Below are 57,003 nucleotides of genomic sequence, written 5' to 3' on the forward strand. Positions count from 1 at the left end.
CGCCGGGCGCGGTCGATCCGTGTGCGCGGGGATGACGGCGACCGGGCGGGAACGCGAGAGAGTGACGATGCTGACTGCGATCCTTGGTGTAGTCCTCCTGCTGTTCGCCCTCGACATGTCAGGTGTGGCCTTCGGCTGGATCACCCGGAAGATCTCCCGATAGGACAGCCTCGGGCGCCGGGCCGCCCCGGCCGGGGCCCCGATCCGGCCGGGTCTCCTGGCGGCGTCGGCCGCCCTGCTCCCCGCTCGCCGCGTCGCTCACGGCCCGCTCCCGGCCTCCTTGCGAGCGTGACATGCGCCCCGACGATCCCCATGTGAGACCCACGGGTCGCGGCGACCCCTCTTGCGCGAACATCTTGGGCCCGCAGCCTCCGGGCGACAACGCTGCCGGGCCGAGCCGGTGAAGGATCTACCGTGCCGACGCAGACCATCCCGGCCGAGCTCACGCAGTACTTCGAGGGCTCGCACATCGCCCTTGCCCTGGCGGAAGCCGGGGAGGACAACCCCCTGCTCCTCGTCAACGAGCCCTTCCGCCAGCTGACGGGCTACCGCGACGAGGAGGTCATCGGGCGCAACTGCCGCCTGCTCCAGCAGGACGCCCCGAACGTCGAGGCGCGGGAGAAGATCCGCGCCTTCCTGGAGAGCGGGCGGCACGCGTCGGTGCGCACCCCGATCGTGAATTTCCGCAAGGACGGGCGGCCCTTCGTCAATCTCCTCTACATGTCGAAGCTGAAGGCGCTGTCGGGCGAGGTGCGCTTTCTTTTCGCATCCCAATTCGACATCAGCCGCTCGCAACCTGAGCTGCTTTCCGCATACGATGCCGAACTCAGCCGGACCTTGGCCCGGATGAACCCGACGCTCGCCGAGAGCGGCCTCGTGATCGAGGGCTCTCTCATGACGATTGCCAACTCCGTCGCCACCGTCGCGCAGGCGAAGCTCACCCTCGCGGATCTCGATGGACCAGGATTTCCTTGACGATGCGGGCGCCGGCTCCTCGGCGCCCCTCGATAGGGCCGGGGCGGAGGCCGCCCGTCCCTTCACCGGCCCCGTGGTGGGCATCGGCGCGTCGGCGGGAGGTCTGGAGGCGCTGCGGGAGATGCTCGCCCGGGCCCGGACGCCCACGGGGATGGCCTTCGTCATCGTCCAGCATCTCGATCCCAACCACGAGAGCATGCTAGCCCAGCTCCTCGACCGGCATACCGGCCTGCGGGTCCAGCAATGCGAGGGCGGGGAGCGGATCGAGGGCGACACGGTCTACATCATCCCCCCCGGGCGGGGCCTCGCCATCCAGAACGGCGTCCTCGAACTGACGCAGTTCGTGCAGCCGCGCGGGCTGCGGCGCCCGATCGACGACTTCTTCCTGTCGCTCGCCGTCGATCAGCAGGCGAACGCCGCCTGCGTGATTCTCTCCGGCACCGGCGCGGACGGCACCACGGGCCTGCGGGCGGTGAAGGAGCATGGTGGCGTCTGCGTCGTGCAGCAGCCGGAGACGGCGCGCTACGACGGGATGCCCCTCTCGGCGGTGGGCACCGGCCTCGTGGATTTCGTCCAGGCGCCGGGCGACATCGTGGACTGCCTCACGGCCTTCTACCGCCGCCGGGGGACCGACGGGGAGGAGGCCGAACTCGTCGCCGACCACATCGACGACCTCTGCCGGGTGCTCCGCACGGCGGTGGGCCACGACTTCGCGGGCTACAAGCGCACCACCCTGGTCCGCCGGGTCGAGCGGCGGATGCACGTGCTCGGCCTGGAGACCGGCCGGGCCTACCTCGCCCGCGTCCGGGCCGACAAGGTCGAGTGCGAGGCGCTGTTCCGCGACCTCCTCATCAACGTCACGCGGTTCTTCCGGGACGCCGAGCTGTTCGAGGTGCTGCGCGAGCGGGCGATCGAGCCCCTGCTGCGGACCCGCAACCCCGACGAGGACCTCCGGGTCTGGATTCCCGGCTGCTCGAGCGGCGAGGAGGCCTACAGCATCGCCATGCTGTTCGCCGACGCGGCCCGGCGCCTCGACGTGCCGCTCGCCGTCCAGATCTTCGCCACCGACATCGACGAGCGGATGCTCCAGATCGGCCGGGAGGCGACCTATCCGGCCGCCGCGCTGGCCGACATCCCGGCCCACCTGCGCGACCGCTACGTGATCCTCCACGCCGAGCGCTTCACCATGGCGCCGGAGATCCGGGACCTGATCCGCTTCTCCAGCCACAGCCTCGTCAAGGATCCGCCCTTCTCGCGGGTCGATCTCCTCTCCTGCCGCAACCTGCTGATCTATTTCGATGAGCGGTTGCAGCAATCGGTCGTGCCCCTGTTCCACTACGCGGTGCGGCCGGGGGGCTACCTGTTCCTCGGCCCCTCCGAGAGCGTCAGCCGGTTCGAGCAGCTCTTCCCGGCCATCGACCAGCACGCACGCCTGTTCGAGCGCCCCCCGGGCTCGCCGAAGTATCCGATCGACCTGCCCGGCGGCGGCCGGCGCGGCGAGGTCCAGCGCGGTGGGCGCGACGAGCGGCGGGGCGATCCCTCCATCGCCGACGAGACCGTGGCGGTGCGCCGGGTGGTGGAGCGCTACGCCCCGCCGAGCATGGTGCTGAACGAGGATGGCGGCATCATCAGCGCCTATGGGCGCCTGAGCCGCTACTTCGACTTCCCGGTGACCCGGGCGGGGGGCACGAGCGCCATCACCCTGGCCCGGCCGGGCCTGCGGGACGTGCTCGGCCCGCTGCTCCGGCAGACCCGCGACGCCCGCAAGCGCGTGGCCGTGCGCGACGTGGAGGTCCGCTCGGATTACGGCGTCCAGAAGGTCGAGGTGGTCTGCGATCCCCTGCCCGACGGGGCGATGCTCCTCGTCCTGCGGGACGTCGGCGCCTTCGAGCCGACGAGCGATGCCGACCTGATCGAGATGGACACGGGCGGCGACCACGTCGAGGCCCTGGAAGAGGAGCTGCTGCGCACCCGGTACAAGCTGCGCTCCACCGTCGAGGAACTGGAGACGACGAACGAGGAGCTGAAGAGCTCCAACGAAGAAATGATGTCGATGAACGAGGAGCTTCAATCGACGAACGAGGAGCTCTCCACCGTCAACGACGAGTTGAAGACCAAGGTCGAGCAGCTCACCATCGCCAACGCCGACCTGCGCAACTTCTTCGAATCGACCGACCTCGCCGTGGTCGTGCTGGACCGGGAGCTGCGCGTGCGCAGCTTCACCGCCGCCGCAACCTCGATCTTCCCCCTCCAGGCGGCGGACCGGGGGCGGCCGCTGGCCGACGTGTCGAGCCGCCTCGCCGGGCAGGATTACCTGCACGACGCCCGGGAGGTCTGCACGGGCAACTCGCCGATCCAGCGGCGGATCACCACCCAGGACGGCAAGCGGACCCTGTCGCTGCGGGTGCTGCCCTACCGGCTCCAGAACGGCAGCGTCGACGGCGCCACCCTCGTCCTCACCGACATCACCGAGGCGCTCGCCCTGGAGCGCCAGCTCGCGGCGGAGCGGGAGAGGCTCGAGCTCGCGGTCAAGGCGGGGGGGATCGGCGTCTGGGAATACAGCCCCGATGCCGGCACCATCGTCGTCGATTCGACCGCCGGGGCGATGTTCGGCCTCGCGCCCGACACCCCGCACCCCACGGCGGCCCTCACGGCGAGCGTCGTCTACGAGGACCGCCTCGGCCTCGAGACCGCCCTCAGCGAGGCGGCCCACGGCCTCGACGAGTTCGAGGCCCGGATCCGGGTCCGCGCCTCCGAGCACACGCCCCGCTACATCCGCAGCTACGGGCGCCTGACCCGCAGCGGCGACCGCAAGCGGATCGTGGGCGTCTGCATCGACGTCTCGCCCGAATACGCCCTGGCCGAGACCCGCGACCTGATGTTGCGGGAGATGAACCACCGGGTGAAGAACCTCTTCGCGATCATCGGCGGGATGATCTCGGCGGGCGCCCGCACGCACCGGGACATCGGCCTCTTCGCCACCGACATGCGCGACAGGATCTCCGCCCTCGGCCGCGCCCACTCCCTCGCCGACCCGGCGAACGGGCAGGGGATGAGCGACCTCGCGGACCTCACCGCCGCGACGCTGCGGCCCTACCGCGACCACGTGCCCACGGTGATCGAGGGCCCCCTCGTGGCGATCAACTGGCGGCACGTCTCGTCGCTGGCGATGATCCTGCACGAATGGGCGACGAATTCCGTGAAGTACGGCGCGCTGGGCGCCGACCACGGCTCGCTCTCGGTGACCTGGGACCGCGGGGCGGACGGCCTCACCCTGACGTGGCAGGAGCGCGTGAGCCACACGCCCGAGGTGCGCCCCGGGCGCGGCTTCGGCACCATGCTCGTGGAGATGTCCCTGCGGCAGCTGGAGGCCACCGTCGAGCGGCATCACGATGCCACCGGCCTGACCCTGGTCCTGCGGGTTCCGAGTGCGGTCTTCACCAAGGGCTGAGCGTCGCCCGGGCGGCGCACGAGCTCGGGCGAAATCAGCACTTCTCCACCCGGCGCTGCCGGATAATCTGACGGAAACTGCGATTTCGCCAGCGATCCGGGAGGATCGACTGCTAATGACTGCTTAGATCGCATTTCGGATCTTGACCGAAAAGATATCAAATATTCTAGCTCCGCTTTTCGAATCACGTGCGGGTTCAGGGCGATGGAGCCGGTCGGGATCGGAGGGGCGTTCGGCTGGTTCGCGGCGGGATCGACCCGGCGCGCAGTCCTTCTCTGCGGCACCTTCGGGTTCGAGCAGCATTCGGCGCGCCGGGGGTGGCGCGACCTCGCGGAGGCCATCGCCGCCGGGGGCGCCTCGGTGCTGCGCTTCGACTATCCGGGGGAGGGCGACTCGGAGGGTGACGTCGTCGCGCTCGGCACAGCCCTCGGGACGATCCGCCGGAGCGTGCGCTTCCTGCGCGAGGTGGCGGGGGCCGAGGAGGTCGTCCTCGTCGGCCTGCGGCTCGGCGGCACGCTCGCGGCCCTGGTCGCGGCGGAGGAGGGGGTCGAGCGCCTCGTCCTCCTCGCGCCCTTCGCCCGGGGACGGGCCTACCTGCGCGAGATGGAGATCCAGAGCCGCCTGATCGATATCGGGCCGGACGGCGCCCCCCTGCCGAAGGATCCCGGGCACCTGTCGGTCGGCGGCTTCTCCCTGGAGCCGGACTTCCGCCGCGACGTCGCCACCCTCGACCTGCGCCTTTGCGAGCAAGCCCCGGCGCCGCGGATCCTGCTCCTCGGACCCGATCCCGGCGGCCTCGCCGCCCGGTATGCGGCGCAGGGGAGCCGGGTCGAGACCGGGGACCTGCCAGGGCTTTCCGCCCTCCTCGGGGGAACGCTCACCACCCGGATGCCGGAGCCGTCCCGGTCCCGCATCCTCGACTTCGTGGGCGGTGGGCCGCGCCCGCTGCCCGCGCCGCGGATGCGTCCGGCGCCTCCGGGCGCGGCGATCTCCGGGGAGGGGTGGAGGGAGGAGCCGGCCCTGTTCGGCGGCGGCCTCTTCGGCATCGGCTGCCGGCCGGACGGCGATGCCCGGAGGCCCGCCGTCCTGTTCGTCAACATGGGCGCCAACGACCACACCGGCTACGGACGGCAGGCGACCACCCTCGCCCGCGCCCTCGCCCGGGAGGGCGTGCCCTCCCTGCGCATGGACCTGCGCGGGATCGGCGAGAGCGCCGACCGGCCGGACGGGGAGTCTCCCTTCTACCGGCTCGACGCGGTGGAGGACGTGCGGGCGGCGGTCGATTGGCTGGCGAGGCCCCGAGGATGGGGAGAAGGCAAGGGGGAAAGCAAGGGCGCAGGCCAGGGGGCCAGCCACGGGGCCGGCCACGGGGCCGGCAAGGGGTCAGACGGGCCGGAGGCGCGGCCGGTGATCGTCTTCGGCACCTGCAACGGGGCCTATCTCGCCTTCCATGCCCTCTGCCGGGACGACCGGATCGCGGCGGGGATCCTCGTGAACCTCTATTGCTTCGATTGGGAGCTGACCCACGGCGGCGTGGCCTATGGCGAGGACACCCTGCCGGTGCGCCATGCCTCGGCCTACGCGGCGATGGTGCTGTGGGGCTCGACGTGGCGGCGGATCCTCACCGGGGTCACCCCCGTGCGCGCCATCGCAGCCAGGCTCCTGCACCGGGGCATCAGGAAGCTCGCGGCGTTGCCGGGCCGCTGGCGGCGGGGGACGCGATCCCTCTCCATCGCGGCGCGCGTCGCGCAGCTGCGCGCCCGCGGGGCGCGGGTCGTGCTGGCCTACAGCGCGGGCGATCTCGGCCTCATCGACCTGAAGACGCAACTCGGCTCCCGCGAACGGGCCGCGGAGCTGCTGGGCGAACCCGTGCATGTGGTGCCGGAGTCCGACCACACCTTCACCGTGCGTCCCGCGCAGGAGCTGATCCTGGGCGAGTTGCTGCGCCTCGCGCAGGCGTGCGACGTCCCGTCGCCCGCCGCGGCGGAGACGACGCGACCGGCCCCCCCTCCGGCCCCATCGCCCGTACCCTCCCTCGCTGCCTGAACGCCCGGGCGGGAGCGCGTGGCCCCGGCCTCGGTGCCGCGTGCAGGGCAGCATCATTGTGCAGACGCGAGATGACAGAGTCCGGTCGCGCCCGATCCTTTCGCCAACGCCGCAGTTGACATTGCACGATAATGCACAAACATTCGGCTCAAGATCCAATGTGTTTCCTCAAGGAGCCGAAATGACCAAGTTCACCCTCGGGATCATGGCTGCGGGCGACGACGAGCCGGTGCGCCGCTTCGCCTTCACCGCCGGCGACACGGCGGCCGCCCAGGTCCAGGCGAACCAGGCCTACGAGAAGTGCCGCCGCGACTACCCGGACGCCACGGAGCTGCACCTCGCGGACACGCGCGGCCAGAGTTGGAACCGCACCATCACGGGCGAGTGGACGAGCGCCCAGTAGGCCCGTCCGGACCCGTGGCGGGCCCCGGACGGGCCGCCACGGGTCATGATCGCAATTCAGTTGTGCACATAGACCGTTTGCAACCTTGAACCGCGGCGCCAGCGCCCGAGATGCCCCCTGGCACAAGCGTGGCCATGGTGGCGAACGAGGTGGCAGGGATGGCGCAGTTGAAGGGGCCTCGGCCGAAGACCGATCTGAAGGCCGTCAGCGCGAGGGTCGGCAGCGAGTTGATCGACCGGATGGGGATCCGCACCGAGGCGGAGCGGGCCGAGATTCAGATCAGGCAGGCCCGCAAGGCGCGCCTCATGGCGCAGGCGAAGGCCCTGGCCAAGACGGAGTAGCGCCGGGGCGCGCCGCGTAAGGCCGAGGACCGGGCTGCATGAACCCCAGCATCACCACGATCGAGGATCTCCGCCGGATCGCCCGGCGGCGGGTTCCGCGCATGTTCTACGATTACTGCGATTCCGGCTCTTGGACCGAATCGACCTACCGGGCGAACGAGTCCGACTTCGGCCGGATCCAGTTCCGGCAGCGGGTGGCCGTCGACATGACGGACCGGTCCCTGGCGACGACGATGGTCGGCCAGCCCGTGGCCATGCCCCTGGCCCTGGCGCCCACGGGCATGACCGGGATGCAGCACGCGGACGGGGAGATCCTGGCGGCCAGGGCGGCGGAGGCGGCCGGGGTGCCCTTCACCCTGTCCACCATGAGCATCTGCAGCATCGAGGACGTGGCCGGGGCGGTGTCCAAGCCGTTCTGGTTCCAGCTGTATTTCATGCGCGACCGGTCGTTCAACGACAAGCTGATCGACCGGGCGGCGGCGGCCGGCTGCTCGGCCCTGGTGCTGACCCTGGACCTCCAGATCCTCGGCCAGCGCCACAAGGACATCCGCAACGGCCTCTCGGCGCCGCCCCGCCTGACGCCGTCCACCACCATCGATCTGCTGACGAAGCCGCGCTGGTGCTGGGGCATGATGCGGACGAAGCGGCGGACCTTCCGCAACATCGTCGGCCATGTGGAGGGCGTTCAGGACACCCGGTCCATCACCGCCTGGACCTCGCAGCAGTTCGACCCCCGACTCGACTGGGACGACGTGGCCCGCATCCGCGACCGCTGGAAGGGTCCGCTGATCCTGAAGGGCATCCTCGACGTCGAGGACGCGGTCAGGGCCGTCGGCACCGGCGCCGAGGCGCTCATCGTCTCGAACCACGGCGGGCGTCAGCTCGACGGCGCCCCGTCCTCCATCGCGGTGCTGCCCGAGATCGCCGACGCGGTCGGCAGCCGGATCGAGGTGCTGATGGACGGAGGTGTCCGCTCGGGCCAGGACGTGCTCAAGGCCGTGGCGCTCGGCGCCAAGGGTGTCTTCATCGGCCGCCCGTTCCTCTACGGGCTCGGGGCCGGGGGCGAGGCCGGCGTCACCCGCTGCCTCGACATCATCCGCAAGGAACTCGACATGACGATGGCCCTGTGCGGCCACCGCAACATCCTCGACATCGACCGCACGATCCTGCGCCGGAGCGACAACGCCGCAACCGCGCTCTGACGGCCGTCGCGCCTCAGGCGAGGTGGCGCCCCTCGTGGACGCCCCATTGCAGGTAGTGGGTGAGCGGATCGATATGCGCCGCCGCCACGTCCGGGTTGGCCGCGAGGTAGGCGGCGGTGTTGAAGTCGGCCGAGGCGTTCCGCCCCTCCTTCCAGCCGAAGGTGTCGTAGTGCGCCAGCGGGTCGACATGCGCGGCGGCGACGTCGGGGTTGTGGGAGAGGTAGTAGGCGGGGTCGAAGTAGGCGCCGGCCTTGCGGTTCTCGTGCCAGCCGTAGTTCGCGTAGTGCTGGTAGGCGAAGGCCAACGTGTCCCCGCCGGAGGCGAGGGCGGCCGTGGCCACGTCCGGGTTGGCGAGGAGGTAGTACTCGGCGTCGAAGGAGCCGTGGTTGAACGAGGCGGAATTGCCGACCGCCGCGTAGGCTTGGCGCCCCTCGAACTGGCCGTAGGACAGATAGTGCAGGAACGGGTCGATCCCGGCGGCCTTCACGTCCGGATTGTGCTGGAGATACTGCTGGACGTCGAAGGTGGCGGTCGGGTCCCGGCCCTCCTTCCACCCGAAGGTGTCGAAGTGCGTCAGGGCGTTCATCCCCGACGCGGCCACGTCGCGGTTGGCCGCGAGGTAACCCGCGCTCGAGAAGGACAGGCTCGGATCCGAGGGCATCATCGTCGGCGCCGAGGGCATGTTCACCCCATAGGCCAGGGCGGTGGCGCCGTGCAGCCCGGGATCGTGGCCGTCCGGCGCGGAGATCGCCTGCTGGGCGACGGCGACGGCGTTCGGGGCGTTGGAATAGACGCGGATGTAGTCGATCGAGGAGGAGATCGGCACGCCGGCGAGGTTGGCGTTGTTGGCCTCGCCCGCCACGGCCTGGGTCGCGAGGTTCGCGATCAGGTACATCGGGCCGTGCATGTCGGAGGGCGTCGCCTGCCGCCCCACATATTGGCCGTCGACGTAGAAGCTGATGTAGTCCGGCTGCCAGTTCATCCCGTAGGTGTGATAGCCCGACGAGGTCGACATCTCGCTGTAGACCTGCCGGTTGACCTGCCACGGCACGCCGTTCTGCGGATCGGTGGTGTGGATCGTGCTGTAGACGCCGCGCGGGTTCGATCCGTAATGCTCCACGACGTCCAGCTCCTGCCAGCCGCCGGCATTGTTGGGGTCGGGGATCTTGTGGTCGGGCATGAGCCAGAACGCGTCCCAGGCCCCCGGCGCGGCGGAGTAGTTCGCGCGGATCTCGAAGTAGCCGTAGGTCTGCGAGAAGCCGCCCTGGGTGGTGATCAGTCCCGATTGCCAGCTCCCATCGACGCCCGCGTTGACCGTACGCGGGGGCATGGCCGTGATGGTGAGGGCGCCGCCGCTGACGCGGAACGGGTCGTAGCCCGAGCTCGGATCGAGGAAGGAGGATTGGCCGAAGCCCACATCGGCATTGGTGCCGTAGTGCCACTCCGCCCGCCGGTCGGCCCAGGTGGTGCCCGCGCCGGTCAGCGAGATGCTGCGGGTGTTGAACTCGTCGTCGAACGTCAGGCGGTAGCCGGTGAGGTCGATCGTGGACATGTCACGGATCCAGCGACAGGAACGTGCATCCACTTCGACAGTAATAAATTTAATGTCGCATGAATCTTCTACTTCCAGATCGAGTACATAACGGATTTCGCAGAAGAAATTCGTTAAGTAAAAGAACGGTTATCGCCGGCCAGCCAAGTCGTCGGCGGCGCCGGGGCGCCGCCGGATCGCTTCGCTGCCCCCGCGACGGCGGCGAGGGCGGCCCGCTCGTGCAGTGACGCTCTCACTTCGTTCATGCGTGTCTGCGCTCGCTCATTGTTCTTGCATCAATGTTTCCAGTCTCGGCTGACGCCTCCGACTGGATCGATGCACGAGGTCCGCGGGGCCCCCTACCGGTCGAGGTGACGGTCGAAGAAGGCGGCGATCTCGCCGAAGGCTTCCTGTGTCTCGGGCACCCGATCGTCCCGGTAGAACTGCGCGTGCGACTGGCCCTCGTAGACTTGCAGGACCGCCTCGACCCCGGCCCTGCGCAGGGCGCGGTGCATGCGCACGGTGTTGGACAGGAGGAGGTCCCGCGTCCCCGTGGTGAGGATGGTGGGCGGGAAGCCGCCGACGTCGCCGTAGACCGGCGACAGGATCGGGTCCTTCAGGTCGTGTCCGGCGGCGTAGAACCGGGTCGCCGCGTCGCAGAAGCCGTCCGGCGACACGAGCACGTTGTCGAGCCGCGCGTTGGTCTCGAAGGTGTCGCCGCGCTTCGTCGTGTCCGCCATCGGCGTGCCGGGCGCGATGGCCCCCGGCATCGGCAGGTTCTCCGCCTTGGACCGCAGCATCATCGCAAGCGTCAGGGCGCCGCCGGCCGAGCTGCCGAACACCGCGACCTTCTTCGGCGCGTGGTCCCTCATCACGGCCTTCAGCACCGTCATCGCGTCGTCGAGGGCCGCCGGGTAGTAGGCCTCGGGCGGCATCCGGTAATCGACGGCGACGACGGTGATGCGCCCGAAACCCGCGAGCATCATCGCCTCGGGCAGGGCCGCCTCCCGGGGATTGAGGACGTAGCAGCCCCCGTGCACGTGCACCGCGATCCTGTCCCGGTTCGCGGCGGGGATGTCGGAGGGCGTGATCGTGTAGGCGCGCACGCCGTCGATCACCGTGGGCGCGACGCTCACCCGCAGCCGCTCGGCCATCGGGCCGATCTGCGGCGCCGCCAGCGTGGCGAAGCTGTCCGACAGGGCCTTCCAGCCCTCGGGGGTGGTCGGCGGCGCGTCCCAGTTCTTCCGCAGGGGCTGGGCGATCAGGGCCTGCATCGCCGGGCTCACGGTGTCCGGCACGGGCACGGTCTTGGCGGGGACCTCGCGGGGGCCCGACGCGGCGGGGGCCTGGGCGGCGGGGGTCTGCGAGGCGGGGGTCTGGGCGAGCGCGACGGAGGTACCGGCGAGACCAACGAGGAGGGTGAGGGCGGCTGGGCGCATGGGTGCTCTCGTCACGGACAGGGTGAGGGGACGGCCGGGCAGGCGGTGGCGGGCCGCCGCCGCGGACCCGCGTCGCCCCCCGCGACCGGCCTCGACCAGCATGCCCGCCCACTCCCTATGCCACGGAACCGGCAGGCGAAGGGACGCCCCGCGCTCCGGCGCGCAATTTTTCTGACGGTGCGTCGAAGAGTTTTTGAGCAGCGTGGAGTCGGCGTTTCAGAGTATCATGGTGTTGCGGTCTGATGGTCCAGCGCAATGCCGCATGATTTGTTGCATTGCAAAAGATTGTACATGCAGTCCGCACTCGATCACCCGGACGAATTCCCCGGTGAAGGGGCGCGGGCGACGGTAAGCCGGATGACGGCGGGCGGCGAGACCGGCCGTCGGCCGGAGGGTCAGGGAGGATCGCGAGCCCCATGAGGAAGAACAAGGTCATCTCCGCCGACGAAGCGATCGCCCTCGTGCGCGCCAACGACGTCGTGACCACCACGGGCTTCGTGCAGAGCTGCATCCCGGAGGCGCTCCACGCCGCCCTGGAGAAGCGCTTCGTCGAGACCGGGGCGCCGCGGGGCCTGACCCTGATCATGACTGCGGGCGCGGGCGACAGCAAAGGCCTGGGCACGGGGCGCCTGCACCATGACGGGCTGCTCTCCCGGGTGATCGCCGCCAATTTCGGCCGGATGCCCAAGGTCGCCAAGGCGGCGCAGGACAACCTGATCCGGGGCTACAACCTGCCCCAGGGCGTGATCTCGCAGCTCTACCGCGCCTGCGCCGCCGGCCAGCCCGGGCTGTTCTCGAAGGTGGGCCTGCAGACCTACGTCGATCCCCGCCACGGCGGCGGCAAGGTCAACGACCTGACGAAGGAGGACATCGTCAAGCTGGTGGACGTCGATGGCGAGGAGTGGCTGTTCTACACCGCCACCAAGATCGACGTCGCCTTCATCCGCGCCACCTCCGCCGACCCGTCGGGCAACCTCTCCTACGAGAAGGAGGCGCTGACGCTGGATTGCCTCGCCCAGGCGATGGCGGCCCGCAACAACGGCGGCATCGTCATCGCCCAGGTGGAGCGCATCGTCGATGACGGCTACCTGCTCCCGAAGGACGTGCGGGTGCCGGGCATCCTCGTGGATTGCGTCGTGGTGGCCGAGCCCGAGATGCACCGCATGAACTACGGCGTGATGCACGATGCGGCGCTCGCGGGCGAGATCCGCGTGCCCGTCACCGGCATCAAGCGGATGGCGCTCAACGAGCGCAAGATCATCGCCCGGCGGGCGGCCTTCGAGCTGCCGCCGAACGGCGTCGTGAACCTCGGCGTCGGCGCGCCGGAGGGGATCTCGTCGGTGGCCAACGAGGAGAAGATCACCCCCTACATCACCCTCACCACAGAGGCGGGGGCGGTGGGCGGCGTGCTGGCCTCGGGCTCGAGCTTCGGCGCGGCCACCAACGCCGACTGCATCATCGACCAGAACCAGATGTTCGACTTCTACGACGGCGGCGGCCTCGACATGACCTGCCTCGGCATGGCCGAGTGCGACCGGCTCGGCAACGTCAACACCTCGAAGTTCGGCGGCAAGCTCAACGGCTGCGGCGGCTTCATCAACATCTCGCAGAACGCGCGGACCGTGGTCTTCGCCGGCACCTTCACGGCGGGCGGCCTGGAGATCGCCGTGCAGGACGGACGGGTCCGCATCGTGACCGAGGGCAAGGCGCGGAAATTCGTCTCCGAGGTGCAGCAGAACACCTTCTCCGGCCCCTACGCGGTACAGCGCTCGCAGCCGGTGCTCTACGTCACCGAGCGCTGCGTCTTCCAGCTCACGCCGGAGGGGCTGGAGCTGATCGAGGTGGCGCCGGGCATCGACATCGAGCGCGACATCCTCGCCCACATGGATTTCGCCCCCGTGGTGCGCAATCCCGTGCCCATGGACCCGCGCATCTTCCGCGACGAGCCGATGGAGCTGATCGCGGACCTGCTCAACCTCGATCTCAAGTCGCGCGTCAGCTACGACGACGAGCGCAACATCCTCTTCATCAACCTGGAGGGCTGGTACTGCCGGGTGAAGGGCGACCTCGACGAGTTGCGCATGACCATCGTCGCGGCCTGCCGCCAAGCGGGTCAGCGGGTCAACGCCGTGATCAACCACGACGGCTTCCGCCTCAACGAGAACCTCGTCGACGACTATGCCGGGGTCATCCAGTATCTCCAGGCGAACTACTACGCGACGACCACCCGCTACGCCACCAGCGCCTTCCTGCGCCTGAAGATGGAGGAGGCCCTGAACCGCCGCGGCGTCGCCCCCCACGTCTTCGAGCGCAAGGAGGAGGCCCAGGCCTTCCTCGGCGCCAACGAGGACAAGAAGGCCCGCAAGCGGATCTCGCCGGCCGTCGCCTCCGCCGCCTGAGGGGCGGGAGCGGCGCGCGGGAGGGACGCGCCGCGCGGGCCCCCTCAGAACCGGATGGGGTCGAGCAGGAACGTCGGCGGCTGATGCTGGAACCAGGGGCTGTAGTAGGGATCGACCGTCACCAGGTCAGACCAGCGCGCCCGGAAATAGTCCTGCTCGCTTGTCTCGACGGACCGGACGCGGTTCCGGCTCTCGTAGTGGTACAGGCTCGCCTGCGCGCAGTAGACGATGCGCAGCCCCTGCTCGTAGACCCGCAGGCACAGGTCGATGTCGTTGTAGTTAACGGCCAGGGCCTCGTCGAACCGGCCGACCCGGGCGAAGACCTCCCGGTCGATCATCACGCAGGCGCCCGTCACCGCCATGTAGTTGCGGTTCCCCACCGTCGAGAAGAAGTAGCCCGCATCGTTGCCGGGATAGCCGCGCCGGACATGGTCCGGCATCCCGTTGCTGAAGGTCACGCCCGCGTGCTGGATCTCGCCGTTCTCGAACAGGAGCTTGGGGCCGACCGCGCCGACGCCGGGCCGCTGGAGCAGGGCCAGCATGGCCTCGATCCAGTCCGGTGAGATCACCGCGATGTCGTCGTTCAGGAAGATCAGCACCTCGCCCGTCGCCGCCTGCGCGCCCAGGTTCATCTTCGCCGCGACGTTGAACACCGGATCCCGGTAGGTGACGCGGCGGGCGCCGAAACGGTCGAGGGCGGCCTGGGTCTGCGGCCGCAGGTCCCCGTTGTCGACGACAACGATCTCGATGTTCTTGTAGGTGCTGGTCTCGTGGATGCTGGCGATGCACTCCGCCAGGAGATCGACCTGTCGCCCGCCGATCTCGCTGTCGCGGCCGGCGCTCGGGATGACGATGGAGACGAGCGGCGTGGCGGTCAGGCGCCGCCGGAGTTCGAAGCACCCCGCATAGGCGCCGGGCCGCGCGAAGTCGACCTCACCCGTACGCCCGGCGCGATCACTCAGGGCGCGCAGGGCGGCGCCGATGACGTAATCCTTGTTGTCCATCCGCTGCGCGGTGGAGCCCGGAATCGCGCGCCAATGGTAGAGCACCTTGGGGACGTGGACGACGTTGCGGACATGCTCCGTGTAGCGGAGCACGAAGTCGTAGTCCTGGGCGCCATTGCACTCGTTGCGGAAGCCGCCGACCCGTTCGACGATGTCCATCCGGTAGAGGGCCAGATGGGCCGTGTACATGCAGGCTTCGAGGGTCTCTGGCGACCAGTCGGGCTTGAAGAAGGGCTCGTAGCGGACGCCTGCGATCGAGAGCTTGTCCTCGTCCGAATAGATGAAGTCGACCGTCCGATCCCGGTTGAGCACCTTCACGAACTCGTAGAGCGCATTGGCGGGAATGACGTCGTCGTGGTCCATAAGGGTCATGTACGCGCCGGTGGCCAGGGCCATCGCGTCGTTCGAGGCGAGGGAAATCCGCCCGTTCTCCGACCGCCGGTGGAGCTTGATGCGGGCGTCCTCGGCCGCGTATTTCTGCAGCATCGGCCAGATATGCCCCTCCGACGAGTTGTCGTCGCAGAGGCAGAGTTCCCAGTTCTCGTAGGCCTGGGCCTTGATCGACCGGATTGCCTCCTCCAGCCAGCGGCGCGGCGTGTTGTAGACCGGCATGACGATCGAGATCAGCGGCGTGAAGGCGAAGCGCGCGATCTCCGCGCGCATCCGCTCGCCGGTCAGACCCTCCGCCGCCTCGACGGTTTCGATCCAGGCGTTGTAGGAGGCGGGAGGATCGGACGGCCGGCCGGCCGCCAGGAAGCGGTCCCAGGCGCCGGCGAGGGATTCGTCCTTGAGGACGGCCAGCGCCTCCCGGGAGAGCGCCTTGAAGGTAGGCTTGTTCGTCGGATACAGTGCCAAGATCTGCTGAATGTTCTTCCTCACGCCCTTCGCAAAAGGCTCTGCTTTCATGATGACGTAATTGATGCGGAACTCGCCCGCCGCTGCCATGGGATCGAAGCGGATGGTCCTGGTCTGCCTCGGAACGAAGATCCAGTCTTCGATTCCGTTCTTGTCGGCGCGCAGCCGCACGGATTGGGTCTCCGAGAACCCCTTTCCGGTGTCGAAGTAGAAAACCGGCGCCAGCTTGGTCTTTCCGACCGGCACGAGATCGCTCTGAACCCTGACCCAACGCCCCGCGTAGCGACGCAGGGACCGACCGGGATTGAGGTGGAAGACCGGATCGTCGCCCGACGAGCGCCAGTGGTCCGGCTGCTGCTCGACCAGCCCGAGATCATGCACCGGCTGGAGCTCGATCCGCACCGGAGGCGTCGCTCCCATCAGCCCGCCGCTGAGAACATTCGTGATCTGGCCGATGAGAGCGGGAAGTTTCATTTCGTCGCGCGTCCTGATCAGTTTCAGGGCTCGCCGCGTGGGGCGCGGAAGCCGAACAGTCTCTCGTGTCGCGAGCACGGACTCTCGCAGCGTTGTCGTTCTTGGGAGTGTTATTGAGCAGCGGACTATGTCGTTTGTCCGGTCGCCCGCGACGCCTCGCGCCACCATGCGGCGGTCTCCCGCAGCCCCACCTCGAGATCGACGCGCGGACGGAAGCCGACGGCCTCGGTCAGGATCGTCGGGTCGGCCGCGAGCAGGGGGGGATCGCCGGGCGCCGGGGGGCGGGCGCCGAAGGCCACGAGATCGCGGCCGCCAAGTTCGGAGGCCAGCCCCTCGATCAGGCGGCGCACGCTCACCGGCGATCCCGAGCCGATGTTGAACGGGCCGCGATGGTCGCTGGCGAGGGCGGCGACGAAGGCGCCCGCCACATCCGCCACATGGAGGAAGTCGCGCTGCTGGAGCCCTTCCGTCGTCTCGACGGGCTGGCGCAGGGCGAGGGCGGAGGCGACATCGGAGACCAGGCGGTTTCGCGCCTCCCCAGGCCCGTAGAGCCAGAACACGCGACCCCAGGCGACCGACAGGCCGGTCTGGTCGCCGAAGGCACAGACCGCCCGCCGCGTCGCGTCCTTGATCCGGCCGTAGAACGTCGCCGGCACCGTCGGCGCATCCTCGCGCAGCCGCCCCTCGCCGGTCCAGTCGTACTCGGCGCAACTCCCCGCAAAGACCGCGCGGACGCCCCCCGCCCCGGCGAAGGCGCGGGTGAGGGACAGAGTGGCGGCGGACCAATCGAGGTTGTCCGGGGCGGTCCAGAACCGGCCCGGCGTCGCGTTCCAGGCGAGGTGGACGAGGTGGGTCGGCCGCACCCGGTCGATCAGCCGGGCGGGCGCGCCCGGCTCCAGCAGGTCCACCGCCTCGAAGGCGGCGCCCTCGGGGCCCGGCCGCCGCCCGGCCCCGACCACGGCGACGCCGTCCCGGACGAGCTGCGCCACGACGTTCCGGCCGATGAACCCCGAGGCGCCGGTCACCAGGACCTTCATGCCTGCCAATCCGGGTAGGTCGCGTCGCGCTCGGACAGGAACGGGGCGGCCAGGGGCCAGCGGATCCCGAAGGCGGGATCGTCCCAGCGCACGCCGGCGCCGAGGCCCGGCCGGTAGGGGGGCGTGATCTGGTAGAGGACGTCGCTGGCGTCCTCCAGGGTCTGGAAGCCGTGGGCGAGGCCGGGGGCGATGTAGAGGCCGATCCCGTTCCCGGCGCTCAGGGTCTCGCCGAACCACTGCCCGCGGGTCGGGGAATCCGCCCTGAGGTCCACCGCCACGTCGAAGATCGCGCCGCGCACGCAGCGCACGAACTTCGCCTCGGCATGGGGATCGGGCTGGAAGTGCATCCCCCGCAACGTGCCGGCCCGGGTGTTCGACGAGAGGCTCGACTGCTCGAACACGCCCGGCAGGCCGTGGGCGGCGAACTCCTGCGCGCAGAAGGTCCGCGTGAAGCTGCCGCGCTCGTCGGGGCGAGGCTCCGGCAGGACGCGCCAGAGCCCCGCGATGGGCGTCTCCTGGAAGATCACGGGTGGATCTGCACCGTGGGGATGGGCGTCACGAAGCGGCCGCCCCAATCGCGGATGCCGGCCATCTGCTCCATGATCTCGTCCTTGAGATTCCAGGGCATGATCAGCACGTAGTCGGGCCGACGCTCGAAGATCGCCTCCGGCGCGTGGATCGGGATCCGCACCCCCGGCAAGAGCTTGCCGATCTTGTGCGGGCTGCGATCGACCGTGAACGCGATGAGTTCGGGGCCGACGCCGCAATAGTTGAGCAGGGTGTTGCCCTTGGCCGGGGCCCCGTAGCCGACGACCGACTTGCCCTCCCGGCGGGCGGTGACGAGGAAGTCGAGGAGGTCGCACTTGGTCTGGACGACCGCCTGCGCGAAGCGCCGGTAGGTCTCGAGGTCCGACAGGCCCGCCGCGCGCTCGCGCTCCAGCATGGCGGCGACCCGGGGCGTGTCCGGCCGCGCGGCGTTGTCGGCGTGGGCGATGAACAGGCGCAGCGACCCGCCATGCGTCGTCAGCTCCTCCATGTCGTACACGCGCAGGCCGTGGGCCGCGAAGATGGTGCGGGCGATGGTGAAGGACAGGTAGCTGAAGTGCTCGTGGTAGATCGTGTCGAACTGGCGGTTCTCGATCTGGCTGAGCAGGTGCGGGAACTCCACGTTGGCGACCCCCTCCGGCTTGAGGAGGATGCGGAAGCCGGCGACGAAGTCGTTGATGTCGGGCACGTGGGCCAGCACGTTGTTGGCCGCCATCACGTCCGCCCGCACGCCGCGCGCTACGAGGCGGGTCGCCGTCTCCCGGCCGAAGAAGGCGACCTCGCTCGGCACGCCGCGCTCCTCCAGCGCGACCTTCGCCGTGTTGGCCGTGGGCTCGACCCCGAGGACCGGGACGCCCGCCTGCTTGAAGTACTGCAGCAGGTATCCGTCGTTCGAGGCGATCTCGACCACGAGGGAGTCCGGGCCGAGCTTCTCCCGCGCGATCGTGCCCTCGGCATAGGCTTTGGCGTGCCGCAACCAGGATTCGGAATAGGACGAGAAGTAGAGGTACTCGTCCGAGAACATGTTCTCGGCCTTCTCGACATCGATCAGCTGGACGAGGAAGCACTCCTCGCAGACATAGGCATGCAGCGGGTAGAAGGGCTCCATGGCCTGGGCGTTCGCCGCGGACACGAAGTCGTTCGAGATCGGCGACATGCCGAGATTCGCGAAGGTCACCCGCAGCGGCGCGCTGCAGAACCGGCAACAGCCTGTCATGACGATGTCCTTCCGGCTCCTGCGCGCGCAGCCGCGGTCGGGGGGAGAGGGGCGGCCCCGGCCGCGTCCTGCGCAAGGGCCTCGTAGCGCGCGATCTGCTCGGTCGTGATCGCGAGGGCCGGGCGGCCATCCCTCACGACCTTGTACCACTCGACGGTCCAGGCCAGGGCGTCGTCGACCGCCAGGCGGGGCCGCCAGCCGAGGCGGACCCGTGCCTTGGTGGCATCGACCCGCAGCAGCATCGCCTCCTTGGCCCAGGCGGCGTCGTCCTGCCTCCAGGCGGCGCCCTCGCCCCAGAGATCGGTCACGCGGGAGACCACGCGCCCGACGGTCCAGGCATCCTCGTCGGAGGGCCCGAAATTCCAGCCCTCGGCGGCGTCCGCGCCGCGCCGGTAGAGCGCCTCGGCCAGGACGAGATAGCCCGAAATCGGCTCCAGCACGTGCTGCCAGGGGCGGGTGGCGAGGGGATTGCGGATCATCACCGCCTCCCCGGCCTGGAAGGCGCGGGCGCAGTCCGGCAGGAGCCGGTCGCCGGACCAGTCGCCGCCGCCGATGACGTTCCCCGCCCGGCCGGAGGCGAGGAACGGCCCGTCCGGGTCCTTGAAGAAGGACCGGCGGTAGGAGGCCGTCACCAGCTCCGCGCAGCCCTTGCTGGCGCTGTAGGGATCGGAGCCGCCCATCGCCTCGGTCTCGCGGTAGGCCCAGAGCTGCTCGCGGTTCTCGTAGCACTTGTCGCTGGTGACGTTGACCACCGCGCGCACGGAGGGGGTCCGGCGCGCCGCGTCGAGGACCCGCACGAGGCCCATGACGTTCGTCTCGAAGGTGGTGGCCGGATCGTCGTAGGAGGGGTGGACCAGGGCCTGGGCGGCGAGGTGCAGCACGATCTCCGGAGAGGCCACGCGGAAGGCCTCGGCCACGACGGCCGGGTCCCGGATGTCGCCGAGATGCTCGCCGCCGGGGCGGCCGAGGCCGTCCCAGAGGACCGCGCCGTCCTCCGGCGGGAGGGCCAGCCCGTGGACCACGGCGCCGAGCCGCTGCAACCACAGGGCGCACCACGCCCCCTTGAAGCCGGTATGGCCGGTCAACAGGACACGCTTGCCGGCCCAGAAGCCGGGAGAGGGGGTCACCGGCGCCTCCACGGGATCACCAGTGCTTCCACTTGGCCTGTTGCGTGGCCCAGAGATCCTCGAGGTAGCGCTTGTCCCGCAGGGTATCCATCGGCTGCCAGAAGCCCTCGTGGAAGAAGGCGGAGAGTTGCCCGTCCCGGGCGAGCCCTTCCAGCGGCTCCCGCTCCCAGGTGGTCTGGTCGTTGGCGATCCGGTCGATCACCTTGGGCGAGAGCACGAAGAAGCCGCCGTTGATCCAGCTGCCGTCGCCCTGCGGCTTCTCGATGAAGCCGTCGACGCGGGTGCCCTCGATGGCCAGCGCCCCGAACCGGCCGGGAGGCCGCACGGCCGTCACCGTGGCATCGCGCCCCTCGCGGCGGTGGAACGCGATCAGGGCGCCGATGTCGACATCCGACACGCCGTCGCCGTAGGTCATGCAGAAATCCCCGTCGCCGACCTGATCGCGCACCCGCTTGAGGCGGCCGCCGGTCATCGTCTCGGCGCCGGTATCGACGAGGGTGATGCGCCAATCCTCGGCCCGGGTCTGATGCACCTCGACCGAGTTCCTGCCGATGTCGATCGTCACATCGCTCAGGTGCAGATAGTAGTTCGCGAAGAATTCGGTGATCTGGTAGCCTTTGTAGCCGAGGCAGACTACGAAGTCGTTGATGCCGAACGACGAATAGATCTTCATGATGTGCCAGAGGATCGGCCGTCCGCCGATCTCGACCATCGGCTTGGGCCGGGACTCGGTTTCTTCGGAAAGGCGCGTGCCGAGACCGCCGGCGAGGATGACTGCTTTCATGGTGTTGTACGACGCATGCCTTCTGTCTGCGCTGGAGAAGCAGCCGTCTCCTCAAGCGACGCAACCGGTCCGGATGTGAAGAAACGCTCGCCGGACGGCGCGACGCTCTCGCATCGCCCCCTCAGAGGGGACCGGCCGGCGCATCGCCCCGGACCCTGCGCCTCACGCAATCGGCCGCGAATCGCCCGGCACCTCACAGGATCACCCGGCGGGACTCGTAGCCACCATCCCCAGGGAGCGCAAGACCGGCCGCCCCTCGCACCCCGCCCGCCGGAGCGACCCCGGCGCAAGCGAGGCGCGCCTGCGCCCCGACCACGGCCGTGCCGGAACCGGCACGCGCGGATGCGACGGGCGAGACTGTCCCTGCCGGCAGGTGAAGGTCGAAGACGTGAGGTGGTGTTAGGCTGGTGCTGCGAGAGAGGATTGAACTCTCGACCTCTTCATTACCAATATTGTCGCACCTTTGACGGGGAGTGACGGGGGTGCAGCTACTGCTCTGAACCTACTTGAGAATTGCCAGATACCTCTTCAGTGACGGGGCAAGGGATGACGGTGGATTTGCAACCCACTGCAACCCCATTCACCCCCAGCACCGGAAGAAATTATGCCCCGCCGCGCCGAAGCCGAGAACGTCGTCCGTCTCACGCAAGGGATGCTCGCCACCCTAACCCCAAAAGCCGGGAAGGCTGAGCGCATCATCTGGGATGAGGAAGTGCGGGGCTTCGGCATCCGCTTGCGCGCCAGCGGGGCGCGGACGTGGGTGATCCGACCACCCAGGAAGGGTAAGGGCTCGAACCTCCACACCCTAGCACCGGCCGCCCCGTCGGCTGGCGCAATCGATCTTCGCAGCGCACGGCAGAAGGCGAACGAGACCCTTTCGGAACTCGCGCTCGGTGGCGACCCATTCAAGAAGAAGCGCGAGGCGACTGCGCAAGCTGCCGTGACGCTCGGCAGCCTCGTTGAGACCTACCTGGCCAACAAGCTGGCGAAGGGACGACGCCCCTCCACCGTGTACGGGGTGAAGAACCACCTCAACCTGCACTGGGCGCCGCTGCATGAACGGCCGCTCTCCGAGATCACCAGGGCCGAAATCGCGGCTCAGCACCGCAAGATCGCAAACGAGTGCGGCCCACACGCGGCGGACCGGGCACGCTCGATCCTCTCCACCTTCTTCGTGTGGGCGATAGGGGAGGGGTTGGTAGAGGGTGACATCAATCCCGTTCAGCACACCAACACCGCGACTGTGCCGACCCGGCGAGACCGGGTGCTGCGAGACGCGGAACTTGCGGCAATCTGGCACGGGTGCCGGGACGACGATTTCGGGCGCATCGTCCGTCTGCTCATCCTGACCGGCCAACGCCGCAGCGAGGTAGCCGCCATGCGTTGGTCGGAGATCGACATCCAGGCTGCACTTTGGACGATCCCCGCCGTGCGCATGAAGAACAGGCGCGCGCATGAGGTACCGCTCTCCGGTGCAGCGCTCGACATCCTCGCGACGATCCAGAAGCGCGATGGGCGCGACCTCGTGTTCGGGGAAGGGAAGGGGCCGTTCGCGGGGTTCAGCAACTCCAAGATCGCCCTGAACAAGCGCATCGACGGCGCAGCGGGTGAATGGGGGCTCCACGACCTACGACGGACCGTCTCGACCGGGATGAACGCCCTCGGCATCATGCCCATCGTGGTCGAGGCCGTCCTGAGCCACGTCTCAGGCGCTCGCAGCGGGGTAGCAGGCACCTACAACCGCCACGCCTACAGCATGGAGAAGCGCGACGCGCTCGACCGATGGGCGGATCGGATTACCAGGTCGGTGGCCCAAACTGCGGCAGGCTGACGCACCGCGTGAATGAAGGGCTTTCAAGGTCAAAAATTTGGCCATTGAAATAGTTCGCAAATTTTCTTCGTTCGTAGACGTGTCTACGAGATGCAAATGCTCTCACTTTCAACGGGGAATTCTGCCCACTTGCATTGTCGTCACCCGCACGCAAGTAACGCATCCCACCGTCTCTTATGAGGATCGATGAGCACTCTTGGATCTCTTCCGCCTGATATCGCCCGCCGCCGCGTTCTAGGCACGAAAGACGCGGCGGAATTTCTCGGTCTGCCACTCAGGACGCTCCGCTGGATGAGGCAGCGCGGCGCCCTCCCAGATGCCGTGAAGCTCTCGGAGCGCAAGATCGGCTTCCGGGTCGGAGATCTCTCCGACTTCCTCGACTGCCGCGAGGCGGGACGCGAGTGGAAGGACTGCCGAGGGGCGTCACGCACCTAGCCGGTCCCATCGCAGGCGGACCGTCGCCGCCTGCGCTCTTTGAAATCGTCCACCAAACTTGTCGGAGCACCATGCGCGCCCTGCCCCTCGCCCTTGTGGCCATCGCCCTCGCAGGTCCCGCTATGGCGCAGACAGCCTATGAGAGCCCGCGCGAGGCGAACGCCCTCCGGGACATCGCCAGGGCACAGGAACGGCAGGCCGATGAGCTTCGGCACCTCCGGCAGGTTGAACAGGATCGGGCGCGCCAAGAGGACCGAGACCGCCGGAACGCGGCCACGATGAGCCGGTCCAGCCGCCGGTTCGACCGGCGCTAGATCCCGGTCCTCAGATTGCTTCGCCGCCCCAGGCGACTACGCGAGGCGCCACCTCCCCTGCGGGGCGCTCTTCGTCACCTTGATGGTCTTCGACCCCGCGAAAGCCCCACCCAGCATGGAGCCGAACTGGTCCCCCAGGGCGCTGGCGACGGCATCTTTGAAGGTGTCGGACTGACCACACGTAGGACATTCAACGGACTGCGGCTCAGTGCCCACCATCCTAACCTCGGCAATTGCACCATCAGCGACGCAATAGAGGTGCTTGGTATTGTCGTCTTGCATGTCGAAACCATCCTGGTTTTCAGCAGCGACTTTGCTGCATGAGCTTCCAGCATGGTTAATAACTTTCGGAAAATGCAAGTCGCGGAGCCGCACGCGCACAGGTAATCCACCGCTGTGGATATTCTGATTTCGACCCTTGTCGCCTCAGATCGACGGGATTTTATCCCCTTCCGCAAGCCTATGAACGTGTGCTCTACGTGGTGGAACGCTGGATCTCGACGGACAAGCTTGACCGTTCTCTAGGTTGTGCTTCTCAGGCCCGCTCCTCGACTCGCTGGACCTGAACCGGGGACCACTTGCCACCGCGTGCGGTCGGGACGCCCCGCGCGTTCAGGGCGTCGGCCACGGCCTGCAACGTGGTCGCCCCACCGGCCCGGATCTCGGCCAGGATCGGCGCGAGATCGGCGGCTCGCCCGTTGGCCTTGGCCTGCCGGACCGCGACGCCCTTGGCCTTGGCCTCGGTGGTGAGCATCCCACCCCGGTTGCCCCCGAGCTTCACGCCGCGCGCCTTGGCGGCGGCAAGGGCCTTCTTCGTCCGCTCCGCGATCATGCCAGCCTCAAGCTCGGCAACCGACAGCATCTGCCGGAGCATGAACTTGCCGACCGGGCCATCCGTGTTCGGCAGGTCGCAGAACTCGACCTCCACATCAGCGGCGACCAGCGTCCCCATGAAATCCGGGTCGCGCGTGAGGCGGGAGACGTTGGCCACGATGAGCTTGGCACCCATGACCCGGCAGAACGCCAGGGCCTTGGCCAGTTCCGGGCGCGTCCGCTTGGCGGTGCCGGTCTCCGTCTCCTTGAAGTGCCCCACGATAGACCAGTCCCCGCCGTTCAGCCGGTCGCGGACGGTTTGCTCCTGAGCTTCGAGACCAAGGCCGGAGCGGCCCTGCTTGCTAGTCGAGACGCGGTAGTAGGCGACAAATTTGCCCTGAGCCATGACCGTCTCGCCCCGTTACGTAACTGACTACGTTCGATGACTGTTTTGTAAAACGGCACGACTCCCCGGCGCAAGCCCGAAAATGGCCCCCGCGCGAGAAAATCCGCGACCGGCCCAACGAGAAGAAAAGACATGCGCACAATCGAAATGTGGGGCCCGTGGGCCGCTGGCCTCGACCCCTGCGAACGGCTCGCACGAACGCGGGCCTTGCGGGCGGTCGCCAGGATCATGGCCGGACGCCGCGCCGCCGACCTATGCGCGGCGCTCGCCCGTGCCGAGACCGACGCCTCGGGGCTTGAGGAGGCCCATGGCGCTCTGAACCGGCTCGGCAGTCTGGATATGAGGAGGATCGTCGGGAGCTATGGCGGGCTGACCTCGGCGCACCCGTCGAGGCGCGTCGCATGAGCCACATCATCCTCGACCGGGTGATGATCGTCGTCGTCGCGGTCCTTGTCGGCCTCCTCGCGGGGCGGGGAGGGGAGGCGTCGCCCGTCGCCCCCTACTCGGCGCCATCCTCGGCCGGAGCTTTCGCCCCCCGGTGATGCAGCCTGTCGATCACGTTCGACAGCGCCTCGACCAACGCCTCCTCATCCGCCGCCGCCGCCTCCTCGGCCAGCGACGAGAGAACCACCCGCGTGGCCCACGCCTCCTCAAGGGCGAGGCGCAGACGTTCGGCCCGGCCCGGTCCAAGCTCGGCCAACTTCTCCTCGGCTCTCATGAGCCAGCCCCCTTCGTCACCAGCGACCACGACAGCCCCCAAGATTTCGACCCCGCGAGAGAGCACGCCCCTCGCACCTGTGCAAGTCGAAACTTATCAGTGAAAAGTACACATTCAGAAGGTGCGATTTTTTTATTGCACCCCACCCCTGGTCTGGGGAGACACGTCTACAAAGCTCACCCCTAAAAGACCCCTTTTTTCGTCCCCACCCCATCCAAAGCAATCCGGCGACTACAAGCCGGAGGGAACAACAATGTCAGAGACCACAGAACTCAAAGCAGTCGTGTCCGTCGAGGATCGCGGCTCCACCAAGCTCCGGCAGATCGGCAAGGAACTCGACGCCCTCACCGCCAAGATGCGGGCCGCCGCCGAGGCGATGACCGGCAAGATGTCCGGTTTCGGTGCCGACATCGCCAAAGGCCAGGACCGCGCCAACGATGCAGTCCGGCGGGGTCTCGGCCTCCAGGCTCAGGCCGAACGCCATCGTGCCGGAACCGCCAAGGCGCAGCGCGACGACGCCAACGCCCTCGACAGCGCGACCGTCCGGTCCTTCAAAATGCAAATGAGGATGCAGCGGGAGCAGGCCCGCGAGGCCGCCGTCTCCGACCGCGCCCGCGAGACCGCCGCCCGTGCGCAGGCCCGTGAGGCTGAACGCGCCTCCCGCGCCGTCGAGGCCGCCGCCATCCGCCGGGCCCGCGTCGAGGCCAACGAGACCCGCCGCCGGGACCGTGAGGCCCGCGCCGCCGACCGCGACCGGGAGCGCGCCGAGATCCGGCAGGCCAGGGACAATGAGGCCGCCGCCCGCCGGGCCATCGGCCTCGACAACTACCGCTTCAACCTCCGGGAGCGGTATCGTCGCCAGGAAGCCGCCGAGACTGAGAAGCACCACCGGGACACCATCCGGCAGGGCCGTGAGGCGTGGAGCCGGGGCCGGGACGGGATGATGGGCGTCGCCCGCCCCGCCGCCGCTGTCGCCGCTGTAGGCGTGGGCGGTGCCGTCGCCGCGACCCGTCGCGTCCTGCGGGCCGAGACCGACCTCGACAGCGCCGAGATCGGCACCCGGCAGTATGGCGGTCTCGACGCCAAGAGCGCCCGCGATCTCCGGGACCAGTGGGCCGCCCCCACCGCCGAGGCGCTTGGCGTCCCCGCCTCAAAGCTCATGGAGTCGTGGACCGACGCGACCAAGCTCGGCATCCCGGCCAAGGATGCGAAGGGCTTTGCCGAACTCGCGACCAAGACGAGCGAGGCGTGGGGCGTGCCGTTCCAGACGGTGGTGGACACCCTCGGCACGATGAACACCCTGTTGACCGCCAAGGGAGAGGCGTTCGACCTCGGGAAGCTCACCAGTGCCGCCAACGCGATGCAGCACCTCGCGGCCAAGCAATCCACGACCCCCGAGAAGCTTATCAGCTTCCTCGCGCGCGGCGCGGGCGGTGGCGATCTCCTCGGGATGAGCATGGAGGGGACGGTCGCGTTCGGCTCGGCCTCGACCTCCCTCGGCAACCAGGCCGGGGCGTCCGGCTCCCTCCTCGACTACATCGCCGGTCGCGTGATCGAGATGCCGAAGCTCACCCACCAGAAGGGGAGGGAGGGCGACCAAGCCCGGCAGTTGATGCGATCCCTCGGCTACGGCACGGGCGAGAACATGGAGCGCATTCGGAGGGCCGATCCCGACGCCTTCCTCCCGGACCTGTTCGAGCGGTTCAACAAGATCCAGGACCCGAAGAAACGCAACGAGGCCATCCGGTTTTTCACCGGCCGGGAATGGCTTGGTGAGTTCGGGCGCATGGTCAACGGCCCCGAGACCTACCGCGAGGCTCAGAAGCTCGCCAAGGAGTCCAAGTCGCTTGACGCCATCGGGGAGGTTTGGACCCTCCACAAGCTCAAGCTCACCTTCGTGGCCAAGCAGTTCGGCGCGGGATGGATGAACATCCTCGGCGAGTTCGGCAAGGTGATCTCGCCTATGGCGCGCGAGGCCGGTGATTTCTTCCTCGAATGGACCGGCAAGCTCCGGCAGGGTGGCCTCCGCGACCGGTTCAAGGCGTTGCTGGATGGCCTCCTCGAAGGCCTCGGGGTGAAGTCCCTGCCGGACCTCCTCAGGAACCTCTTCGGTGATCCGAAGGACGCCACGGGCGGCAACGTCGAGGCCTGGAAGGCCGCCGCGAAGGGCTTTGGGGAGGGCATCCGCGATGTCGTCGGATCGATCCTCGGCGTCGCCAAGATGTTCACCGGGGGCGACTCCAACCCGGAAAAGCTCGGCCGTCTCACGGCTCAGGTTCTCGGGTTCGGCATGGCCTTGGTGGTCATCGCCCCGTTCGTCTCGGTGATCGGCGCCATGGGATCGGCCCTCCTCGGTCTCGCTTTCGCGGCGGGGGCGGCTTGGAAGGTGATGAAGGGCCTCGGCGTCGTCGGTGGCGCGGCTGGTGCCGGAGTGGGCGCTGGCGCAGCCGGTGCCGCCGCTGGTGCGGTCGGTGCGAAGGGCGGCAAGCTCGCCGCTTTGGGCCGACTGTTCGGGCTCTACGGTCTCGCGGACGCCGCCAACGAGTACGGCGCCCTGAAGGCCCCCGACACGTCGAAGGGCATCGGCCAGGCCCTGGTGGAGGCCCTGGACCCCGGCCTTGCCTCCCGGATCTACGGCGACGGTGGTGGGGCGGAAGCCAAGCCCCCATCGAACCCGATGGCCGACCTTGAGGACATCAGGAAGTCTTTGGCCGCTCGCGACCCGGAGCTTGCACGCAAGCTCTTCCCCAATGGGGCGGTGGTCCAGCCCCAGAGTCTCACCGATGGCGATTGGCGCGGTTTGATCCAGCCCGCCAACCTCTCCGGTGATGTCGGCGGGGCCCGCGAGTGGCGGGAGCACGGCCAGGACCTCGGTGACGGCTTCCTCGACCGGGCCCGGCGGGGTCTCGGTGTCCGGGACGGCGCCCCGGATCGCACCTCGGTAGCGGTGGACGATCTCCGGCGGGAGATGAACAGGCTCGGCAACCGGACCCGGCTCGGTGGCCTCGACCCGGCACTCACGGGCGCGGCGGCCTCGGCATTCGGCGGCGGATCGGGCGGCTACGGCTCGGGCTCACCGATCGATCCCAACGACCCGGCGCAGAAGTACGGCAAGAGATACTTCACCGTCCCCGGCGGGATTGGCAGTGGTCCCGGCACCGCCGCCCGTGGCGCCCTCGCGGCCAACCAGCAAGAGGCGTTCAAGGCCGCCCGTGAGGCCGGTCTATCCGAGACGGCGGCCCGTGCCCTCGTCGCGAACATGTCGGGCGAGTCCCTGGCGAACCCTCGGGACCACCACTGGGACCGCACCCACATGTCCCAAGGCATCGTCCAGTGGGACCCCCAGCGGGCCGAGAGGATCAGGGCGCAGTTCGGCAAGCTCCCGAAGGACATGACGGTCTCGGAACAGACCCGCGCCGCCATTTGGGAGATGAAGACCAGGCCGGAATACGCCCCCACCTGGCGCGCCCTACAGGGCAACGACCCCGGCGAGATGATCGGCGCCCTGGTGCGCAACTATGAGCGCCCGGCGGACAAGGAACGCGCGATCCGCGAGCGGTTCGGCCACTACCGTGGGTTCACCCCGAATGGGGCGGGCGGCACGGTCGCAGGCCGGGAGCAGTTCGAGGGCCTTCGGCTCAAGTCCTTTGAGGCCATCGCGGGCGGCGCCGTGGCGCAGGGCGTGACCGACCTCGCCCGGCAGGCGCAGGACGATCTCCCCGGCGGCGTTGCGCGGTTCACGGCCTTCAACGACCGCTATCACCAGGGCACCGGATCGAAGCACGCCGCAGGGCTGGCCTTCGACACGGTGTTGAAGGATGCGAGCCGGTCGCAGGAAGCCGCCACTGCCATGCGGGCGAAGCTCGCGGCGGCCGGGCTCGACGCCAGCCAGTACCGGGTCATAGACGAGTACCTGAACCCGTCCTCCCGCTCGACGGGGGGCCACATCCACACGCAGTTCAACACGGCCGAGGCGGCGCAACGGTATCACGACTACCTCGGCGCCTCCGGTGCCCTGGCCGAGAAGGCGAAGGCGGGGCGCGGCAAGTCCGTGATTGCGGAGGATGATGCGGCCCCACCCTCAGAGGCGGCGCGGGCCATGATCCGCAAGGTTCCGGCTCCCCCGCCCCGTCCTGCGGGGATCGGTGGCGGTAGCGGTGGCGCGGCCGGTAGCAGCTTCCACATCCACCAGACCATCCACGGCTACGACAAGTCGCCCGCCGAGATCGCGGCGATGAGCCAGCGGCACATCTCCGAGACTTGGGAACACCAGGCCAACGACATGATGCCGGAGACAGTCTGAGCAACAAAAAAGGCGGCGGGGTTATCCTCGCCGCCTTCCTGATACTGGCTGGGCATTAGGAGCGCCGGACCAAGAACTTCACCACCACCCGGTCGAACCAGAACAGCGCGACCGTGACGAGCGACTGCCAGACGTACAGCCACTCGGCCCGCTTCGGGCCGTACTTGGCCGTCCAGCGGTCCCGCCCCTCCTCAAGCTCGATGATCCGGTGATCCACTTCGCCAGGCGGCAAAAGCCAGTCGAGGATAGCTCCCTTTTTTACCTCAGACATCATCGATAATCTGATACGCCATCCTTTTCTATATTTATGCATCATCATAAAAAACGATATATAGGTGAATGAATTAAATATCATTGCGGAAGGAATTATGTAATAATCATCAACTCCGCGATTTATTATCGTAAATGTTCCCAAACCTATCAAAGACAAGTATAATATTACTAGTATATTCGTGCATAGGACGTATTTTGCTTGATAAAATGCGAATATTTGCCTGAACATTGCGATACAAAGTGCCTGTATGGGCGAAATGTTGGATCGCATATTATGCTACTCCTTCCGCAATGCCCGGCCCGTAGGAACCATTCCCTGGTTGTTGAGCAGCTAGGCTGATCCTGGTTGCCTCGTTCAGGGCCAGCACCCCGTCTGCGGTGATCGTATAGAGGCGAGGCGCTCGGCCTCCCCTCCGCGCTTCCGGCTCGCCCTTCTCCCATTTCACGAACCGCTTGGCGTCGAGGCGGTCCAAGGTGGTGAAGACGGCCCCGAAGGACTGCTCCTTTCCGATGATGCGGGTGAGCTCGGCCTGGATCTCGTTCGCGCGGCAGTCGGGTCCGAGTTGCCGTACCGCGCGCAGGACCATTTCGTGGAATTTCGCCAGCATGATGAGGCATCTCCGTTTCTTATACGTTGTAGAGTAAATCAGCGGAGCCCGTCGTCAAGCCCCTCCCACCGGAGCCTTCGACCATCTCGCCACGGAGCAGCACGGCGGCGGTTTGGGCCCCCATGCCTCCGGTGATCGACCGCCCCTTGAATTCTTCCGGTTACGGCACGGGCTTTGTAGTGCCGCCTGAACTTCTCACGTCTCGGTTTCGTAACCAGAGAAGAGATCAAGACGTGGCACTCACCAACGCGGAAAAGCAGTCCCGACATCGGGAGAGGATCAAAGGGCGCCTCACCTTGGCCGCTCTCGTGGAAGCCTTCCAAGCGCGGGTTCGGCAACAGGTTGTAGAGGCCGGAGAGGACCCAGCCTCACCAGCGGCCAGGGGCGAGGCCTTTGCCCGGATGATGGCGCATCCGGATGGCCGGGCTGTCGTGATGACCTTCCTCGACAAGGCGGTGGGGTGCGAGGAGGAGGAAGTCGTGGCGGCGTAGTCCTGTAACTTCTCCCACCAATCACCCTAAAAAGAGCAAATTAAATCGGAAAAAGCGGACAGGCTTCACCGTACATCGGCAATCATCCATGCCGAACAACGGGATAGCACCGCTAAATTTCAAGAAATTAAAGGGGCAGATCCGATCCGAAAAGCGGATGCCCGCCACCCCTCAAACAAAAAGCCCCGACCTCCGTGGACGGAGACCGGGGCAAGGACAAGTTCAGACAAATGAAAGATGGTAACGACCCCCCGAAACGCCAAGAGACGGGCGCAGAAATCCACGCCAGGAAAATGGATTTTCTGCGTGCCCTCAGGTTTGACAAGGCCTTGCCGATCTCGGCCAAGATCGTGGCCGATGCACTGCTAGACCACTTCAACAAGGCCGAGGGCACTTCTCGCCCCCCGGTGGAATTGATCGCCTACGCCACGAGGATGGGCGAGAAGACAGTCCGGCGCTCCCTGAGTGCGCTCGTGAAGGCAGGGTGGTTCACCCGCAAGGCTCGGAAGGTGAAAGGCCGGGTGGCCGCCAACGCCTACGTCCCCGTCTGGTCTCGCACCCTCGCGCTTCCCGACATGACGGCCGCATGGCGGGCGCAATCCGACGCCCCGCAGGATGAGACTGACGACGCCCCGCAGGACCTGGTTGTCGTTCCGGCCTTGGAGCCTGAGCCCGTGAGGCCTGCACCTGTTCAGGCAGCGGTCCCAGATCGAGGCGTGCAGCGAGCCGCCCCCGTCGCGACCGAGACCATCGAACTCGACACCGTGAGGGGCATGTTCCTCACCAGTGGGCACTTCGTGGACCCGGAAACCGTCGCCTACGTGATCGACAAGCTCGGGGACCGTCTGGCGGTCGGCTTCATGCGCGATCTCCCCCGGCAGTTGCGTGATCGCACCCCCGATGAGGTGCCTGCGGTAGTTCGCTCACAGGTCGCGGATTGGCTGAACCCCCCATTCTGAGGGTGGTCATTTTGACCACCCTGAACAGGGTTCAGCATGGTTTTAGGGTGGTCATTTTGACCCCCCTGAGGGTGGTCATTTTGACCGGCTGAGGGTGGTCATTTTGACCCCCTAACCCTTTAAGATAACCCCGTACCTCAACCCGGTAGATGTCGGTGAAGGTGTAAAGGTAGTGCATCGCGCGTGAGGCCTTGGTCCGTGATGGTCGGATGGAAGGTGATCCAGACGACGAGCTTGGACCGCTGTCGATGTCCCTGTCGGCTTCGCCTCCGACGACGACCACCATGCCGGATGATGAGGTGGTCGAGGCCTTCCTACAGCCCTTGGAGAGCGACGACCTGTGCTGATCAACATCCTCTTCATCGCTTGGCTCGCAGCCTGTGGCGCCTTCGTGATCTACAGGCTCTTCCTCGGCGCCCGCCACACGGCGCGGACGATCAACAAATTCCCGTCCCCTTGGGTCGGTTGGTACTGGATCGCGACCCTGGTGTTCTGCGGTCTCTTGGCCGTCTTCCTGCGCCGCTGAGATGAAACATGAGCCGCAACATGCCGGACTCAAGTCCTTCCGGCATGTAGACGTGTCTACGCATGTAAAGGTGTTTGAGAGTATTGTTGACACCGTAGACCGAAAGTGCTACTGTTCCGGCACAATGCGTTTATCACGTTCGATGGTGAACGTGCCTCTGTCCCGCTGAACTGCCGGACATCTTAGCGCCGCCTACCCCCACCACTCAGGACCATCAATGACCACGACCACGCCAGACGTGGGCGGGGGGCGTACCGTCGCGTTCGTCGCGTCGGACACCCTCGCCCGCGCGATTGATCGCGTCGCGACGCGCAACCGCGAAACCCGCTCCGATCTCATCCGGCGCCTTGTCGGGGACGGCCTCGTCTCCCTCGGCCAACTGAGGCCGGACGCCCCACGCTCCAACCTCGACGCCCGCCGGAAGCGCGCCGAGACCGCCCTCCGTCGAGCGGAGGCCGCCCGATGAGTGCCAGTCACGTCGAGTTTGCCGGGGCGATCCAGGCCATGGCGACCGGTCTCGGCCGAGCCGCCGACCCCGCCGCCGTGCAGCGGATGAACCTCGTCGCGCAATCCCTTGCGGAGATCGATCCCGAGACCGGCCGCATCGCCATCCGCCACGCCCCGGATCGCGTCGAGCCGTTCGACGAGTGGATGCGTCGGGAAGTCGGCCGGTGGCCCGCTCCCGTCCCCGAGGCTCCCGCGACCACCGCCGGAACCGGCTGGACCGGAAAGACCGCCGCCGCCGCGCAACTCGTCGCCTCGACCCGCGCACGGGATGCCGCCGACGCCCGCGCTCATGCTCAGGCCCTCGCCAGTGGGCCCAATCCATTCCGCTCCGGCGGCAACCTCACACACCGGGCGATCATCTCGCACCACCTGCCGGAAGTCGCGGCGCAACTGAAAGCACAGGCATAGTCATGGTCAAAAAGGGATGGTTGCAGCGCGCGAAAAACCACTTGGACAAGCGCGAGGCGAAAGCCGAACTAGCAAACGATGCGGAATACCAGGCCAAGAAAGCCGCCCGGCAAGCGCACCTCGACGCGCAAGCCGAGGCCGCCCGCATCGAACGGGAGGATGCCCTACAGGCCCGGCAGGGTCCGGCGGCAGCGGTCGCCCGCGTCATGGCCGAGCGCCTAGGTGACGTTGCCGGGGACGTGCTCACCGTACTGGCGAAGGCTGACGGCCGCGCTACCGTGGTGGCCGCCCTTGAGGCCGAGGTGGCTCGGCAGGCTCAGGCCCGCGATGCCGCCGCCCGCGCGGATCGCGCGGCGTCGCTGGCCGCTGTGAACGCCGCCACCACCGAACGGGCCCGCGCCCGGCAGGTCAAAACGAAGCGCCGGGCCGCCGCATGACCCTCCCCTCACACTGCCCCAAGCTCGTCAATGTCGGCCGCCAGCACTTTGACGACGACGCCTTGGACGGGCCGGTTGGAGTCCGTCTCCGAGACCTCCCCGGCGGGCCGGTGACGGCCATGGTGGTGGTGATCGCCAAAACCGTGCGGTGGGACCCGGCCGACGGACTAGTGACGCCGGACTTCGGCGGGTTCATCGCCTCGGCCGGAACCGCGTTCGAGGCGCCAAACGCCAGCGACCTCCGCACGGTAGCCGCGATGCCCGGCGCAGCGGTGGACGTGTTCCTCCTCGCCCCTGCCGAGGCGGACAAAGCCACATAAGGGTCCGCTGAGTCCAAAAAACGAGTCACCAGCGGCGATGGGCCAATTTTCGGGAGCGTAGCGGCTCAAAACGGCTCATAGCCGCCAGCGGGCTCCTCTGGCCATTACAGGGCCATCCCGTTCACGGTGTGTTCTGACTGCCCCACCGGGATCCTGCCCGCTGCTCAATCACGAACGCGTGATCAAATCAGCTTGGGATCTGCAACCCCATTGCAACCCAGGATCAAATCTTGGGTTGCAGTATGTGAGCTAAGTCGTTGAATTTGCTGGTGCTGCGAGAGAGGATTGAACTCTCGACCTCTTCATTACCAATGAAGTGCTCTACCACTGAGCTACCGCAGCATCCGGCACCCCCTCGGGAGTGCGGGGCGATGGAGGCCCGGTTGGGGGCGTGTCCGTCGCGCGAGAGGGGCCATAACGGATCGACGCCGGCTTGGCAACGGGCGATCCGCGTTCCCGGTCAGGGTTCCTGGGCCGGGTCGATCGCGCCGGGGCGCTGGAGGGCGGCCCGGATGATCGCGGCGAGGCCCGGCTCCTTGACGGACTCGGAGGCCTCCAGGGGCGTGAACCACCGCAGCTCGCGCTGGCTCTCCTCGGGGAAGTGCTTCACTTGCTTGCGCACCCGTAAGGGGAACACCTTCACCTGGCACGTCACCGCGTCCAGGTTCTTCAGGCGCTTCTCGTACAGGTAGTAGCCGATCGGCCGCTTGCCGACGACGCCGCGCAGGCCCGCCTCCTCGTAGGCCTCCTGGGCCGCCGCCTCGAAGGGCTTGCGGCCCTTCATCGGCCAGCCCTTCGGAATGACCCAGCGGCGGCTCTCCCGCGACGTGACCAGCAGGACCTTGACCGCGCCGTCGCGCCCGCGCCGGATCGGCAGCACGCCGACCTGACGCCGGGGCTCGTCCCCGTCGTCGGGATGGAGTTCTGGCGGGGGGGCGCGGCGCGGCGCGGCCGGGATGCCCGCCTTCAGCGCGGCCTTGTGACCGCCCTTCGGAGCGGCCTTCGCCACGCGCTTGGCGCCGTCCTTGGGACTACCCTTCGGACCGCCCTTGGAAGCTGGCTTGGGAGCTGCCTTGGACCCCACCTTGGGACCAGACTTGAGGTCAGCCTTGGAACCGCTCTTCGGTTCGTTCTTGGCACGATGGGCGACGATGGCTCACTCCCTACCCGCCCACCCGGCCGGCAGAGCGTCCGCCCCGGGGAGGGGCGGACGGTAGCGGGGACGATGACGCGTTGTCTAGAAGTGGCGACGTTTGGGTCAGGGTACAAGTTTCACCGACCGCGGCGCTGTCTCGCGGGGCGGCGCGCCGAGCGCCACGGGGCCCTCCGGGACCGGGAGGGCCGCCGCCGCCATGCCCGCCGAAACGGGGTCCGGGGCCGAGGTGTCGCCCTTCGCAGTCGCTCCTGCCGTCACCGGCTTGAGGTCGGCCGGTTTGACCCCGACGAGCTTCGGCTCGGCCGGCACGGGGGCGCCGGCTGCGATCTCGACGGGCTTGAGCCCCATGGGGTCCGGGCCGGCCTGAGCCCGCGCCGGGACGAGAGCGGGGGTCTCCAGCGGTTCGGCGGGCTCCGGCTCGGGGGATACGCCGATGGCGCTCGGCGGCGCCTGCCACACGAAGGCGTCGAGCTGTCCCGTCAGCGGCGAGACCGGCTCCCAGGTCTCCGAGGCGACGCCGTCGGCGATCCAGATCGGGTCGCGCGGGGCGCGGGCGGCCCGGGCGAACCATTCCCGCGTCCGGCCGGATTGCGCGCCGTGCTCGGCCTCCTCGATGGCCGCCATCGTCAGGCAGGTGCGCGCCGTCGGGCGGTCGGCCAGCAGGGGTTGCAGCGCCTCACGGGCGCGGGCGAACTCGCGGGCGTCCAGCGCCGCCTGGGCGACGGCGAGACGCGCCTCGGGGTCCCAAGCCGAGAGCTTGGCGAGGGTCTCGGCGCGGGTGAGGCGGTCGCGGACGGAATCGCCGGTGCGCAGGTTGAGGTAGACCTTGGCGAGATCGGGATGCGGATTGATCCGCCACGCCCCCTCGACGGCCCGGGCGGCCTTCTTGAGGTCGCCGCGGCGGGCGAGCAGCCGTCCGGCGAGGCAGGCGGCGGGGACGAGGCCGGGCGCGAGCTTGATCGCCTCCAGCGCCCGGGTGGTGGCCGCCTCCGGCTCCCCGGCCTCGCGCTCCCGGGCGATGGCGGTGAGGAGGACGGCCCTCTGCCGCTTGGCCTGCGCCTTGTCGATGAGGCCGAGGGACGCGCGCCGCTCCACCGTCTCCAGGGCGGCCGCCCAGTCGGTGTCGGCGCAATGGGCCTCCAGCACCGCGTCGTTGGCCCAGGTCACGCTCGGCGCGAGGCGGGCCGCCTCGGTGGCGTAGGCGCGGGCCGCCTCCTCGTCCTCCCGGCGCCGGGCCTCCACGAAGAGGCCGCGCAGGCCGAGCACCCGCGTCTCGGAATCGTCGACCATGGCCCGGAACGCCTGCTCCGCGCCGTCGCGGTCCCCGGAGATCTGGGCGGCCTGGGCCTTGAGAAGCAGGGTCAGGGGCTCGGCGCCGAGCAGCCGCTCGGCGTCGTTGGCGTAGCGGCGGGCGGCCAGCGGATCGCCCGAGCCCACCGCGACCATGCCGCGCGAGAGGGCCGACAGGCCCTTGCTCCGGCGCCGCTCGGCCGAGCCGCGCACCAGCGCCTCGGGCAGGTTGATGACGCCGCGCAGGATCGCCCAGACGAGGCCGAGCACGATCGCGGCCGCGATCACCCCGACGATGGCGAGCGAGAGGCTGGTGCCGATCTGATAGCCGTTCCAGACCACCGTGACAGTGCCGGGCCTGTCGGCAATCCAGACCGCCCCGAAGGCGGCGACAGCCAGCAGCACGAGGTAGGCGAGGGCGCGCCACATTGCGTCAGTCTCTCCTGGCGACGGCCGGGACGCCGCCGCGGGTGCGGGATGGCGCGGGGCGGGAAGCCCCCCACGCCGACGGGGTCGGGCGGCCGGCCGCGGGGCGAGGCCGGCTGGCGATCATTGCGAGGGACCCGAGGCGGGCAGCGCCCCGAAGGCCGAGGCGGTGAGCGACCCGGCGGCCTGGGCCGCCTTAGCCCGCGCCGCCAGCGTCTTGCCGAAGTCGCCGGCCTGGGCCTTGGCCTCGGGCGGCAGGGCCTCGAAGGCCGAGGCGGCGGCGGCGAGGTCGCCCCGGTCGAGGGCCGCCTGCACGGCCTCCTCGGGCGCGGCTGCCGTCCCCTCGGCGGGGCTGCCGGCATCGACCTTGCGCACCTGGACGAGGCCGTCGGCCATGCTCAGGAGCTTCGTGCGGAAATCACCCGATTCCTGGGCCGACTTGGTCTTGGCCGCCTGCCGCGCCTGGGCGATGGAGGCCGCGATGCCCCGGAAGGTCCCGGCGAGCTGGCCGGCGGTCGGCGCACCCTTCTCCGCGAAGGGGGCCAGGGCCGACGCCTGATCCTGGGCCTGCGGATCGAGCTTGGTCAGGCTTGCCAGCGGCTCGGCATAGGGCGCGCCGCTCGCGAGCGCGGAGGCGATCCGGTCGGCCACCACCACCCGCAGGGCCGCCTGCACCGTCGCGGCGGGCGCCCGGTCGGCCAGCCCCTTGTCGAGGGCGGCGATCCTGTCGCCCTGTTCCGCGAGTTTGCGATCGACGGCCTTGGACGCCTCCGCCGCCTGGCTCTGGCTGGCCTCGGCCGCCTTGCGGCTCGCCTCGGAGGCCGCCTGCGCCGACTCGGTGGCGGATTTCACCCGCTCGTCGAGGGACTTCTGCAGGCCGTCGAGCCTCTGGCCGAGGGCCGTCACCGCCTCGGTGTTCTGCTGGGTTCGGGCCTGCACCTCGTCCTTCAGGGCGGCGATCTGCTTGGACGTCGCCTGGCTCGCCTCCTTGACGGCCTGAGTGGCCGCCTGAGTGGCGGCTTCCTTGGCGGCGTCGGCGCCGGCTCCGGCATTCCCGTTGCCCGCGTTGCCCTCCAGGGCCTTCAGCCGGGTGTCGAGTTCGGAGATCTGCCGGGCCGACTCCACCTGCGCGGCGCTGGTCCCGGTGGGTCCGCCCTCGCGGCCGGGCTCCTCCTGCAGGGCCGAGACCCGCTGGTCGAGGCTGTCGAGCCTGGCGGCGAGGTCCGCGGGCACCGCCGCCTGCGCGGCGCCTTGCCCGGCGCCGGCGGCCTTCTCGCTCGCCTGCTTGGCGCTCGCCTCGGCGGCGGCAACGCGGGAATCGAGGGTGGCGAGGGCGTCCTTGGGCGCCAGCGCGCCGATGCGCTTGTCGAGGACGGCGATCTGCTCGGTGACCTTCGGGTCGGAGGCGGCTCCCGGCCCGGCGCCGCCGACGATCCCGGCCTTCTCGACGGCGAAGAGCAGCCCGGCGCCGATCACGCCGCCCAGGAGGCCGGCCGCCGCGACGGAGCCGAAGCCCGCCCCGGATTTCCCGCCGGTCGTCGCGGGTGCGGCCTGGAGGCCCGGCGCGGCGGAGGCCGTGCCGGCCTTGCGCGTCTCGGAGCCGGGCGCCTGGGGTTTGGTGGGGTCGCTCTTGAACGCGTCGGACTTCAGGGCGTCCGGCTTGGACGCGTCGGACTTGCCCCCGCCCGTCGTCCCCGCCTGCTGGAGGGTGGCCGCGGCCGCGGGCCCACGCGCCGCCGCCGCCGCGGCGGGGCTCGTCCCGGCCGAGGGCACGGAGCCCGCAGGCTTGGACTGGCCGGGTGTGGTGGCGGCGGCCGGCGCGGGCGCCGGCTTGGCCGCGTCCTTCGCGGTCTCCTTGGACGCGTCCTTCGTCGGCGCGTCGGGGACGCGGGTGGCCTTGAGGTCGAGGATCGGCCCGGCGGTCACAGCCGCATTGCCGACGGGCCCGGCCGGGCCGCCGGGACGCGCGTCCGTGCCGGCACCTCTGGCTGCGTCGGGCTTGGTCGCGTCAGGCTTGCCTGTGTCGGGTTTGGCGCCGGTCGGCTCGACGCTGGATTTCAGCGGCTCGGCCTTCGGGGCGCCGGATCCGGCCGGGATGGACGAGGAGAGACCGGCCGGGCCGGAGGCGGCAGGCTTCGGCGGCTCCGCCTTCGCCCCGGCGGCGGTCGACAGGCTCGACGACACCGAGGGCCCCTGGCCTGCGATGGTCCCGGAGGTCGTCGTGGCGGGCTTCGCGGCCTCGCCGGGAGCCGCCGTCTTGGAGGCCGCAGACGACGCGGGCGTAACGGGGGCGCCGGAGGCGGGCTTCGCCGCGCCGTCCTTGCCGGGGAGGCCCGATCCTGCCTGGGCGCTGCGCGACGCGTCGGCCTTGTTCAGGTCGGGCTTATTCTGGTCGGGCTTGGCGCCGGTCGGCCCGGAGGTGGGCTTGTCTGCGTCGCTGGGCGCTGGCGTCACGGGCCAATCCTCCACTCTCGGCGTCTCGGCCGACGCGCCTGCGCGACGGCCCGTTTCCCTATCACCGCGCCGCCGTTTCCGGCGAGGGCGGCCTGATGCGTTTGGCGGTCCGCCGCTCATCGGGCAAGCCCGTCGAGCAACGCCGTCTCGCGCGGCTGTGCCGCGACGAAATGGACCCGGATGCCCGCCTGTTCCAGGGCTTCCGCGATATCGGCGGACAGGCAGTAATGTTCCAGCGCCCGGAAAGCTCCGCCATGCCCCGCCGCATCGCTGAGCGCGAGGGCGGTCGCGGCGCTGCGCCGGGAGAAGTGCAGCGCGGCGTCCAGGGCGCCCCGGCCCAGGGCGTCACCGGCCTCCCGGGGCAGGTGGGGCAGGGCCCGCGCGCCGTAGGCGACGTGGGTGACGAGGGCGAATCCCGCCTGCCCCAGGCTCGCCGCCGGCTCCGCCTTGCGATCCTCCCCGGCGACGTGGAGGAGCCTCGCGCCCGTCGGGAGCCGCGCGGCGACGAGGGCGGCGAGGCCGGCAGCGTCGCCCGGTCCCTCGATCACCGGCCCGAGCCCGGCGTCCCGGGCCGCGCCGGCCGTCCGCGCGCCGACGGCGAAGACCGGCACGCCCCGCAGGTCCGCCGCCACGGCGGGCGCGGCCTGGGCGCTGGTGAGGAGGATCCCGTCGAAGGGCCCCGCCGGTGGCGGCTCCGCGCGAGGGCGGATCGCCAGCACGGGCGCGAGGAGCGGCGCGTGGCCGCGCCCGGCCAGCGCCGCGCCCGTGCGCGTCGCCCCCGGCTCCGGCCGCGCCACCCAGACGCGCACGATGCCCTAGCCTTCCACGTCGAGGCGCACGCCGTGGCGCGCCTCCGCGCCGGGAGCCAGCAGGCGCTGCGACTCCCGCTCCCTCAGTTCACCCGCGAATCCCGCCCAGTCGGCATGGCCTGTCCAACATTCGAGGGAGAGGAAGGGCGCGGTCGGCTTGGTCCAGATGGCGAGGTGCGGGAAATCCTCCATCGCCATGCGGATCGCGCTCCCGCCCGGTCCGGTGAAGCGCATCATCCGGCTCTTCGCATCGCGCAGGACGAAGGCCTCGGTGAAGATCGCGGGGTCGAGGGGCAGGGTGGTGCCCTCCAGCGGCACCGGCTGCTCGTCGCGCAGGAGCAGGCCGCCCTCGCCGACCTTGGGTGCGAAAGGCCGCTCGGCCGCCTCGAACTCAACCGCGTAGCCGCCGTCCTTGCCCCGCTCGCCGCCCGCGAAGGGCCAGGGGAAGGCCGGGTGGAAGCCCAGGGCGTAAGGCAGGGGCTCCTCGCCGGGATTGGCCACCGTGACCGCGAGGTCGAGCCCCGCCGGGCGCAGGCGCGCCGCCACGTCGAGGCGGAAGGCGAAGGGATAGTGCTCGCGGGTCCGGGGGCCGTCGGTCAGGCGCAGCACCACCGCATCGGCGGAACGCTCGACGACCGTGAACGGCAGATCGCGGGCGAAGCCGTGCTGCCCCATCGGGTAGCGGCGCCCCGCCACCGTGACCGCGCCGCCCGCCGAGGCCCCGACCACCGGGAAGAGCCACGGGGCATGGCGGTTCCAGTGGGCCGGATCGCCGCTCCACAGGTACTCCCGGCCGCCGACGGTCCACGAGACCGGCTCCGCCCCGTGGGTGGAGAGGGACGCCGTGGTGCCGTCCTGCGCGATGAGGTCGATCCGCTCGCTCACGTCCTGCTCCCGGTCCTGCTCAGCTGCGGAGTTAACGGACCGGGAGGAGGGCGCAAGGGCTTCAGCCCACCTTCTTGAGAGAGCCGAGGTCGACCTCGCCGTTCTGGCTCGTGAAAGTGACCGACCCGCCATTGGCCTGGGCCACGCCGCCGATGCGGTGGTCGCCGCTGTCGTAGGTCGAGACGCTGCCGTCGCGCTCGACCAGAAGACGCTGCTTGTCGGGGAAGAAGGCGTATTTCATCCCGTTCTGCGCGCCGCTGGAGGCGGGGGATCCGAGATCCTCCGGCCACCAGGGCTCGGCGCCCTTCATCGGCTCCATGGGTTTCATGGGTTTCATGGGTTCCATCGGTTTCATGGGTTCCATGGGCTTCATCGGTTCCATGCCACGTCCTTCGTCTCGGGCTCCTGAGCGGAGGACGCGCCGGCCGGCGTTCGGTTGCACGCCGTCGCGCCGTTACGACCAGGACATCACGGCCGGGGCCGCTCGCGCACCTGCCCGTCGAAGCCGACATGCAGCGTGTGGTCCGTGCCGTCCTTGTCCCTGGCCGCCACCTCCAGGTGGCGCGGGCCGCGGCCGGTGACGCGCACGTCGTCGTAGCCCGCCGCCTTCACCGCGGCGGTCAGCGCCGGCACGTCGGGCGTGGGGGCGAGGCCGATCCGGTCCTTCGCCCAGTCAAGGCTGCCGAAGGGCGGTCCGCCCGCCGGGCCGAGGGTCTGGCTGCGCCCGTCGCCGTGGGTGAGGACCCGGGCGTGGAGGAAGCCGTTCTCGAAGCGGCCCTGCACGGTGACGGCCTCGCCCTTGGCGACGAGCCGGCCGCCCTCGCCCTCGCGGCCGGTCTCGACCAGGGCGCGCCCCGTCGGGTCCTGCACCACGAACTTGTTGCCGAAGATCTCGGCCACCTCGCCCTTGATCGCCGTCGCCCCCGAGGGCGCCAGCGCCTGGATCGCCACGGGCGCCAGCGGCGTCGTTGTCACCGTGCCGTTCCGGGCGAGCGACATCCCGACGGCGCCGAAGGCGAGGGGGAGGGCCAGCGCCCCGATCACCCAGGTCCGGGCGGGAATCCGCTTCGCGCCGCCCGGAGCGGGGGAGGGGACCTCCGTCGCGGTGCCCTCGATGGTCTTGTGGTCGGTCATGGTGTTCGCCTCTCGCTGCCGGACCCGGTCGGTCCGTTGGCGACGGGGTGTAGCCGCGGGGGGACGATGCTGACTGAACCACGCGGTTCAGCCCCGGTTAAACGGCCTGACCTACCCCCCTTCCCGAGGAGGACCCGCCCGTGAAGATCCTGCTGGTGGAGGACGATGCGGCGCTCGCCGCCGAGATCGACAGGGCGCTGCGCGCGGAGAACTTCGTCCTCGACCGGGCGGCGGACGGGGAGGATGCCCGCCACCTCGGCGAGACGGAGGGCTACGATGCCTGCGTCCTCGACCTCGGCCTGCCGAAGGGCGACGGCGTCTCGGTCCTCACCGCGTGGCGGGCGGCCGGGCGCACCCTGCCGGTGCTGGTTCTGACCGCGCGGGACGGGTGGAGCGACAAGGTCGCCGCCTTCAAGGCCGGGGCGGACGACTACCTCGTCAAGCCGGTGCGGGTGGAGGAACTGGTGATCCGCCTGCGCGCCCTGGTCCGGCGGACGCAGGGGCACGGGGCGAGCCGGATCGCCTGCGGCCCGCTGAGCTTCGATCCCGGCCTCGGGGCCTTCGAGCGCGACGGGCTGCCGATGCGCCTCACCGGCCTCGAATGGCGGGTGCTCTCCTGCCTGATGCTCAACAGGGATTCCGTCGTGCCGCGCACCTACCTGATCGAGCGCGTCTATGACGGCGACGCCGAGGTCGATTCGAACTCGGTGGAGGTGATCGTGGCGCGGCTGCGCAAGAAGATCGCCCCGGCGCGGATCGAGGCGGTGCGCGGCCACGGCTATCGCCTCACGGCGGAGCCCGCCTGATGCGCTCGCTCCGCGCCCGGCTGGTCGCCGCCGCCCTCGCCCTCGTGACGGTGGCCCTCCTCGCAGCCGGCCTCGCCATCGGCGTCATCCTCGCCCGGTTCGTGGGCCGGCAGATCGACGAGCGCCTCGACGCGCAGATCACGGCCCTGCGGGCGGGATGGGAGGCGGGCACGCTCGCCGCCCACCCCGACAGGTTCGACGGGCCGCCCTTCGACGGGCCGGGGCGCTGGGTCTGGGAAGTCCGCCGGGCCGACGGCACGGCGATCCGCTCGGCCTCGCTGGGGCCGCACGCCATCGCCCTCGACCGGCAATCCCCCGTCGGACGGCAGGAGGAGAAGGAGGAGCCGGATCGGCCCCGCCCGGCCGGGGGCCGCTCCCCCGACGGGGGCACCCTCATCTTGCGCGTCGCCGACCTGCCCGGCCCGGCCCCCGCCAGGATTCTCGTCGGCGCGCCGCAGGCCGCCCTCTACGGCCCGTTGCGCGGCGTGCTGGCGAGCCTCGCCGTGGCGCTCGGGCTGCTGGGCCTCGGCCTCGCCGCCGGGGCGGTGGCGCAGGTGCGCCTCGGCCTCGCCCCCCTGAGGCGGCTGAGCCGCGACCTCGCCGCAGTCCGGGCCGGAGAGCGGGCGCGGGTGCCCGGCCACCAGCCGAAGGAGGTCCGCCCCCTCGTCAAGGAACTCAACGCCCTGCTGGAGCAGAACGAGCGCAACCTGGAGCGGGCGCGGGGCCATGTCGCCAACCTCGCCCACGGCCTGAAGACGCCGCTGGCCACCCTCGCCATGGCCCTGCGCGCGCCCGGCCGCGACGCCGACGGCACCCTGGCTGCCCAGGTGGAGGACATGGACCGGCGGGTGCGCCACCACCTCCGCCGGGCGCGCACGGCGGCGCTGGAGGGGCCCGCCCGCACCCGCACGGCGCTGCTCCCGCGCCTCGCCGACCTCCGGGAGGTGCTGGCGCGGCTCCATGCCGAGCGGCGGCCCGCCATCACCCTCGCCGTGCCGGAGGGACTCGCCGTCGCCTGCGAGGGCCAGGACCTCGACGAGATGCTGGGCAACCTCCTCGACAACGCCTGCCGCTGGTGCCGGGGCGCCGTCCGCGCGTCCGCGACCCGGGCCGATGGGCTGGTGGCGATCCGCATCGAGGATGACGGGCCGGGCCTGCGGCCGGAGGAGGCGGGCGCCATGCTCGAACGGGGGCGCCGCCTGGACGAGGCCGTCCCCGGCGACGGCTTCGGCCTGCCGATCACCCTGGAACTCGCGGAACTCTACGGCGGCACGCTCACCCTCGGCCGCTCGGCGATGGGCGGCCTGTGCGCGACCCTCAGCCTGCCGGGGTGACACCCGGACCACGCCCCTTCGCCATTGCCTCGGCTCGGGCGCACCCTGACGCCGGGGAGGGCAGGGGTACGCCGCCCGGCGACGGGGCAGGGCAGGGCCCGCGTCAGACCGACGGGTCGGAGACCGTGCCCAGCGCCGAGAGGGTCACGCCGTCGCTGCCGATGTCGCCGCCGCCGTAGCCGAGGAGCCGGGCGAGCTGCGCCCGCGCCCGCCAGACCCGGCTCTTGGCGGTGCCGATCTGACATTGCATGACCGCCGCCGCCTCCTCGTAGCTGAGGTTCTCGATGCCCACGAGGACGAGGGCCTCGCGCATCACCGGGGCCAGCCGGTCGAGGGCGGCGCGCACGTCCTGCAGATCGAGATGGCCGCCCTGCTCAGGCGCGGCGGCGAGGCGGCCGGCATAGTCGCCGTCGCTGTCCGGCACCTCCCGCGTCTGGCGGCGGTGACGGCTGTAGAAGACGTTGCGCAGGATGGTGAACAGCCACGCCTCGAGGTTCGTGCCCGGCTCGAATCCGCCGCGCCCGCGCCACGCCCGCAGGAGGGCATCCTGCACGAGGTCGTCCGCGGCGGCGGGCTCCCGGGCGAGCGACAGGGCGAACCGCCGCAGGGCCGGGACGGAGGCCAGCAGCCCCGTGCGGAACGCCGCCTCGTTCGCGGCGCCGAGGCCGCCCGGCCGGTCCAACGCCGTCCCGAGACGGGCCAGAAGCTCCGCGAACCGATCCGGCTCCCCGGGCCCCGCCTCCTCGTAGGCGGAGCGCAGGAGAGAGCCGAGATGGCGGCGCACGGCATCGGACAGAGCCGGAGCCGTCGCACCGTCGAGCAGGTCTGCGTCAGGTTCGGTCATCGCGTCCGCATGGCCGCGGCGCGGGCCCCATGACCGCACCGGGTGCGAGACTTGTCGGCCCGGACGGCCGGCCACGCCTCAACATGCGTTAAGGCGACCCGCGCTTCGCGGGGGCGGCGGCGCGCCACATCCGCGTGCGGGCGCGCGGACCAGCCGCACGAAGGCGGACGCGCGGACCAGCCGGGCGACGGCGCTTCGACTTATAAGGAGTGATATGAGAAACTGGCGCGGGCGACGGGGCTCGAACCCGCGACCTCCGGCGTGACAGGCCGGCACTCTAACCAACTGAGCTACGCCCGCGCGGGCGGTCGCTGCTGGGCACCTCAGTGCCGGGCGACGAGGCGGGGTTTATGGGGGGGCGGCGGGACTGTCAAGCGTGCCTCGGCCATGAAATTGGCGATGGAAAATCCGGCGGCAGCGATCCGGCCGAGGGGACCGGGACGGTCGCACCGTGCGCCGTGCCCCCGCGGCGCGGGCCGTCCCGCGACTCGACCGGCGTGGGTCCGTACCCGCCCGGCCTCCCTCCGGTGTCGCAGGCGACGCTCTGCCGCCTGTGCGGATGTGTCGGGTTGCGCAGGGAGGGCGCCGCCGCCCATCTGCCATGACGAGGACGCGGTTTGTGCGACGCGCAACGCCCATTGTCATGTGGCGGCGCCTCGACTAAGCCACGCCCGAACGCATCCTGGCATAAGAACAATTCAACCGGGGGAGCCGGTCCGGCCTCGCGCCGCTGCCCTCCCTCGTTTCGCGAGGCTTGGGCCATGACCGGACTGCTGGCGGATTATCTGCCGCTCATCGTCTTCATCGGGGTCGCGACCTTTATCGCGGCGGCGCTCCTCGTGGTGCCCTTCCTCGTGGCCTTCAAGGCGCCCGACCCGGAGAAGCTGTCGGCCTACGAGTGCGGCTTCAACGCCTTCGACGACGCGCGCATGAAGTTCGACGTGCGCTTCTATCTCGTGGCCATCCTGTTCATCATCTTCGATCTCGAAGTGGCCTTCCTCTTCCCCTGGGCAATCACCTTCGGGGAACTCGGCTGGTACGGCTTCTGGTCGATGATGGTCTTCCTCGGCGTCCTGACCGTCGGCTTCGTCTACGAGTGGCGCAAGGGCGCCCTCGAGTGGGACTGAAGCCGGCAAGGCCACCGAGACCGTAGGAAATCGAGGCGCTGCATGGCCCTGATCCAAGACACGTCCCTTCGCACTCCGGCGATCGCGCCGCAGCCCAAGGGCATCATCGATCCGAATACGGGGCGCCCCATCGGCGCGGACGATCCGACCTTCCTGTCGATCAGCGACGAGCTGGCAGACCGCGGCTTCCTGCTGACGAGCGCGGACGAGCTCATCAACTGGGCCCGCACCGGCTCGCTGATGTGGATGACCTTCGGGCTCGCCTGCTGCGCCGTCGAGATGATGCAGATGTCGATGCCGCGCTACGATTGCGAGCGGTTCGGCTTCGCGCCCCGCGCCTCACCGCGCCAGTCGGACGTGATGATCGTGGCCGGCACGCTCACGAACAAGATGGCCCCGGCCCTGCGCAAGGTCTACGACCAGATGCCGGAGCCCCGCTACGTCATCTCGATGGGCTCCTGCGCCAACGGCGGCGGCTACTACCACTACTCGTATTCGGTGGTGCGCGGCTGCGACCGTGTGGTGCCGGTGGACATCTACGTCCCCGGCTGCCCGCCCACCGCCGAGGCGCTGCTCTACGGGGTGCTGCTCCTGCAGAAGAAGATCCGCCGCATCGGGACGATCGAGCGCTGACATGACGAACGGCATCTCGATCCTCCCGCACACCCGGCCGGAGACCGGCGACACCGCCGTCGAGGCGATGGCCGCCCGGGTCACCGCCGCCCTCGGGCCGTCGGTGGTCTCCCACACCATCGCCTTCGGCGAGCTGACGCTGGTGGTCCAGGCGTCGAACATCGTGTTCGCGCTCACCTACCTGCGCGACGATCCGGCCTGCGCCTTCCGCTGCTTCATCGACCTCTGCGGCGTCGATTATCCGCAGCGCGAGAAGCGGTTCGACGTGGTCTACCACCTGCTTTCGCTGCGCCACAACGCGCGCATCCGGGTGAAGGTGCAGACCGACGAGGTGACTCCGGTGCCCTCCATCATCGAGGTCTATCCGGCGGCGAACTGGTTCGAGCGCGAGGCCTACGATCTCTACGGCATCCTGTTCTCGGGCCACCCCGACCTGCGGCGGCTGCTCACCGATTACGGCTTCGAGGGCCACCCCCTGCGCAAGGACTTCCCGCTCACCGGCTTCGTCGAGGTCCGCTACGACCAGGACGAGGGCCGCGTCGTCTACGAGCCGGTCCAGCTGACGCAGGAATTCCGGAACTTCGACTTCCTCTCGCCGTGGGAGGGCACGGACTACGTGCTCCCCGGCGATGAGAAGAAGTCGGCCTGAGGCAGCGGAGGTCGTCGTGACGGAACACAACATCCGCAACTTCGCGATCAACTTCGGCCCGCAGCATCCGGCGGCGCACGGCGTGCTGCGCCTCGTGCTGGAACTCGACGGCGAAGTCGTCGAGCGGGTCGATCCGCATATCGGCCTGCTCCACCGGGGCACCGAGAAGCTGATCGAGCACAAGACCTACGTCCAGGCGACGCCCTATTTCGATCGGCTCGACTACGTGTCGCCGATGAACCAGGAGCACGCTTTCTGCCTCGCGATCGAGAAGCTCGCGGGCATCGAGGTGCCGCGCCGGGCCAAGCTGATCCGCACCCTCTACTGCGAGATCGGGCGGCTGCTGTCGCACCTTCTCAACGTCACGACGCAGGCGATGGACGTCGGCGCCCTCACGCCCCCGCTCTGGGGCTTCGAGGAGCGCGAGAAGCTGATGATCTTCTACGAGCGGGCCTCCGGCGCCCGGCTCCACGCCAACTACTTCCGGCCGGGCGGCGTCCACCAGGACCTGCCGCCCAAGCTGATCGACGACATCGACGCCTTCTGCGACCCGTTCCTGCAGGTGGTGAACGACCTCGATGCCCTCGTGATGGAGAGCCGCATCTTCAAGCAGCGCAACGTCGACATCGGCATCGTATCGGTCGACGAGTGCATGGAGTGGGGCTTCTCGGGCGTGATGGTGCGGGGCTCCGGCATCCCGTGGGACCTGCGCAAGAGCCAGCCCTACGAATGCTACGAGGAGATGGATTTCGACATCCCCGTGGGCAAGAACGGCGACACCTACGACCGGCAGGTCATCCGCATGGAAGAGATGCGGGAATCGGCCAAGATCATGAAGCAGTGCTGCGCCAAGCTGCGCGAGCCCGCCGGTGGGGGGCCGATCGCCTCCCTCGACGGCAAGTTCGCGCCGCCGCCGCGCCGGGAGATGAAGCGCTCGATGGAGGCGCTCATCCACCACTTCAAGCTCTACACCGAGGGGTTCCACGTCCCCGAGGGCGAGGTCTACGCCGCCGTCGAGGCGCCCAAGGGCGAGTTCGGCGTGTATCTCGTGTCGGACGGCACCAACAAGCCGTACCGCTGCAAGATCCGCGCTCCGGGCTTCGCGCACCTTCAGGCGATGGATTGGATGTGCCGCGGGCACCTTCTGGCCGACGTGTCCTGCGTGCTCGGCACGCTCGACATCGTGTTCGGCGAAGTGGATCGGTAAGACGACAGCGATGGCCAACCGCAGACTCGCCCCCGCCTCCGAGCAGCCCGAGAGCTTCGCCTTCACCCCCGAGAACGCGGAGTGGGCCAAGCACCAGATCGCGAAATACCCGGAGGGCCGGCAGGCCTCCGCCGTGATCCCGCTCCTGTGGAAGGCGCAGGAGCAGAACGGCGGCTGGCTGCCGCAGAAGGCGATCGAGGCGGTGGCCGCCGAACTCGGCATGCCGAAGATCCGCGTGCTCGAGGTGGCGACCTTCTACACGATGTTCGCCCTGGAGCCGGTGGGCCGGTTCTGGATCCAGCTCTGCGGCACGGTGCCGTGCGATTCCTGCGGCTCCCGCGAGTTGAAGGCGATGCTGCAGAAGCGCCTCGGCCCGCCCGGCCACGTCTCTGCGGACGGGAACTTCTCCTGGCTCGAGGTCGAGTGCCTGGGCGCCTGCTGCAACGCGCCGATGGTGCAGATCAATCAGGACTACTACGAGGACCTGACCCCCGAATCCCTCTCCAAGCTGATGGACGACCTCGCCGCCGGACGGCCGGTGAAGATCGGCTCGCAGGCGGGGCGCATCTCCTCCGAGCCGAAGGGCGGCGCGAACACGCTGACCGACGAGACCCTGTTCGACGGGTCGCGGGTCGGCGCGTGGCGCAAGCGCTTCGAGCAGGCGAAGGAGGCCGAGCCCGCCGGGGCGGCCGGCGACGCGCCCAAGACCGAGATCAAGGCCCCCGTGGCCAAGACCGGCGAGGCCGAGTCCGCCACGCAGCAGGCGGCCACCGCGCCACGGCCTGCCAAGCCGGATGCCGGCCGCCCCGTCGAGCGCAAGGCGTCCGACGCCCCCGCCCAGCGGGCCGCCGACGGCGAAGAGCCGGTGAAGCCCGAGGACCGGGCCGACGCCGCCGAGCGCGGACATTCGCTGGCCAAGCATGGCGGCGCCCGCCTGCACGACTCGGACGCGCTGGACTCCCCGGCCGCCCGCGTCGCCGAGGGCGAGCCCGCCGCCGGCGAAGAGGGCAACCAGGAATTGCCGGGACGGGACATCCCCCCGCCGCCGCCGGAGGCTTCCGGTGCGAGCGAAGCGGTGGAGGAGAAGCTCGATTCCGACGCGAAGAAGAAGTGAGGGCCTGACATGCTCGCCGATCAGGATCGCATCTTCACCAATCTCTACGGCCTGCATTCGCCGGGGCTCGACGCCGCGAAGAAGCGCGGCGCCTGGGACGGGACCAAGTTCCTCCTGGAGCAGGGCCGCGACTGGATCATCGAGGAGATGAAGGCCTCGGGCCTGCGCGGCCGCGGCGGCGCCGGCTTCCCGACGGGCCTGAAGTGGTCGTTCATGCCGAAGAAGTCGGACGGGCGGCCGCATTACCTCGTGGTCAACGCCGACGAGTCGGAGCCGGGCACCTGCAAGGACCGGGAGATCATGCGGCACGATCCGCATCTCCTGATCGAGGGCTGCATGCTGGCCTGCTTCGCCATGGGCGCGCATGCCTGCTACGTCTACATCCGTGGCGAGTACGTCGCCGAGAAGCACGCCCTGCAGAAGGCCGTGGACGAGGCCTACGAGGCGCGCCTCGTGGGGCAGAGCAACGTCCACGACTACCCGTTCGACATCTACGTCCACCACGGCGCGGGCGCGTATATCTGTGGCGAGGAGACGGCCCTCATCGAGAGCCTGGAGGGCAAGAAGGGGATGCCGCGGCTGAAGCCGCCCTTCCCGGCCAACATGGGCCTCTACGGCTGCCCGACGACGGTGAACAACGTTGAGTCCATCGCGGTGGCGGGCACGATCCTGCGCCGGGGCGCGGCGTGGTTCGCCGGGCTCGGCGGCAAGAACAACACCGGCACCAAGCTCTTCTGCGTCTCAGGGCACGTGAACACGCCGTGCAACGTCGAGGAGGAGCTCGGCATCACCTTCCGCGAGCTGATCGACAAGCATTGCGGCGGGATGCGCGGCGGCTGGGACAACCTGCTCTGTTCGATTCCCGGCGGCTCCTCGGTGCCGCTGGTGCCCGCCGAGCAGATCATCGACGCCAAGATGGACTTCGACACGCTGCGCAACCTCGGCTCAGGCCTCGGTACGGCGGCGGTGATCGTGCTCGACAAGTCCACCGACATCGTCGGCGCGATCGCCCGGATCTCGTACTTCTACAAGCACGAGTCGTGCGGCCAGTGCACGCCCTGCCGCGAGGGCACGGGCTGGATGTGGCGGGTGCTGACGCGCATGGTCGAGGGCCGGGCGCAGAAGCGCGAGATCGATATGCTGTTCGAGGTCACGAAGCAGATCGAGGGCCACACGATCTGCGCGCTCGGCGACGCGGCGGCCTGGCCGATTCAGGGCCTCATCCGCCACTTCCGCCCCGAAATCGAGAAGCGGATCGACCGCTACACCGCCAACCCCCATTCCGATCCGGTGCCGATGGCGGCGGAGTGACGATGATGCGGGTCTGCAGTCCACAGCCTGAGCGTCCGGGCGCGACGGTCACGCTCCTCTCCGTCATTGCGAGCGGAGCGAAGCAATCCAGGGATGCGGGCCTTTTCAGAACGTGGCGGAGCGCTGGATTGCTTCGCTGCGCTCGCAATGACGACACCGGGTTTCAGGGGCCGACCCGCCTTTCCGCGTTCGTGCCAGATTTCGAGACGATGCGATGACCAAGATCCTCATCGACGGCACCGAGGTCGAGGTTCCGGCCGACTACACGCTGCTCCAGGCGTGTGAGGTCGCGGGCGCCGAGATCCCGCGCTTCTGCTTCCACGAGCGGCTGTCCATCGCCGGCAATTGCCGCATGTGCCTCGTGGAGCTGAAGGGCGCCCCGAAGCCGGTGGCCTCTTGCGCCTACGCGGTGAAGGATTGCCGCCCCGGCCCGAACGGCGAGCCGCCGGAGGTGCTGACGCGCTCCGGCCTCACCAAGAAGGCCCGCGAGGGGGTGATGGAGTTCCTCCTCATCAACCACCCGCTCGATTGCCCGATCTGCGACCAGGGCGGCCATTGCGACCTGCAGGACCAGGCGATGGCCTACGGCGTCGATTCGACCCGCTACCAGGAGAACAAGCGGGCGGTCGAGGAGAAGCACATCGGCCCGCTGGTGCGGACGGCGATGAACCGCTGCATCCACTGCACCCGCTGCGTGCGCTTCCTGGCGGAGGTGGCCGGCGTGCCGGACCTCGGCGCCATCGGGCGCGGCGAGGACATGGAGATCACGAGCTACCTCGAGCAGTCGATGGCCTCGGAGCTCCAGGGCAACGTCGCCGACCTCTGCCCGGTGGGCGCGCTGGTGCACAAGCCTCAGAGCTACAACGTCCGCCCCTGGGAGCTGTCGAAGACCGAATCGGTCGACGTGATGGATGCGGTGGGCTCGTCGATCCGGGTCGATACCCGGGGCCGCGAGGTCATGCAGATCGAGCCGCGGGTGAACGAGGAGATCAATGAGGAGTGGATCTCCGACAAGACCCGCCACGTGGTGGACGGGCTGCGGCTCCAGCGCCTCGACCGGCCCTACCTGCGCGAGAACGGGCGGCTGCGCCCCGCCTCCTGGGGCGAGGCGTTCCAGGCCATCGCCGCCAAGGTGAAGGGCACCGAGGCCAAGCGCATCGGCGCCATCGTCGGCGACCTCGCCGCCGTGGAGGAGACCTTCGCGCTCCGTGAGTTGATCCGGAGCCTCGGCTCGCCGAACCTCGATGGCCGCCAGACCGGCGCGGGCCTCGATCCGGCGCTGGGCCGGGCGAGCTACCTGTTCAACCCGACGATCCCCGGCATCGAGTCGGCGGACGCGATCCTGCTCGTGGGCGTCAACCCGCGCACGGAAGCCTCGCTGCTCAACGTGCGCATCCGCAAGCGCTGGCGCATGGCGCCGCTGGCGGTGGGTGTGATCGGCGACCAAGTCGATCTCACCTATCCGAGCCACTACCTCGGCGCGGGCGCCGAGTCGCTGGCGGCGCTGGCCCGGGGCGAGCACAGCTTCCTCGACATCCTCAAGGAGGCGAAGGCGCCCCTCGTCGTCGTCGGCTCTACGGTCGCGCCCGGCGTGATGGCCGCCGCCGCGACGCTGGCGCAGGATCTCGGCACCGTCGCCGAGGGCAAGCCCGGCTTCGGCGTGCTGCACCATGCCGCCGCGCGGGTGGGCAGCCTCGATCTCGGCTTTGTACCGGGGGAGGGCGGCCTGACCTTCGCGCAGATGACCGCAGCCGGCGGGGTGGACGTGCTGTTCAACCTCGGGGCCGACGAGTGCGAGATCGCGCCCGGCGCCTTCGTGATCTACCAGGGCACCCACGGCGACCGGGGCGCCTCCCGCGCGGACGTGATCCTGCCGGGCGCCGCCTACACCGAAAAGAACGCGACCTACGTCAACACCGAGGGCCGGGTGCAGATCGCCAACCGCGCGGGCTTCCCGCCGGGCGACGCCCGCGAGGACTGGGCGATCCTGCGCGCCCTGTCGGACGTGCTGGGCCACCGCCTGCCCTTCGATTCGCTGATCGCGCTCCGCAAGGCGCTCTATGCCGCCCACCCGCATTTCGCCGCGGTGGACGGCGTGGAAGCCGGCGACGTGGCCGGGGCCGTGTCGGCGCTGGCCGCCCGCGGCGGCGAGACCGGCAGCGGCGCCTTCGTGTCGCCGGTGAGCGACTTCTACCTCACGAACCCCATCGCCCGCGCCTCGCGGGTCCTCGCGGAATGCTCGCGGCTGGCGCGGGAGCGGGCCTCCGAGCCCCTTCCCCTCGCGGCGGCCGAGTAGGAGAGCCCGATGACGCCCCTGGAACTCGTCGGGACGGTGCTCCTGATCGCGCTGAAGAGCTTCGTGCTGCTCGCCGCGCTCCTCGTCTTCATCGCCTACGCCCTGCTCGCCGACCGGAAGATCTGGGCGGCGGTGCAGCTGCGGCGGGGCCCGAACGTGGTCGGCCCCTACGGGCTGTTCCAGTCCTTCGCCGACCTCCTGAAGTTCGTGCTGAAGGAGCCGGTGATCCCGGCGGGCGCCAACAAGGCGATCTACCTGCTGGCGCCGCTGGTCTTCGCCATGCTCGCCCTGTCGAGCTGGGCCGTGATGCCGATCGCCGACGGCTGGGCCATCGCCGACATCAACGTCGGCATCACCTACATCTTCGCGATCTCGTCGCTCGGCGTGTACGGCGTCATCATGGGCGGCTGGGCGTCGAACTCGAAATACGCCTTCCTCGGGGCGCTGCGCTCGGCGGCGCAGATGATCTCCTACGAGGTATCTCTCGGCTTCGTGATCATCTGCGTGCTGATGTGCGCGGGCTCGCTGAACCTCACCCGGATCGTGGCGGCGCAGGACACGAGCCTCGGCCTGTTCGGGTGGTACTGGCTGTGGCTATTCCCGATGTTCGTGGTGTTCTTCGTCTCGGCGCTGGCCGAGACGAACCGCCCGCCCTTCGACCTGCCGGAGGCCGAATCGGAGCTCGTGGCGGGCTACATGGTCGAGTATTCCTCGACCCCGTACCTGCTGTTCATGCTCGGCGAGTACGTGGCCATCATGACCATGTGCGCCCTGGGCACGGTCCTCTTCCTGGGCGGCTGGCTCTCGCCGATCCCCTTCGCGCCCTTCACCTGGGTGCCGGGCGTGATCTGGTTCATCCTGAAGGCGAGCTTCCTGTTCTTCGGCTTCGCGATGGTGAAATCCATCGTGCCGCGCTACCGCTACGATCAGCTGATGCGGCTCGGCTGGAAGGTGTTCCTGCCCCTGTCCCTCGTCTGCGTCGTCGTGGTGGCCTTCGTCCTCAAGGTCGCCGGCCTCGCCCCCGGCGCCTGACGCTCACGGAATTTTCGGAGATCCGGGCATGAAGCTCGATCAGATTGCCAAGAGCCTGCTCCTGAAGGAGTTCGTGTCCGGGATGGTCCTGGGCATGCGCTACTTCTTCAAGCCGAAGGCGACGATCAACTATCCGTTCGAGATGGGCCATCGCGGTCCTCGCTTCCGGGGCGAGCATGCGCTCCGCCGCTACCCCAACGGGGAGGAGCGGTGCATCGCCTGCAAGCTCTGCGAGGCGATCTGCCCGGCGCAGGCCATCACCATCGAGGCGGGTCCCCGCCGCAACGACGGGACGCGCCGCACCACCCGCTACGACATCGATATGGTGAAGTGCATCTACTGCGGCATGTGCCAGGAGGCCTGCCCGGTGGACGCCATCGTCGAGGGGCCGAACTTCGAGTTCTCCACGGAGACCCGCGAGGAGCTTCTGTACGACAAGCAGAAGTTGCTCCTGAACGGCGACCGGTGGGAGCGGGAGATCGCCCGCAACATCGCCATGGACGCGCCCTACCGCTGAGCGGGACGCAACCCTGTCGGTCGCCGCATCGCGGCAAAACCGTTGTGCCGGCTCGGGCCGGGTTCTATAGACGGGCCGCCTGCGGCGGCCTGACGCCACCGAGGCAGAAGGGGCCGCGCGAGCGGCCGGACGCACGAAGCGCATGACCGCAGCAGCCGCCTTCTTCTACCTGTTCGCGAGCCTCGCCGTCGCGTCGGGCTTCATGGTGATTGCATCCCGCAATCCCGTCGCCTCCGTCCTGTTCCTGATTCTCGCCTTCGTGAACGCGGCGGGTCTCTTCGTGCTGATGGGCGCCGAGTTCCTGGCGATGATCCTCGTGGTCGTCTACGTCGGCGCGGTGGCGGTGCTGTTCCTGTTCGTGGTGATGATGCTCGACGTGGATTTCGCCGAGCTGCGCCAGGGCTTCCAGCAATACCTGCCGATCGGCGGCCTGATCGGCGCGATCTTCCTGATCGAGCTGTTGCTCGTCGTGGGCTCGTGGTCGATCGATCCGGGCCTCGTCCAGGCGCCGCTCGGCAACGTGGCGAGCGCCGAGAACGTGACCAACGCCCAGGCGCTCGGCCGGGTGATCTACACGGACTACGCCTACTTCTTCCAGATCGCCGGCCTCATCCTCCTCGTGGCGATGATCGGGGCGATCGTGCTGACGCTGCGGGACCGCCCGGGCGTGAAGCGCCAGAACATCGCGGTGCAGAACGCCCGCACCCAGGCGACCGCCATCGAGACCCGCAAGGTGCCCTCGCGCCAGGGCGTGGAAGTCTGATGCCCGGCGCGCGGCCAGTCCGGGCCAGGAGAGTGTGATGATCGGCTTGAGCCATTACCTGACGGTCGCGGCGATCCTGTTCACGCTCGGCGTGCTCGGCATCTTCATCAACCGCAAGAACATCATCGTCATCCTGATGTCGGTCGAGCTGATCCTACTCTCGGTCAACATCAACCTCGTCGCCTTCTCGACGCAGCTCAACGACATCACCGGCCAGGTCTTCGCCCTGTTCGTGCTGACGGTGGCCGCCGCCGAGTCGGCCATCGGCCTCGCCATCCTGGTGGTGTTCTTCCGCAACCGCGGATCGATCGCGGTCGAGGACGTGAGCATGATGAAGGGCTGACTTAGCCCCTCATCGTCTCCCAACCCGCCCCGCCCGACGCGAAGACGGACAGCCTTCCCCCGATGTACCACGCGATCGTCTTCTTCCCGCTCATCGGCGCCCTGACCGCCGGCCTGTTCGGGCGCTATCTCGGCGCGCGGGCCTGCGAGTATGTGACCACCGCCTGCCTCGCCTTCGCGGCGCTCATTTCCTGGGGGGTGTTCCTGGAGGGTGGCCCCGAGGTGCGGGTGCAGGTGGCCACGTGGTTCACCGCCGGCGACCTGACGGTCGATTGGGCCTTCCGCATCGACACGCTGACGCGGGTGATGCTGGTTGTCGTGACCTCGGTCTCGACCCTCGTGCACCTCTACTCCATCGGCTACATGGAGGAGGACCCGCACCGGCCGCGCTTCTTCGCGTACCTGTCGCTGTTCACCTTCGCCATGCTGATGCTGGTGACGGCGGACAACCTCGTGCAGATGTTCTTCGGCTGGGAGGGCGTGGGTCTCGCCTCCTACCTGCTGATCGGCTTCTGGTACGAGAAGCCCTCGGCCAACGCCGCCGCGATGAAGGCCTTCATCGTCAACCGCGTGGGCGACCTCGGCTTCTCGCTCGGCATCTTCCTCGTCTTCGTGCTGTTCGGCTCGGTGGCCTTCGACGGGATCTTCCCGAAGGTCGACACCGTGAAGGACCTGACCTTCCACTTCCTGGGCTA

At 69.3% G+C, this 57,003-nt stretch carries 53 protein-coding genes and 2 tRNA genes (1 of these 55 only partly in view); 32 read left to right on the forward strand and 23 right to left on the reverse strand.

All coding sequences use genetic code 11. The features are described from left to right. Positions 1–414 precede the first annotated feature (414 nt). The 6 genes from MFF06_RS16835 (at position 415) to MFF06_RS16860 (ending at position 8,418) form a co-directional block, all read left to right on the forward strand. Complete coding sequence (locus MFF06_RS16835; RefSeq protein WP_238206014.1) at positions 415–975, forward strand: PAS domain-containing protein; 561 nt, start codon at positions 415–417, stop codon at positions 973–975. Beyond that, entirely contained in the window at positions 956–4,426 is a 3,471-nt protein-coding gene (locus MFF06_RS16840; RefSeq protein WP_238206016.1) for a chemotaxis protein CheB, read from the forward strand. The genes MFF06_RS16835 and MFF06_RS16840 overlap by 20 nt, the downstream gene beginning before the upstream one ends. A 204-nt stretch (positions 4,427–4,630) precedes the next feature. Further along, the gene (locus tag MFF06_RS16845) at positions 4,631–6,472 is read left to right on the forward strand and encodes an alpha/beta hydrolase family protein (protein ID WP_238206023.1); all 1,842 of its coding nucleotides are present in this window, start codon (positions 4,631–4,633) and stop codon (positions 6,470–6,472) included. Between the two features lie 181 nt (positions 6,473–6,653). Next, the gene (locus tag MFF06_RS16850) at positions 6,654–6,875 is read left to right on the forward strand and encodes a hypothetical protein (protein ID WP_238206026.1); all 222 of its coding nucleotides are present in this window, start codon (positions 6,654–6,656) and stop codon (positions 6,873–6,875) included. A 110-nt stretch (positions 6,876–6,985) separates the two neighbouring features. Further along, complete coding sequence (locus MFF06_RS16855) at positions 6,986–7,216, forward strand: hypothetical protein (protein WP_238206028.1); 231 nt, start codon at positions 6,986–6,988, stop codon at positions 7,214–7,216. 38 nt (positions 7,217–7,254) lie between these two features. After that, positions 7,255–8,418, forward strand: coding sequence for an alpha-hydroxy acid oxidase (locus MFF06_RS16860; RefSeq protein WP_238206030.1), 1,164 nt, complete (start codon positions 7,255–7,257; stop codon positions 8,416–8,418). A 13-nt stretch (positions 8,419–8,431) separates the two neighbouring features. Here the strand turns inward: MFF06_RS16860 and MFF06_RS16865 are convergent, their stop codons facing one another. Further along, complete coding sequence (locus tag MFF06_RS16865; RefSeq protein ID WP_238206032.1) at positions 8,432–9,970, reverse strand: glycoside hydrolase family 16 protein; 1,539 nt, start codon at positions 9,968–9,970, stop codon at positions 8,432–8,434. A gap of 338 nt (positions 9,971–10,308) precedes the next feature. Then, positions 10,309–11,388: an alpha/beta hydrolase gene (locus tag MFF06_RS16870; protein WP_238206034.1), complete on the reverse strand. Its 1,080-nt coding sequence runs from the start codon at positions 11,386–11,388 to the stop codon at positions 10,309–10,311. A gap of 416 nt (positions 11,389–11,804) precedes the next feature. Between MFF06_RS16870 and MFF06_RS16875 the strand changes: the two genes are divergently transcribed. Next, positions 11,805–13,787: an acyl CoA:acetate/3-ketoacid CoA transferase gene (locus MFF06_RS16875; RefSeq protein ID WP_238206036.1), complete on the forward strand. Its 1,983-nt coding sequence runs from the start codon at positions 11,805–11,807 to the stop codon at positions 13,785–13,787. Between the two features lie 44 nt (positions 13,788–13,831). On the opposite strand, the gene MFF06_RS16880 is transcribed toward MFF06_RS16875, so the two are convergent. From MFF06_RS16880 to rfbF, 6 genes are all read right to left on the reverse strand, one after another. Beyond that, entirely contained in the window at positions 13,832–16,120 is a 2,289-nt protein-coding gene (locus MFF06_RS16880) for a glycosyltransferase family 2 protein (RefSeq protein WP_238206037.1), read from the reverse strand. 125 nt (positions 16,121–16,245) lie between these two features. Then, positions 16,246–17,157, reverse strand: coding sequence for an NAD-dependent epimerase/dehydratase family protein (locus MFF06_RS16885; RefSeq protein ID WP_238206039.1), 912 nt, complete (start codon positions 17,155–17,157; stop codon positions 16,246–16,248). Then, entirely contained in the window at positions 17,154–17,684 is a 531-nt protein-coding gene (locus MFF06_RS16890; protein ID WP_238206040.1) for a dTDP-4-dehydrorhamnose 3,5-epimerase family protein, read from the reverse strand. The genes MFF06_RS16885 and MFF06_RS16890 overlap by 4 nt, the downstream gene beginning before the upstream one ends. Further along, positions 17,681–18,919 carry a class I SAM-dependent methyltransferase gene (locus tag MFF06_RS16895; protein ID WP_238206042.1) on the reverse strand — a complete coding sequence of 413 codons (1,239 nt, stop codon included), beginning with the start codon at positions 18,917–18,919 and terminating at the stop codon, positions 17,681–17,683. The genes MFF06_RS16890 and MFF06_RS16895 overlap by 4 nt, the downstream gene beginning before the upstream one ends. Next, complete coding sequence (gene rfbG / locus MFF06_RS16900) at positions 18,916–20,046, reverse strand: CDP-glucose 4,6-dehydratase (protein ID WP_238206044.1); 1,131 nt, start codon at positions 20,044–20,046, stop codon at positions 18,916–18,918. The genes MFF06_RS16895 and rfbG overlap by 4 nt, the downstream gene beginning before the upstream one ends. Before the next feature lie 16 nt (positions 20,047–20,062). Next, complete coding sequence (rfbF, locus tag MFF06_RS16905; protein WP_238206046.1) at positions 20,063–20,830, reverse strand: glucose-1-phosphate cytidylyltransferase; 768 nt, start codon at positions 20,828–20,830, stop codon at positions 20,063–20,065. A 604-nt stretch (positions 20,831–21,434) separates the two neighbouring features. Between rfbF and MFF06_RS16910 the strand changes: the two genes are divergently transcribed. The 3 genes from MFF06_RS16910 (at position 21,435) to MFF06_RS16920 (ending at position 23,410) form a co-directional block, all read left to right on the forward strand. Next, positions 21,435–22,661, forward strand: a complete 1,227-nt coding sequence (locus MFF06_RS16910; protein ID WP_238206048.1) for a tyrosine-type recombinase/integrase — start codon at positions 21,435–21,437, stop codon at positions 22,659–22,661. A 186-nt stretch (positions 22,662–22,847) separates the two neighbouring features. Further along, complete coding sequence (locus tag MFF06_RS22705) at positions 22,848–23,096, forward strand: helix-turn-helix transcriptional regulator (protein WP_283207285.1); 249 nt, start codon at positions 22,848–22,850, stop codon at positions 23,094–23,096. Between the two features lie 71 nt (positions 23,097–23,167). Then, on the forward strand, positions 23,168–23,410 hold the full coding sequence (locus tag MFF06_RS16920) for a hypothetical protein (protein WP_238206052.1): 243 nt from the start codon (positions 23,168–23,170) through the stop codon (positions 23,408–23,410). Between the two features lie 36 nt (positions 23,411–23,446). On the opposite strand, the gene MFF06_RS16925 is transcribed toward MFF06_RS16920, so the two are convergent. The 3 genes from MFF06_RS16925 to MFF06_RS16935 form a co-directional block, all read right to left on the reverse strand. Next, on the reverse strand, positions 23,447–23,785 hold the full coding sequence (locus MFF06_RS16925) for a hypothetical protein (RefSeq protein ID WP_238206054.1): 339 nt from the start codon (positions 23,783–23,785) through the stop codon (positions 23,447–23,449). 160 nt (positions 23,786–23,945) lie between these two features. Then, positions 23,946–24,629, reverse strand: a complete 684-nt coding sequence (locus MFF06_RS16930) for a recombinase family protein (RefSeq protein ID WP_238206063.1) — start codon at positions 24,627–24,629, stop codon at positions 23,946–23,948. 499 nt (positions 24,630–25,128) lie between these two features. Then, entirely contained in the window at positions 25,129–25,329 is a 201-nt protein-coding gene (locus MFF06_RS16935) for a hypothetical protein (protein ID WP_238206065.1), read from the reverse strand. Positions 25,330–25,600: 271 nt separating this feature from the next. On the opposite strand from MFF06_RS16935, the gene MFF06_RS16940 reads away from it, so the two are divergent. Continuing rightward, positions 25,601–29,650, forward strand: a complete 4,050-nt coding sequence (locus MFF06_RS16940; RefSeq protein WP_238206067.1) for a phage tail tape measure protein — start codon at positions 25,601–25,603, stop codon at positions 29,648–29,650. A 55-nt stretch (positions 29,651–29,705) separates the two neighbouring features. Here MFF06_RS16940 and MFF06_RS16945 read toward each other — a convergent pair whose 3' ends face one another. Further along, entirely contained in the window at positions 29,706–29,921 is a 216-nt protein-coding gene (locus MFF06_RS16945) for a hypothetical protein (protein WP_238206069.1), read from the reverse strand. A gap of 274 nt (positions 29,922–30,195) precedes the next feature. Beyond that, positions 30,196–30,531, reverse strand: coding sequence for a helix-turn-helix transcriptional regulator (locus tag MFF06_RS16950; protein ID WP_238206071.1), 336 nt, complete (start codon positions 30,529–30,531; stop codon positions 30,196–30,198). Between the two features lie 233 nt (positions 30,532–30,764). Between MFF06_RS16950 and MFF06_RS16955 the strand changes: the two genes are divergently transcribed. The 7 genes from MFF06_RS16955 to MFF06_RS16985 all read left to right on the forward strand — a co-directional run bounded on the left by MFF06_RS16955 (position 30,765) and on the right by MFF06_RS16985 (position 34,179). After that, positions 30,765–31,022, forward strand: a complete 258-nt coding sequence (locus MFF06_RS16955) for a hypothetical protein (protein ID WP_238206072.1) — start codon at positions 30,765–30,767, stop codon at positions 31,020–31,022. Positions 31,023–31,252: 230 nt separating this feature from the next. Continuing rightward, positions 31,253–31,981 (forward strand): helix-turn-helix domain-containing protein, encoded by a 729-nt coding sequence (locus tag MFF06_RS16960; protein ID WP_238206074.1) that lies wholly within the window; start codon positions 31,253–31,255, stop codon positions 31,979–31,981. Positions 31,982–32,321: 340 nt separating this feature from the next. Then, positions 32,322–32,507 carry a hypothetical protein gene (locus MFF06_RS16965; protein ID WP_238206076.1) on the forward strand — a complete coding sequence of 62 codons (186 nt, stop codon included), beginning with the start codon at positions 32,322–32,324 and terminating at the stop codon, positions 32,505–32,507. Between the two features lie 217 nt (positions 32,508–32,724). After that, on the forward strand, positions 32,725–32,973 hold the full coding sequence (locus MFF06_RS16970; RefSeq protein WP_238206078.1) for a hypothetical protein: 249 nt from the start codon (positions 32,725–32,727) through the stop codon (positions 32,971–32,973). After that, positions 32,970–33,422, forward strand: a complete 453-nt coding sequence (locus tag MFF06_RS16975; RefSeq protein WP_238206080.1) for a hypothetical protein — start codon at positions 32,970–32,972, stop codon at positions 33,420–33,422. The genes MFF06_RS16970 and MFF06_RS16975 overlap by 4 nt, the downstream gene beginning before the upstream one ends. Positions 33,423–33,463: 41 nt before the next feature. Further along, on the forward strand, positions 33,464–33,859 hold the full coding sequence (locus tag MFF06_RS16980; RefSeq protein WP_238206082.1) for a hypothetical protein: 396 nt from the start codon (positions 33,464–33,466) through the stop codon (positions 33,857–33,859). Then, positions 33,856–34,179 (forward strand): hypothetical protein, encoded by a 324-nt coding sequence (locus MFF06_RS16985; RefSeq protein WP_238206085.1) that lies wholly within the window; start codon positions 33,856–33,858, stop codon positions 34,177–34,179. The genes MFF06_RS16980 and MFF06_RS16985 overlap by 4 nt, the downstream gene beginning before the upstream one ends. Before the next feature lie 267 nt (positions 34,180–34,446). Here the strand turns inward: MFF06_RS16985 and MFF06_RS16990 are convergent. From MFF06_RS16990 to MFF06_RS17025, 8 genes are all read right to left on the reverse strand, one after another. Then, positions 34,447–34,521: transfer RNA gene (locus MFF06_RS16990), tRNA-Thr, on the reverse strand. Positions 34,522–34,639: 118 nt separating this feature from the next. Further along, complete coding sequence (locus tag MFF06_RS16995; RefSeq protein WP_283207286.1) at positions 34,640–35,137, reverse strand: NUDIX hydrolase; 498 nt, start codon at positions 35,135–35,137, stop codon at positions 34,640–34,642. A gap of 300 nt (positions 35,138–35,437) precedes the next feature. Next, the gene (locus tag MFF06_RS17000) at positions 35,438–37,054 is read right to left on the reverse strand and encodes a heme biosynthesis protein HemY (protein ID WP_238206087.1); all 1,617 of its coding nucleotides are present in this window, start codon (positions 37,052–37,054) and stop codon (positions 35,438–35,440) included. Positions 37,055–37,174: 120 nt separating this feature from the next. Further along, entirely contained in the window at positions 37,175–39,505 is a 2,331-nt protein-coding gene (locus MFF06_RS17005; RefSeq protein ID WP_238206089.1) for a COG4223 family protein, read from the reverse strand. A gap of 116 nt (positions 39,506–39,621) precedes the next feature. Continuing rightward, positions 39,622–40,314: a uroporphyrinogen-III synthase gene (locus MFF06_RS17010; protein ID WP_238206090.1), complete on the reverse strand. Its 693-nt coding sequence runs from the start codon at positions 40,312–40,314 to the stop codon at positions 39,622–39,624. 6 nt (positions 40,315–40,320) lie between these two features. Next, the gene (locus tag MFF06_RS17015) at positions 40,321–41,199 is read right to left on the reverse strand and encodes an aldose 1-epimerase family protein (protein ID WP_238206091.1); all 879 of its coding nucleotides are present in this window, start codon (positions 41,197–41,199) and stop codon (positions 40,321–40,323) included. A 61-nt stretch (positions 41,200–41,260) separates the two neighbouring features. Then, entirely contained in the window at positions 41,261–41,536 is a 276-nt protein-coding gene (locus tag MFF06_RS17020) for a hypothetical protein (RefSeq protein WP_306421669.1), read from the reverse strand. A 131-nt stretch (positions 41,537–41,667) separates the two neighbouring features. Continuing rightward, a complete protein-coding gene (locus MFF06_RS17025) occupies positions 41,668–42,333 on the reverse strand; it encodes a DNA-binding protein (RefSeq protein ID WP_238206092.1) in 666 nt (221 codons plus the stop codon). 140 nt (positions 42,334–42,473) lie between these two features. Between MFF06_RS17025 and MFF06_RS17030 the strand changes: the two genes are divergently transcribed. Both MFF06_RS17030 and MFF06_RS17035 read left to right on the forward strand, forming a co-directional pair. Further along, the gene (locus tag MFF06_RS17030) at positions 42,474–43,139 is read left to right on the forward strand and encodes a response regulator (protein WP_238206093.1); all 666 of its coding nucleotides are present in this window, start codon (positions 42,474–42,476) and stop codon (positions 43,137–43,139) included. Beyond that, positions 43,139–44,473 (forward strand): ATP-binding protein, encoded by a 1,335-nt coding sequence (locus MFF06_RS17035; RefSeq protein ID WP_238206094.1) that lies wholly within the window; start codon positions 43,139–43,141, stop codon positions 44,471–44,473. The genes MFF06_RS17030 and MFF06_RS17035 overlap by 1 nt, the downstream gene beginning before the upstream one ends. Before the next feature lie 103 nt (positions 44,474–44,576). On the opposite strand, the gene MFF06_RS17040 is transcribed toward MFF06_RS17035, so the two are convergent. Both MFF06_RS17040 and MFF06_RS17045 read right to left on the reverse strand, forming a co-directional pair. Then, on the reverse strand, positions 44,577–45,317 hold the full coding sequence (locus MFF06_RS17040; protein WP_238206095.1) for a sigma-70 family RNA polymerase sigma factor: 741 nt from the start codon (positions 45,315–45,317) through the stop codon (positions 44,577–44,579). A 223-nt stretch (positions 45,318–45,540) separates the two neighbouring features. Next, positions 45,541–45,617, reverse strand: a tRNA-Asp gene (locus tag MFF06_RS17045). A gap of 461 nt (positions 45,618–46,078) precedes the next feature. Between MFF06_RS17045 and MFF06_RS17050 the strand changes: the two genes are divergently transcribed. From MFF06_RS17050 to nuoL, 12 genes are all read left to right on the forward strand, one after another. Continuing rightward, positions 46,079–46,444 (forward strand): NADH-quinone oxidoreductase subunit A, encoded by a 366-nt coding sequence (locus tag MFF06_RS17050; RefSeq protein ID WP_238206097.1) that lies wholly within the window; start codon positions 46,079–46,081, stop codon positions 46,442–46,444. A gap of 42 nt (positions 46,445–46,486) precedes the next feature. After that, positions 46,487–47,077: a NuoB/complex I 20 kDa subunit family protein gene (locus tag MFF06_RS17055; RefSeq protein WP_238206100.1), complete on the forward strand. Its 591-nt coding sequence runs from the start codon at positions 46,487–46,489 to the stop codon at positions 47,075–47,077. A 1-nt stretch (position 47,078) separates the two neighbouring features. Beyond that, positions 47,079–47,726: an NADH-quinone oxidoreductase subunit C gene (locus tag MFF06_RS17060; protein WP_238206101.1), complete on the forward strand. Its 648-nt coding sequence runs from the start codon at positions 47,079–47,081 to the stop codon at positions 47,724–47,726. Between the two features lie 16 nt (positions 47,727–47,742). Next, entirely contained in the window at positions 47,743–48,933 is a 1,191-nt protein-coding gene (locus MFF06_RS17065) for an NADH-quinone oxidoreductase subunit D (protein WP_238206102.1), read from the forward strand. A gap of 10 nt (positions 48,934–48,943) precedes the next feature. Further along, on the forward strand, positions 48,944–50,047 hold the full coding sequence (nuoE, locus tag MFF06_RS17070; RefSeq protein ID WP_238206103.1) for an NADH-quinone oxidoreductase subunit NuoE: 1,104 nt from the start codon (positions 48,944–48,946) through the stop codon (positions 50,045–50,047). A 9-nt stretch (positions 50,048–50,056) separates the two neighbouring features. Further along, a complete protein-coding gene (gene nuoF, locus MFF06_RS17075) occupies positions 50,057–51,358 on the forward strand; it encodes an NADH-quinone oxidoreductase subunit NuoF (RefSeq protein ID WP_238206104.1) in 1,302 nt (433 codons plus the stop codon). A 214-nt stretch (positions 51,359–51,572) separates the two neighbouring features. Continuing rightward, entirely contained in the window at positions 51,573–53,654 is a 2,082-nt protein-coding gene (nuoG, locus tag MFF06_RS17080) for an NADH-quinone oxidoreductase subunit NuoG (RefSeq protein WP_238206105.1), read from the forward strand. A gap of 9 nt (positions 53,655–53,663) precedes the next feature. Next, positions 53,664–54,686, forward strand: coding sequence for an NADH-quinone oxidoreductase subunit NuoH (gene nuoH / locus MFF06_RS17085; protein ID WP_238206106.1), 1,023 nt, complete (start codon positions 53,664–53,666; stop codon positions 54,684–54,686). A 28-nt stretch (positions 54,687–54,714) separates the two neighbouring features. After that, the gene (nuoI, locus tag MFF06_RS17090; protein ID WP_238206107.1) at positions 54,715–55,203 is read left to right on the forward strand and encodes an NADH-quinone oxidoreductase subunit NuoI; all 489 of its coding nucleotides are present in this window, start codon (positions 54,715–54,717) and stop codon (positions 55,201–55,203) included. 142 nt (positions 55,204–55,345) lie between these two features. After that, positions 55,346–55,966, forward strand: coding sequence for an NADH-quinone oxidoreductase subunit J (locus MFF06_RS17095; RefSeq protein WP_238206109.1), 621 nt, complete (start codon positions 55,346–55,348; stop codon positions 55,964–55,966). Between the two features lie 34 nt (positions 55,967–56,000). Beyond that, positions 56,001–56,309, forward strand: a complete 309-nt coding sequence (gene nuoK / locus MFF06_RS17100) for an NADH-quinone oxidoreductase subunit NuoK (RefSeq protein WP_238206111.1) — start codon at positions 56,001–56,003, stop codon at positions 56,307–56,309. A gap of 62 nt (positions 56,310–56,371) precedes the next feature. Then, on the forward strand, positions 56,372–57,003 hold the beginning of the coding sequence (nuoL, locus tag MFF06_RS17105; RefSeq protein WP_238206113.1) for an NADH-quinone oxidoreductase subunit L. It continues 1,486 nt past the right edge of the window; 632 of the gene's 2,118 nt are visible here — the first part of the coding sequence; it begins with the start codon at positions 56,372–56,374; its stop codon lies beyond the right edge, outside the window.

The sequence above is a fragment of the Methylobacterium aerolatum genome (assembly GCF_022179085.1).
GTDB classification, from domain to species: Bacteria; Pseudomonadota; Alphaproteobacteria; order Rhizobiales; family Beijerinckiaceae; genus Methylobacterium; species Methylobacterium aerolatum.

Coding starts and splice junctions, on each gene's coding strand:
- MFF06_RS16910 (WP_238206048.1), top strand. CDS start 21,435: ATGCCCCGCCGCGCCGAAGCCGAGAACGTCGTCCGTCTCACGCAAGGG.
- MFF06_RS16920 (WP_238206052.1), top strand. CDS start 23,168: ATGCGCGCCCTGCCCCTCGCCCTTGTGGCCATCGCCCTCGCAGGTCCC.
- MFF06_RS17050 (WP_238206097.1), top strand. CDS start 46,079: ATGACCGGACTGCTGGCGGATTATCTGCCGCTCATCGTCTTCATCGGG.
- MFF06_RS16985 (WP_238206085.1), top strand. CDS start 33,856: ATGACCCTCCCCTCACACTGCCCCAAGCTCGTCAATGTCGGCCGCCAG.
- nuoH (WP_238206106.1), top strand. CDS start 53,664: ATGACGCCCCTGGAACTCGTCGGGACGGTGCTCCTGATCGCGCTGAAG.
- MFF06_RS16845 (WP_238206023.1), top strand. CDS start 4,631: ATGGAGCCGGTCGGGATCGGAGGGGCGTTCGGCTGGTTCGCGGCGGGA.
- MFF06_RS16960 (WP_238206074.1), top strand. CDS start 31,253: ATGAAAGATGGTAACGACCCCCCGAAACGCCAAGAGACGGGCGCAGAA.
- MFF06_RS16975 (WP_238206080.1), top strand. CDS start 32,970: ATGAGTGCCAGTCACGTCGAGTTTGCCGGGGCGATCCAGGCCATGGCG.
- MFF06_RS16930 (WP_238206063.1), bottom strand. CDS start 24,629: ATGGCTCAGGGCAAATTTGTCGCCTACTACCGCGTCTCGACTAGCAAG.
- MFF06_RS16860 (WP_238206030.1), top strand. CDS start 7,255: ATGAACCCCAGCATCACCACGATCGAGGATCTCCGCCGGATCGCCCGG.
- MFF06_RS16945 (WP_238206069.1), bottom strand. CDS start 29,921: ATGTCTGAGGTAAAAAAGGGAGCTATCCTCGACTGGCTTTTGCCGCCT.
- MFF06_RS16950 (WP_238206071.1), bottom strand. CDS start 30,531: ATGCTGGCGAAATTCCACGAAATGGTCCTGCGCGCGGTACGGCAACTC.
- MFF06_RS16855 (WP_238206028.1), top strand. CDS start 6,986: ATGCCCCCTGGCACAAGCGTGGCCATGGTGGCGAACGAGGTGGCAGGG.
- nuoF (WP_238206104.1), top strand. CDS start 50,057: ATGCTCGCCGATCAGGATCGCATCTTCACCAATCTCTACGGCCTGCAT.
- MFF06_RS16940 (WP_238206067.1), top strand. CDS start 25,601: ATGTCAGAGACCACAGAACTCAAAGCAGTCGTGTCCGTCGAGGATCGC.
- MFF06_RS17020 (WP_306421669.1), bottom strand. CDS start 41,536: ATGAAACCCATGAAACCCATGGAGCCGATGAAGGGCGCCGAGCCCTGG.
- MFF06_RS17000 (WP_238206087.1), bottom strand. CDS start 37,054: ATGTGGCGCGCCCTCGCCTACCTCGTGCTGCTGGCTGTCGCCGCCTTC.
- MFF06_RS16840 (WP_238206016.1), top strand. CDS start 956: ATGGACCAGGATTTCCTTGACGATGCGGGCGCCGGCTCCTCGGCGCCC.
- MFF06_RS17095 (WP_238206109.1), top strand. CDS start 55,346: ATGACCGCAGCAGCCGCCTTCTTCTACCTGTTCGCGAGCCTCGCCGTC.
- rfbF (WP_238206046.1), bottom strand. CDS start 20,830: ATGAAAGCAGTCATCCTCGCCGGCGGTCTCGGCACGCGCCTTTCCGAA.
- MFF06_RS17040 (WP_238206095.1), bottom strand. CDS start 45,317: ATGACCGAACCTGACGCAGACCTGCTCGACGGTGCGACGGCTCCGGCT.
- MFF06_RS16850 (WP_238206026.1), top strand. CDS start 6,654: ATGACCAAGTTCACCCTCGGGATCATGGCTGCGGGCGACGACGAGCCG.
- MFF06_RS16895 (WP_238206042.1), bottom strand. CDS start 18,919: ATGACAGGCTGTTGCCGGTTCTGCAGCGCGCCGCTGCGGGTGACCTTC.
- MFF06_RS22705 (WP_283207285.1), top strand. CDS start 22,848: ATGAGCACTCTTGGATCTCTTCCGCCTGATATCGCCCGCCGCCGCGTT.
- MFF06_RS17055 (WP_238206100.1), top strand. CDS start 46,487: ATGGCCCTGATCCAAGACACGTCCCTTCGCACTCCGGCGATCGCGCCG.
- MFF06_RS16875 (WP_238206036.1), top strand. CDS start 11,805: ATGAGGAAGAACAAGGTCATCTCCGCCGACGAAGCGATCGCCCTCGTG.
- MFF06_RS16880 (WP_238206037.1), bottom strand. CDS start 16,120: ATGAAACTTCCCGCTCTCATCGGCCAGATCACGAATGTTCTCAGCGGC.
- MFF06_RS17060 (WP_238206101.1), top strand. CDS start 47,079: ATGACGAACGGCATCTCGATCCTCCCGCACACCCGGCCGGAGACCGGC.
- MFF06_RS16870 (WP_238206034.1), bottom strand. CDS start 11,388: ATGCGCCCAGCCGCCCTCACCCTCCTCGTTGGTCTCGCCGGTACCTCC.
- MFF06_RS17025 (WP_238206092.1), bottom strand. CDS start 42,333: ATGACCGACCACAAGACCATCGAGGGCACCGCGACGGAGGTCCCCTCC.
- MFF06_RS17035 (WP_238206094.1), top strand. CDS start 43,139: ATGCGCTCGCTCCGCGCCCGGCTGGTCGCCGCCGCCCTCGCCCTCGTG.
- MFF06_RS16885 (WP_238206039.1), bottom strand. CDS start 17,157: ATGAAGGTCCTGGTGACCGGCGCCTCGGGGTTCATCGGCCGGAACGTC.
- nuoE (WP_238206103.1), top strand. CDS start 48,944: ATGGCCAACCGCAGACTCGCCCCCGCCTCCGAGCAGCCCGAGAGCTTC.
- MFF06_RS16865 (WP_238206032.1), bottom strand. CDS start 9,970: ATGTCCACGATCGACCTCACCGGCTACCGCCTGACGTTCGACGACGAG.
- nuoI (WP_238206107.1), top strand. CDS start 54,715: ATGAAGCTCGATCAGATTGCCAAGAGCCTGCTCCTGAAGGAGTTCGTG.
- MFF06_RS16970 (WP_238206078.1), top strand. CDS start 32,725: ATGACCACGACCACGCCAGACGTGGGCGGGGGGCGTACCGTCGCGTTC.
- nuoG (WP_238206105.1), top strand. CDS start 51,573: ATGACCAAGATCCTCATCGACGGCACCGAGGTCGAGGTTCCGGCCGAC.